The sequence below is a fragment of the Arthrobacter sp. cf158 genome (genome assembly GCF_900106835.1).
GTDB lineage: Bacteria > Actinomycetota > Actinomycetes > Actinomycetales > Micrococcaceae > Arthrobacter.
Window position 1 is genome coordinate 1 of sequence record NZ_FNNR01000003.1, and the last position, 56,460, is coordinate 56,460.

General features: G+C 61.9%; 52 protein-coding genes, 6 tRNA genes, 1 pseudogene and 1 riboswitch (1 of these 60 only partly in view). Of the genes and pseudogenes, 39 read left to right on the plus strand and 20 right to left on the minus strand.

The window, feature by feature from the left end; all coding sequences use genetic code 11:
- The 3 genes and pseudogenes from BLW08_RS05995 to BLW08_RS06005 form a co-directional block, all read left to right on the plus strand.
- Positions 1-393 (plus strand): annotated as a pseudogene (locus BLW08_RS05995) (glyceraldehyde-3-phosphate dehydrogenase); the annotation flags it as partial.
- Between the two features lie 73 nt (positions 394-466).
- Positions 467-676, plus strand: a complete 210-nt coding sequence (locus tag BLW08_RS06000; protein ID WP_091323910.1) for a hypothetical protein — start codon at positions 467-469, stop codon at positions 674-676.
- A 120-nt stretch (positions 677-796) separates the two neighbouring features.
- Positions 797-1,597 carry an HNH endonuclease family protein gene (locus tag BLW08_RS06005; protein ID WP_091323912.1) on the plus strand — a complete coding sequence of 267 codons (801 nt, stop codon included), beginning with the start codon at positions 797-799 and terminating at the stop codon, positions 1,595-1,597.
- Here the strand turns inward: BLW08_RS06005 and BLW08_RS06010 are convergent.
- From BLW08_RS06010 to orn, 4 genes are all read right to left on the minus strand, one after another.
- Positions 1,582-2,430 carry an acyltransferase domain-containing protein gene (locus BLW08_RS06010; protein WP_091323914.1) on the minus strand — a complete coding sequence of 283 codons (849 nt, stop codon included), beginning with the start codon at positions 2,428-2,430 and terminating at the stop codon, positions 1,582-1,584. The genes BLW08_RS06005 and BLW08_RS06010 overlap by 16 nt on opposite strands.
- A gap of 4 nt (positions 2,431-2,434) precedes the next feature.
- The gene (gene def, locus BLW08_RS06015) at positions 2,435-3,007 is read right to left on the minus strand and encodes a peptide deformylase (protein ID WP_090825247.1); all 573 of its coding nucleotides are present in this window, start codon (positions 3,005-3,007) and stop codon (positions 2,435-2,437) included.
- A gap of 126 nt (positions 3,008-3,133) precedes the next feature.
- Positions 3,134-3,209, minus strand: a tRNA-His gene (locus tag BLW08_RS06020).
- 132 nt (positions 3,210-3,341) lie between these two features.
- Positions 3,342-3,977 carry an oligoribonuclease gene (orn, locus tag BLW08_RS06025; RefSeq protein WP_090825245.1) on the minus strand — a complete coding sequence of 212 codons (636 nt, stop codon included), beginning with the start codon at positions 3,975-3,977 and terminating at the stop codon, positions 3,342-3,344.
- Between the two features lie 146 nt (positions 3,978-4,123).
- On the opposite strand from orn, the gene mptB reads away from it, so the two are divergent.
- On the plus strand, positions 4,124-5,680 hold the full coding sequence (gene mptB, locus BLW08_RS06030) for a polyprenol phosphomannose-dependent alpha 1,6 mannosyltransferase MptB (RefSeq protein ID WP_175538599.1): 1,557 nt from the start codon (positions 4,124-4,126) through the stop codon (positions 5,678-5,680).
- A gap of 6 nt (positions 5,681-5,686) precedes the next feature.
- Here the strand turns inward: mptB and BLW08_RS06035 are convergent, their stop codons facing one another.
- Positions 5,687-6,373, minus strand: coding sequence for a DNA alkylation repair protein (locus tag BLW08_RS06035; RefSeq protein ID WP_090825243.1), 687 nt, complete (start codon positions 6,371-6,373; stop codon positions 5,687-5,689).
- 147 nt (positions 6,374-6,520) lie between these two features.
- On the opposite strand from BLW08_RS06035, the gene map reads away from it, so the two are divergent.
- On the plus strand, positions 6,521-7,288 hold the full coding sequence (map, locus tag BLW08_RS06040; protein ID WP_091323917.1) for a type I methionyl aminopeptidase: 768 nt from the start codon (positions 6,521-6,523) through the stop codon (positions 7,286-7,288).
- Here map and BLW08_RS06045 read toward each other — a convergent pair.
- Complete coding sequence (locus BLW08_RS06045) at positions 7,285-7,890, minus strand: GNAT family N-acetyltransferase (RefSeq protein WP_091323919.1); 606 nt, start codon at positions 7,888-7,890, stop codon at positions 7,285-7,287. The genes map and BLW08_RS06045 overlap by 4 nt on opposite strands.
- A 63-nt stretch (positions 7,891-7,953) precedes the next feature.
- Positions 7,954-8,499, minus strand: a complete 546-nt coding sequence (locus BLW08_RS06050; RefSeq protein WP_091323920.1) for a single-stranded DNA-binding protein — start codon at positions 8,497-8,499, stop codon at positions 7,954-7,956.
- 222 nt (positions 8,500-8,721) lie between these two features.
- On the opposite strand from BLW08_RS06050, the gene BLW08_RS06055 reads away from it, so the two are divergent.
- Positions 8,722-8,794: transfer RNA gene (locus tag BLW08_RS06055), tRNA-Arg, on the plus strand.
- Between the two features lie 40 nt (positions 8,795-8,834).
- Here BLW08_RS06055 and BLW08_RS06060 read toward each other — a convergent pair.
- Positions 8,835-9,275: an SRPBCC family protein gene (locus BLW08_RS06060; protein WP_254779724.1), complete on the minus strand. Its 441-nt coding sequence runs from the start codon at positions 9,273-9,275 to the stop codon at positions 8,835-8,837.
- 90 nt (positions 9,276-9,365) lie between these two features.
- Between BLW08_RS06060 and BLW08_RS24085 the strand changes: the two genes are divergently transcribed.
- Together BLW08_RS24085 and ettA are read left to right on the plus strand one after the other, a co-directional pair.
- Complete coding sequence (locus BLW08_RS24085) at positions 9,366-9,851, plus strand: DUF6993 domain-containing protein (RefSeq protein ID WP_254779726.1); 486 nt, start codon at positions 9,366-9,368, stop codon at positions 9,849-9,851.
- Positions 9,852-9,907: 56 nt separating this feature from the next.
- Entirely contained in the window at positions 9,908-11,590 is a 1,683-nt protein-coding gene (gene ettA, locus BLW08_RS06075; protein ID WP_091323924.1) for an energy-dependent translational throttle protein EttA, read from the plus strand.
- A gap of 67 nt (positions 11,591-11,657) precedes the next feature.
- On the opposite strand, the gene BLW08_RS06080 is transcribed toward ettA, so the two are convergent.
- Positions 11,658-12,563, minus strand: a complete 906-nt coding sequence (locus BLW08_RS06080; RefSeq protein WP_090825227.1) for an acyl-CoA thioesterase — start codon at positions 12,561-12,563, stop codon at positions 11,658-11,660.
- 63 nt (positions 12,564-12,626) lie between these two features.
- Here BLW08_RS06080 and BLW08_RS06085 point away from each other — a divergent pair, with 63 nt between their 5' ends.
- Entirely contained in the window at positions 12,627-13,304 is a 678-nt protein-coding gene (locus tag BLW08_RS06085; RefSeq protein WP_091323925.1) for a DUF8185 domain-containing protein, read from the plus strand.
- Here the strand turns inward: BLW08_RS06085 and BLW08_RS06090 are convergent.
- Positions 13,301-13,783 carry a globin gene (locus BLW08_RS06090; RefSeq protein WP_091323927.1) on the minus strand — a complete coding sequence of 161 codons (483 nt, stop codon included), beginning with the start codon at positions 13,781-13,783 and terminating at the stop codon, positions 13,301-13,303. The genes BLW08_RS06085 and BLW08_RS06090 overlap by 4 nt on opposite strands.
- Positions 13,776-14,480 (minus strand): mechanosensitive ion channel family protein, encoded by a 705-nt coding sequence (locus BLW08_RS06095; protein WP_090825222.1) that lies wholly within the window; start codon positions 14,478-14,480, stop codon positions 13,776-13,778. The genes BLW08_RS06090 and BLW08_RS06095 overlap by 8 nt, the downstream gene beginning before the upstream one ends.
- 87 nt (positions 14,481-14,567) lie before the next feature.
- Between BLW08_RS06095 and BLW08_RS06100 the strand changes: the two genes are divergently transcribed.
- Positions 14,568-15,566 carry a Rossmann-fold NAD(P)-binding domain-containing protein gene (locus BLW08_RS06100; protein WP_090825220.1) on the plus strand — a complete coding sequence of 333 codons (999 nt, stop codon included), beginning with the start codon at positions 14,568-14,570 and terminating at the stop codon, positions 15,564-15,566.
- Here the strand turns inward: BLW08_RS06100 and BLW08_RS06105 are convergent.
- A complete protein-coding gene (locus BLW08_RS06105) occupies positions 15,563-16,042 on the minus strand; it encodes an OsmC family protein (protein WP_090825218.1) in 480 nt (159 codons plus the stop codon). The two genes, BLW08_RS06100 and BLW08_RS06105, sit on opposite strands and share 4 nt — an antisense overlap.
- Positions 16,043-16,091: 49 nt before the next feature.
- On the minus strand, positions 16,092-18,662 hold the full coding sequence (gene pepN / locus BLW08_RS06110; protein ID WP_091324486.1) for an aminopeptidase N: 2,571 nt from the start codon (positions 18,660-18,662) through the stop codon (positions 16,092-16,094).
- Between the two features lie 132 nt (positions 18,663-18,794).
- Between pepN and BLW08_RS06115 the strand changes: the two genes are divergently transcribed.
- Genes BLW08_RS06115 through BLW08_RS06125 form a run of 3 tightly spaced genes read left to right on the plus strand, consistent with a single transcriptional unit; the run spans position 18,795 to position 21,248 of the window.
- Positions 18,795-19,799: a hypothetical protein gene (locus tag BLW08_RS06115; RefSeq protein WP_091323929.1), complete on the plus strand. Its 1,005-nt coding sequence runs from the start codon at positions 18,795-18,797 to the stop codon at positions 19,797-19,799.
- Between the two features lie 43 nt (positions 19,800-19,842).
- Positions 19,843-20,361 (plus strand): ribose-5-phosphate isomerase, encoded by a 519-nt coding sequence (locus BLW08_RS06120; protein WP_091323931.1) that lies wholly within the window; start codon positions 19,843-19,845, stop codon positions 20,359-20,361.
- A complete protein-coding gene (locus BLW08_RS06125; protein WP_091323932.1) occupies positions 20,361-21,248 on the plus strand; it encodes an Fpg/Nei family DNA glycosylase in 888 nt (295 codons plus the stop codon). The genes BLW08_RS06120 and BLW08_RS06125 overlap by 1 nt, the downstream gene beginning before the upstream one ends.
- Positions 21,249-21,318: 70 nt before the next feature.
- On the opposite strand, the gene BLW08_RS06130 is transcribed toward BLW08_RS06125, so the two are convergent.
- Positions 21,319-21,392: transfer RNA gene (locus BLW08_RS06130), tRNA-Gly, on the minus strand.
- Positions 21,393-21,520: 128 nt separating this feature from the next.
- Here BLW08_RS06130 and BLW08_RS06135 point away from each other — a divergent pair.
- From BLW08_RS06135 to BLW08_RS06160, 6 genes are all read left to right on the plus strand, one after another.
- Positions 21,521-21,595, plus strand: a tRNA-Pro gene (locus tag BLW08_RS06135).
- Between the two features lie 69 nt (positions 21,596-21,664).
- Positions 21,665-23,047, plus strand: a complete 1,383-nt coding sequence (gene tig, locus BLW08_RS06140) for a trigger factor (protein ID WP_090825210.1) — start codon at positions 21,665-21,667, stop codon at positions 23,045-23,047.
- Between the two features lie 220 nt (positions 23,048-23,267).
- Positions 23,268-23,879, plus strand: a complete 612-nt coding sequence (locus BLW08_RS06145; RefSeq protein WP_090825208.1) for an ATP-dependent Clp protease proteolytic subunit — start codon at positions 23,268-23,270, stop codon at positions 23,877-23,879.
- 39 nt (positions 23,880-23,918) lie between these two features.
- The gene (locus BLW08_RS06150; RefSeq protein WP_011775058.1) at positions 23,919-24,578 is read left to right on the plus strand and encodes an ATP-dependent Clp protease proteolytic subunit; all 660 of its coding nucleotides are present in this window, start codon (positions 23,919-23,921) and stop codon (positions 24,576-24,578) included.
- Positions 24,579-24,760: 182 nt separating this feature from the next.
- Positions 24,761-26,050 (plus strand): ATP-dependent Clp protease ATP-binding subunit ClpX, encoded by a 1,290-nt coding sequence (clpX, locus tag BLW08_RS06155; protein ID WP_091323934.1) that lies wholly within the window; start codon positions 24,761-24,763, stop codon positions 26,048-26,050.
- Between the two features lie 81 nt (positions 26,051-26,131).
- Positions 26,132-26,746, plus strand: coding sequence for a mycothiol-dependent nitroreductase Rv2466c family protein (locus BLW08_RS06160; RefSeq protein ID WP_091323936.1), 615 nt, complete (start codon positions 26,132-26,134; stop codon positions 26,744-26,746).
- A 10-nt stretch (positions 26,747-26,756) separates the two neighbouring features.
- On the opposite strand, the gene BLW08_RS06165 is transcribed toward BLW08_RS06160, so the two are convergent.
- Positions 26,757-27,632, minus strand: a complete 876-nt coding sequence (locus BLW08_RS06165; protein ID WP_175538600.1) for an Fpg/Nei family DNA glycosylase — start codon at positions 27,630-27,632, stop codon at positions 26,757-26,759.
- 349 nt (positions 27,633-27,981) lie between these two features.
- A complete protein-coding gene (gene valS, locus BLW08_RS06170; protein WP_091323939.1) occupies positions 27,982-30,603 on the minus strand; it encodes a valine--tRNA ligase in 2,622 nt (873 codons plus the stop codon).
- Positions 30,604-30,675: 72 nt separating this feature from the next.
- On the opposite strand from valS, the gene BLW08_RS06175 reads away from it, so the two are divergent.
- A complete protein-coding gene (locus BLW08_RS06175) occupies positions 30,676-31,467 on the plus strand; it encodes an SDR family oxidoreductase (protein ID WP_091323941.1) in 792 nt (263 codons plus the stop codon).
- A 61-nt stretch (positions 31,468-31,528) separates the two neighbouring features.
- Here the strand turns inward: BLW08_RS06175 and BLW08_RS06180 are convergent, their stop codons facing one another.
- Complete coding sequence (locus tag BLW08_RS06180) at positions 31,529-32,578, minus strand: endonuclease/exonuclease/phosphatase family protein (RefSeq protein ID WP_091323942.1); 1,050 nt, start codon at positions 32,576-32,578, stop codon at positions 31,529-31,531.
- A gap of 328 nt (positions 32,579-32,906) precedes the next feature.
- Here BLW08_RS06180 and ileS point away from each other — a divergent pair, with 328 nt between their 5' ends.
- Genes ileS through ndk form a run of 4 tightly spaced genes read left to right on the plus strand, consistent with a single transcriptional unit; the run spans position 32,907 to position 38,498 of the window.
- On the plus strand, positions 32,907-36,203 hold the full coding sequence (gene ileS, locus BLW08_RS06185) for an isoleucine--tRNA ligase (protein ID WP_091323944.1): 3,297 nt from the start codon (positions 32,907-32,909) through the stop codon (positions 36,201-36,203).
- A gap of 3 nt (positions 36,204-36,206) precedes the next feature.
- Positions 36,207-37,568, plus strand: a complete 1,362-nt coding sequence (locus BLW08_RS06190) for a bifunctional folylpolyglutamate synthase/dihydrofolate synthase (RefSeq protein WP_091323945.1) — start codon at positions 36,207-36,209, stop codon at positions 37,566-37,568.
- 1 nt (position 37,569) lies between these two features.
- The gene (locus BLW08_RS06195; protein WP_091323947.1) at positions 37,570-38,022 is read left to right on the plus strand and encodes a DUF4233 domain-containing protein; all 453 of its coding nucleotides are present in this window, start codon (positions 37,570-37,572) and stop codon (positions 38,020-38,022) included.
- 56 nt (positions 38,023-38,078) lie between these two features.
- Positions 38,079-38,498 (plus strand): nucleoside-diphosphate kinase, encoded by a 420-nt coding sequence (gene ndk / locus BLW08_RS06200; protein ID WP_090825186.1) that lies wholly within the window; start codon positions 38,079-38,081, stop codon positions 38,496-38,498.
- Positions 38,499-38,571: 73 nt separating this feature from the next.
- Here ndk and BLW08_RS06205 read toward each other — a convergent pair whose 3' ends face one another.
- A complete protein-coding gene (locus BLW08_RS06205; protein ID WP_091323949.1) occupies positions 38,572-39,249 on the minus strand; it encodes a vitamin K epoxide reductase family protein in 678 nt (225 codons plus the stop codon).
- A 504-nt stretch (positions 39,250-39,753) separates the two neighbouring features.
- On the opposite strand from BLW08_RS06205, the gene BLW08_RS06210 reads away from it, so the two are divergent.
- The 12 genes from BLW08_RS06210 to BLW08_RS06265 all read left to right on the plus strand — a co-directional run bounded on the left by BLW08_RS06210 (position 39,754) and on the right by BLW08_RS06265 (position 52,836).
- The gene (locus BLW08_RS06210; protein WP_254779728.1) at positions 39,754-42,939 is read left to right on the plus strand and encodes an Rne/Rng family ribonuclease; all 3,186 of its coding nucleotides are present in this window, start codon (positions 39,754-39,756) and stop codon (positions 42,937-42,939) included.
- A gap of 174 nt (positions 42,940-43,113) precedes the next feature.
- Positions 43,114-43,212: riboswitch (TPP riboswitch) on the plus strand.
- Complete coding sequence (thiD, locus tag BLW08_RS06215) at positions 43,203-44,720, plus strand: bifunctional hydroxymethylpyrimidine kinase/phosphomethylpyrimidine kinase (RefSeq protein WP_091323953.1); 1,518 nt, start codon at positions 43,203-43,205, stop codon at positions 44,718-44,720. Its footprint overlaps the riboswitch before it by 10 nt.
- A gap of 376 nt (positions 44,721-45,096) precedes the next feature.
- Entirely contained in the window at positions 45,097-45,405 is a 309-nt protein-coding gene (gene rplU / locus BLW08_RS06220; protein WP_090825171.1) for a 50S ribosomal protein L21, read from the plus strand.
- 61 nt (positions 45,406-45,466) lie between these two features.
- The gene (rpmA, locus tag BLW08_RS06225; RefSeq protein ID WP_024816903.1) at positions 45,467-45,730 is read left to right on the plus strand and encodes a 50S ribosomal protein L27; all 264 of its coding nucleotides are present in this window, start codon (positions 45,467-45,469) and stop codon (positions 45,728-45,730) included.
- 134 nt (positions 45,731-45,864) lie between these two features.
- A complete protein-coding gene (gene obgE / locus BLW08_RS06230; RefSeq protein WP_091323955.1) occupies positions 45,865-47,451 on the plus strand; it encodes a GTPase ObgE in 1,587 nt (528 codons plus the stop codon).
- Entirely contained in the window at positions 47,441-48,622 is a 1,182-nt protein-coding gene (gene proB / locus BLW08_RS06235; protein ID WP_090825168.1) for a glutamate 5-kinase, read from the plus strand. Before obgE ends, proB begins: the two co-directional genes overlap by 11 nt.
- Positions 48,619-49,983: a glutamate-5-semialdehyde dehydrogenase gene (locus BLW08_RS06240; RefSeq protein ID WP_091323958.1), complete on the plus strand. Its 1,365-nt coding sequence runs from the start codon at positions 48,619-48,621 to the stop codon at positions 49,981-49,983. The genes proB and BLW08_RS06240 overlap by 4 nt, the downstream gene beginning before the upstream one ends.
- An 81-nt stretch (positions 49,984-50,064) precedes the next feature.
- A complete protein-coding gene (locus BLW08_RS06245; protein ID WP_090825163.1) occupies positions 50,065-50,304 on the plus strand; it encodes a hypothetical protein in 240 nt (79 codons plus the stop codon).
- Positions 50,305-50,308: 4 nt separating this feature from the next.
- Positions 50,309-50,980, plus strand: a complete 672-nt coding sequence (gene nadD, locus BLW08_RS06250) for a nicotinate-nucleotide adenylyltransferase (protein WP_256212853.1) — start codon at positions 50,309-50,311, stop codon at positions 50,978-50,980.
- A 7-nt stretch (positions 50,981-50,987) separates the two neighbouring features.
- On the plus strand, positions 50,988-52,181 hold the full coding sequence (locus BLW08_RS06255) for a hypothetical protein (RefSeq protein ID WP_091323960.1): 1,194 nt from the start codon (positions 50,988-50,990) through the stop codon (positions 52,179-52,181).
- A gap of 58 nt (positions 52,182-52,239) precedes the next feature.
- Positions 52,240-52,644, plus strand: a complete 405-nt coding sequence (gene rsfS, locus BLW08_RS06260) for a ribosome silencing factor (protein WP_090825160.1) — start codon at positions 52,240-52,242, stop codon at positions 52,642-52,644.
- A gap of 116 nt (positions 52,645-52,760) precedes the next feature.
- Positions 52,761-52,836: transfer RNA gene (locus BLW08_RS06265), tRNA-Ala, on the plus strand.
- A 74-nt stretch (positions 52,837-52,910) separates the two neighbouring features.
- Here BLW08_RS06265 and BLW08_RS06270 read toward each other — a convergent pair.
- Positions 52,911-53,501, minus strand: coding sequence for a ScbR family autoregulator-binding transcription factor (locus BLW08_RS06270; protein WP_090825302.1), 591 nt, complete (start codon positions 53,499-53,501; stop codon positions 52,911-52,913).
- A gap of 374 nt (positions 53,502-53,875) precedes the next feature.
- Between BLW08_RS06270 and BLW08_RS06275 the strand changes: the two genes are divergently transcribed.
- Positions 53,876-53,948, plus strand: a tRNA-Ala gene (locus BLW08_RS06275).
- Positions 53,949-54,013: 65 nt separating this feature from the next.
- Here the strand turns inward: BLW08_RS06275 and BLW08_RS06280 are convergent.
- Positions 54,014-54,391: a cupin domain-containing protein gene (locus BLW08_RS06280; protein ID WP_090825158.1), complete on the minus strand. Its 378-nt coding sequence runs from the start codon at positions 54,389-54,391 to the stop codon at positions 54,014-54,016.
- A 227-nt stretch (positions 54,392-54,618) separates the two neighbouring features.
- Between BLW08_RS06280 and BLW08_RS06285 the strand changes: the two genes are divergently transcribed.
- Positions 54,619-55,740 carry a class I SAM-dependent methyltransferase gene (locus tag BLW08_RS06285; RefSeq protein ID WP_175538625.1) on the plus strand — a complete coding sequence of 374 codons (1,122 nt, stop codon included), beginning with the start codon at positions 54,619-54,621 and terminating at the stop codon, positions 55,738-55,740.
- A 222-nt stretch (positions 55,741-55,962) separates the two neighbouring features.
- A protein-coding gene (locus BLW08_RS06290; RefSeq protein ID WP_254779733.1) for an ROK family transcriptional regulator crosses the window boundary here: on the plus strand, positions 55,963-56,460 show its beginning. Its footprint extends 702 nt past the window's final position; 498 of the gene's 1,200 nt are visible here — the first part of the coding sequence; it begins with the start codon at positions 55,963-55,965; its stop codon lies off the right edge, out of view.

The following is a 56,460-nucleotide window of genomic DNA, read 5'->3' on the forward strand; positions in this document are numbered from 1 at the left end:
CTGACCGGTAACGCGATCCGTGTTCCTACCCCGGATGTTTCCATGGCCATCCTCAACCTGAACCTTGAGAACGGCACCACCCGGGACGAGGTCAATGACTACCTGCGGGAGATGTCCCTGCACTCGGAGCTGCGCAAGCAGATCGATTACATCGACTCGCCCGATGTTGTTTCCACGGACTTCGTTGGCTCACGCCGGGCAGGCATCGTGGACGGCCTCGCCACCATCTCCAACGACAAGAACCTCGTGCTCTACGTCTGGTACGACAACGAGTTCGGCTACTCCTGCCAGGTTGTCCGCGTCATGGAAGAAATGGCCGGCGTAAACCCGCCATCATTCCCGGCACGCGACGTCGTGGCACCCATCGCTGTGCTGGAAACGGCTGACGCCTAAGCACTCCGAAGTATTCGAGGGTTTCCCGGCTGAGTCACTGGCATCAGCCGGGAAACCTGACCAAAATGGGTTCATGGAAAATGAATCGACTCTGGAGCACGAAACCACCTTGGAACATGCGCTGGATGTTGCCCGGGCAAATCACAAACAAGCCCAGAAACTCCTGGACCAAGCGGTAGCGGGCAACGCTGCTGGTGACGTCACTGACCAGCGGGTTGAGCAACTGCGGGGACTCCTTGTGGTGGCAGCGGAGGATCTGCAACGGGTCATGCGGGAGCAGTAACCAACTAGGCGCTCCTCCGCGGCAGTGTGACTCCTCCTACACACTGTGGATACCGGCTCATACTGTCGGGGCCTTGTTCTACGCTCGTAGGACATTGTCTGCCCCACTGGATGGAGTCCCTTGAGTATCACCTGGTCAGCCTACAAACGCGCCCGCCGCCGGTCCCGTCAGGCCTGGGCCATCATTGCTCTGGTGGCCGCCACCGTCGTAGCGGGGCTGGCCTGGTACTTCACCACAGGCCAATTCAACGCCGCGGATCCTTGGGTAGCCGGGCCAAGCGAAGCTCCGGTCTTCAATCAGGGCTGGATGAAGCCCCTTCGCGGAGCGGCGCCCGTCGCTGCCGAAAATGCCAGCGAGGCTCTGGAACGGATCCCCGTCAAGGGTCGTGCCGCCAAAACTGATTACGACAGGTCCGCCTTCGGGCAAGCGTGGGCGGACGCTGACCGCAATGGCTGCGACACCCGCAACGACATCCTCCGGCGGGACCTTGCGGCAGTAGTGTTTACCGAAGGCTCCTCCTGCAAGGTTGCCGGTGGCACTTTTCACGAACCCTACACCGGCGCGGAAGTAACGTTCCAGAGGGGCCAGGACACCAGTTCGGCAGTTCAAATCGACCATGTGGTGGCTCTTGCGGACGCTTGGCAAAAAGGTGCTCAGCAACTCACGGCCCAACAGCGTCAAACATTCGCCAATGATCCGCTGAACCTGATCGCTGCTGATGGTCCTGCGAACGTCAAGAAGGGCGCTGGTGACGCAGCGACCTGGCTGCCGGGTAACAAGAATTTCCGATGTCACTACGTGGCACGCCAAATCTCGGTGAAGGCAGCGTACAAGCTGTGGGTGACACAAGCCGAAAAGGACGCCATGAAAGGTGTTCTCGCCTCCTGTCCAGGACAGCAGACTATTTACAACGCGAGGTGACCGTGCCCCAGTTGCCAGGTTCCGCCGTCGTCGATCCTCTCCAGGACGACGCGCTGAAGTGACGTATCGCGGGGGAGCTTGTCCAGATCATCCAGCCCCCTTCGGCGGAACGTAAAGTACACGGCATCAGTAGGAGCATCAGTGCAGCGATCCAGGGTGAAGCGGCGGGCGAAAGAAGCGATGTTGCTGGCTGGCAGGCGCTCTGCAAGGTAGGGGTCAAGCATCCACGAGTCGCACGTGGCCACGGTTGCTGGCTTGTCCGCAAAGTGCGTGGAAAAGAAAACCCGCGCCTCAGAGAAACTGTCGTCCACCAAAGCGGGGGAGAGGCCGCCGTCTTCAGGAATGTGGACCCCCAATACCCACGACGAGCTGTGCTCGATGATGCCGCTGACGTCCGAGGCGGGGATTTCATTCGGGGACTGGACCAAGTGGAACTGCAGCCGGCCAAGCCGGAAGAGATTTCCAGCCATGTGCAGGGTCAGCCAGCTCCAGGTATCAAGTCCAAAGTCGCCGTGGACACGCCGGTTGATCCTGAGCTGCAATCCCACGTCAGCCAAGGATGCGGCCGAAACCGCCGGGCTGATGCCGAGCTCCACGTGGTATTCGTGGACCGTGGGAGCAAAGCGGAGCAGGGCTTCGATCCAGTCAGCCTCACGGGCGTCATAGTCCTTGATGCTGACCAGGGGGAACGTTCCGAGCCGTTCCTGCATGGCAGACATCGCCGCAAGGGCAGCCCGCCCGGGAGGGGTTGCCAGGAGGTTGGCGCACTCCGCGGCATCGGGGCCGGTGATACCCAGGAGCTTGAAGAGTTCGGCGTGAGGCTTGGTGGACATGGTTCTAGTGTCCGAACGGATCGGGATCGACGCCGGGCATCCACGTCAGGCCAGGCACTCCCCAGCCCTTCTTCTTGGCCTGCTTCAGCGCCTTCTTTGAATACCTGTCTACCAGACGGTTCACATACAGCTTGCCGTCCAGGTGATCGAACTCGTGCTGCAGGATCCGGGCGAACCAGCCGGTTGCTTCGAAGTCCACCGGGTTTCCGTGGCCATCAAAGCCTTGGACCCGGGTCCATTCAGCGCGCTGCAGGGGGTAGTACTCGCCAGGAAATGACAGGCAGCCTTCTACGTCCTCGTCCGGGTCCGGCAGTGCTCCGGAGACTTTGGAGAGGGTCAGCACTGGATTCACCACTACGCCCTGCTCCGGAACGTCGTCGTCATTGGCGTACTTGTAGACAAAGATCCGCTTGCCCACGCCAATTTGTGGTGCCGCGAGACCAACGCCGTTGGCGGCATCGTTGGTTTCGAACATGTCAGCGATCAAGGTGCGAAGTTCGTCGTCGAAAACCTCGACTTCGCTCGCCCGGCGGTGCAGGACGGGTTCGCCCCAGATGGTGACTGGCAGGACGGTCATGTCAGTTCTTCCTTTGTCTGTCGCAGAGATCCGGAGGAGGCCAGGGGTCGCCTTCGGTTAAAAGCAAAGGCCGCACCGGATAACCGGTGCGGCCTTTGTGGAAACCGGCTCTGGAGCCAATCTCGGTGGGGTGAGCTACGGGGGTTGAACCCGCGACCTCCTGGACCACAACCAGGCGCTCTGCCAACTGAGCTAAGCCCACCATGTGCCTTTTTAGGTCAGTCCGTTTGACCGGCTTTCCTTCGAGGCAACGACAAATAGCTTACCTGCTGTTTTGGGGTGCAAAGTCCACTTTTGCCGGTTTTGGCAAAAAAACCTTCAAAAATGGCGCAGATCACACCGCTTCGCTGGATCCGAGGGTTTCCGCAGTGGCAATGACGTCCTTGGATATGCGCTGGGCAGTGGCCGTGTCCGGACCCGGAGCGGCAACGAAGACGGCCTCGCGGTAATAGCGGAGTTCATCGATGGAATCCTTGATGTCGCCCAGAGCGCGGTGACCACCGTGCTTGGCGGGTGACTGGAAGTAAGCGCGCGGGAACCACCGGCGTGAGAGCTCCTTGATGGTGCTGACATCGATCACGCGGTAGTGGAGGTGCTCCACGATGTTCGGCATGTCCCTGGCGAGGAACATCCGATCTGTACCTACCGAATTTCCACCGAGCGGCGCTTTGCGGGGATCCGGGACCCACTTCTCGATGTACTCGAGGACCTGCGCTTCGGCTTCGGCCATGGTCTTCCCGTGGGGGAGCTCGTCCAGCAACTTCGAACGGGTATGCATGTCCCGCACGAAGTCGTTCATTTGTTCCAGTGCAGCATCGTCCGGCTTAATCACGACGTCGACGCCGTCGCCCAGGATGTTGAGTTCGGAATCGGTCACCAACGCCGCGACTTCGATCAGGGCGTCGTTGTTGAGGTCCAAGCCGGTCATTTCGCAGTCGATCCAGACGATGCGTTCATTAGTAATAGGCACGCGCCTAGCCTATCCTTCGGCCGCTTCCAAGTGCTCCGATGGTACGATTTTTGAGCGCGGCAGTGTCGTTTCTTCCTGCCGCGGAAAGCCCCAAAGACGCTGAATTTAACCCGAACACACCGGGCGAACGATTGGATGACGACCACATGACGGTGCCAGTACCCGCCGCCCAGAAGGCAGGGACAGCAGCGCCGACGCCGGATGCTGCAGCCAGCGAGGTAGATAACGCACGCTCGCCGTTGATCGCCGGTTTCATCGGTTCGATGTTCATGGTGTTCGGTTCGTTGGGAGTGGGCTGGCTCGCTCCAGTATCCGAACTGCGGAGGCTGCCGCTCTTTATCTGGATGCGCACTGAAGGCATTGGCGTCGCGCTCTCCATAGTCCTGCTGGCTGTGGGCGGAATGCTCCTTGTCCGGGCTTGGCTCCGGTTGGGCCAACGCGTAAGGGTCTGGGGGCTGGAGGCACGCAAAGCAACACTGCAGGCCGTGGCTGCCTGGGGCCTGCCCATGATGTTCACCGTGCCCCTGTTCAGCAGGGACGTCTATGCCTACATAGGCCAAGGGCGGTTGATGGTTGAAGGCCTGAACCCATATGAGAATGGGATTTCGGCGCTCCCCAATTACTTCCAGTTGGGCGCGGACAAGATGTGGACCGAAGCGCCGGTACCCTACGGGCAGGTGTTCCTTTGGATCGAACAGTTCGTGGTCTGGGTGACCAACGTCCAGCCTGAAGCCAGCATTATGCTGTTCAGGCTTGTTGCCTTGGTGGGCATCGTCCTCTGCATCATCTATGTGCCAAAGCTTGCGGAACTCCACGGAGTCAATCCGCACCGGGCATTGTGGCTCACGGCAGCCAATCCGCTCTTCCTGACAAACTTCATTGCCAGTGTCCACAACGACGCCCTGATGATCGGTCTCGCACTGGCCGGCCTGTACTACTGCGCCACGCGTCGCGTCATCCTGGGGATCGTGCTGGTAACACTGTCCATCTCCGTCAAGCCCATTACGGTGGTGTTCCTGCCATTCATTGGGCTTCTGTGGGCCGGGAAGGGAGCCTCCTGGCCACGGAAGTTCGTATTCTGGTTCCTGACTGCTGGGCTGAGCTTCGGCCTTCTCTACGCGTTGAGCCTGGTCAACGGGTTTGGTTTCGGGTGGATAAACGGGTTGTCAGCACCGGGCAGTGTGTGGATCTGGTACGCGCCCATCGGGCTGATCGGCTTGGTAGTCGCCTCTATCTTCAACGTCTTCGGACTGGATGGCTGGGGCATGGCCAAGTGGGTGTACGACGCCGGCAAGCTGCTGATGGTGGGAGCCATTGCCTGGCAGGTCTTCCGCGGCGACTACGACCGCTTGATGCGCCGGTTGACGCTCGCGTTTGCCGCGATTGTCCTACTGGCGCCCATGATCCAGTCCTGGTACGTGGTGTGGCTCATACCTCTGTTTGCCGTCACCGGAATCCGGAACGACTGGCAGGTCAAAGCCGTCTACTTCGTGGTCTCCTTCTTCATGGTCTACGCCATCTCGGATCAGTTGGACGTCTTCCCCTACCTTCAGAGTGAAGACCTCGGCCTTGCGTTGACGCTGGCGCGGAATGCGGCCGCCATCATCGCACTTCTCTTCGCCGTGTACTTGATCTTCGTGGACCCTAAGACCAAGAGCTTGTTCCGCAAGCGAGACGAGCCTGGTCTGCGCCCCATCATCTAAGCGGAGTCATCGGGACGGCATCAGCCGCGTCGCCTCTCGGATGGATAGCGGGCTAAGGGCTGACGCGTGATCGGCCACGAAAGTTGTGACCCAAGCAGGCTCGGTTTTGCTGAATTCGCGGAGCGCCCAACCGATCGCTTTGCGGATGAAGAACTCTTTGTCTGCCAAATTTGCTGTGACCACCGCCGCAAGTAACTGAGGATCGGTTTCCGATTTGGCTCCCAACTGGGCAGTAATGGCGGCCCTGCGGATCCACATGTCTTGGTCCTCAGCCCACTGGAGTAACAGCGGAGTCATGGTTGCCCTGTGGGCGAGGAGAAGTGCACAGATGCGGTGAGACACCCCGTCAACCAGGTCCCACCAAGCTCCGGTGCGAATAATCTCCTCATAAACGGGCACCATGTCCAGGTCTTCTTTGACCATGCGCAGGCCCGTCAGGTCGATGGCAGCGTAGCGTTCCTCGCGGGCTTCAGCTTCCCGCCACAATTGCAGGACGGCCCGGCGCAAGTCGACCGGCGCCGACGGAGGAAACTCTTTGGCTACCACTTTGACGATTTTCCGCACCTCGGGAACCCGGACACCCAGCGACGGCATGTCCGACTTCATGTAGGCCTGGGCTCCGCGTGCCCGCTCAACGTCCCCCGCGGAACGGAGTGTTGATCGTATGGACTGCACGAGGTCATTGGTGGTCATGCCACAACTCTAGGGCGGGGGCTTGCTGGATCGGACTCGAACTGTTGCCGAAACGCCCTCGCCCGAGTTCCGTGGCAGCCGTAGAGTGGGCATGTCCGCGGCGTTGTGCCTCGGCATCGCCACTCCGGAAGCAACGAAGGGTTCCCAATGTCAATGCTGAAGTCGCCTGATCAAATCGCGCTGATGCGCGAGGCCGGGCGTGTGGTTGCCAATGCCTTGGTGGCCGTGCGGAAGCATGCTGCCGTGGGTGTGTCGCTCAAGGAGCTCGACGACGTCGCGGCAACAGTGATTGCGGCTGCCGGTGCAAAGCCCGCATTCTTGGACTACCACCCCCGCTGGGCTGCCGTGCCGTTTCCCGGGGTGATCTGTGCCAGCGTCAATGACGCGGTGGTGCATGGAATCCCCAACGGCTATGCACTGAATGACGGTGATCTGCTCAGTGTTGATTGCGGTGCGTTCGTGGAGGGCTGGTGCGGCGATGCGGCCATCAGCTTCATAGTTGGCAACGCGGATCCTGTGGACCAGGAACTGGTCACGGCTACAGAGGCAGCCCTTGCCCGGGGTATTGAGGCGGCGCGTATCGGGAACAAAATGGGTGACCTTGCCTACGCCATTGGCGGCGAGGCCCGGCGTGCCGGCTATGGATTGCTGGCTGATCACGGTGGTCACGGAATCGGCCGGACCATGCACGCGGAGCCTCCCGTTCCCAATATCGGCAGGCCGGGTCGTGGAATGAAGCTTGAAGAGGGCTTGGTCATCGCCATTGAGCCCATGCTGATAATGGGCGGCAAGGACGACTACTACCACGACGACGACGAGTGGACCTTGAGGTCTGCCAATGGACGCAGGGCCGCTCACAGTGAACATACCGTTGCCATCACTGCGGATGGTCCGATGATCCTGACTCTGCCCTAGTCAGCGGTGCTGCCTTTTGAAAGCCTGACGACGGGCCGCCCGGGGACAGACTCGGATACCACGTGGAAGCCGCCGGCAAGGAAAAGCGACAGCGTGCCGTGAAAGAGCTCGGCGGCGGTGGCTTTGGTTCTGAGATCCGTGTCCACTGGGTAAGCTTCGATGACGTCGGCGCCGTTTTTGAAGGCGTGATCCACCGCCGCCGAAAGCAGCGACGCCGATACTCCTGAGCGCCTTTGCTGCGGTGCCACGACAAAACAGGTGACTGCCCAGAGGCTGATCTTGTTGTCCTCACCCTGGAGGGTTCCCTTCAAGACACGGGATCGCTTGAGCCGGGGATAGTTGACCCGGGGTTCCACCGCGCACCAGCCAATGGGACCCCCGTCCCGGAACGCCAGGACGCCTGGGGCCGGACTCCCTTGGAACGCTGACTTCAAGGATTCCCTGCGATCCTCCTGCGATGTAGACGCCCATTCTTTGCTGGAAAGAGCGAACCACCGGCACCAGCACCGGGAGGGCTCGCCCTTGGTTCCGAACAATTCCTCAACGGCCGCCCAGTGGGCAGGGGCAGTCTCAACACTTGAATCTGCATCGTAGTGTGCCATGGACCCAGAATAGGCACGCCCACAAAGCTGGTACCGTAGGCGCCCGGATCCCCGGCTCAGGGTTCAGGCGCTCACCAGTTCTCCCGTTGTGGTGTTGACCATCAACGGGTTGGCGGTGTCAGTATCTTCAACATCGGCTGCCACGGTCTCGTCTTCCGGCGGCGCCTGTTCGTCGTCGTCGGAATCCCATTCCCGGCTGCCAACAGGGGCAGAGACGTCGGTGGAATGTGCCACATCAGCGGGAGCCGAGGTGCCGTTCATGCGGGTGAAGTTGGCAGAACCCCACATAAGATCATGGCCCACGGATTCGGCGTCGATTTCTGCTACGTGGTAAACGCGGCCTTCGTGCTCCCATTGCCGCAGTCGGAGCTTGCCCACGACGAGGACGCGTTGACCCTTTTTCACGCTGCAGCCTACGTGACCGGCGAGGTAGCGGAATGACTGGACCGTGTACCAGTTAGTGTTTCCGTCCACCCACGTGTTGCTTGTACGGTCGTAGCGTCGCTCCGTAGTCCCCAGCCGAAACGTCGCAGTGGCCGTGCCGCGCGTCGTAGTGGAACTCTTGACCTCCGAGGCCACAAAGCCCCGGACGGTGATCATGTCATTCATCAGTGGTCCTTCTTGGTGTAGGAAATGCCGGTCCGGCTCCTTCAGCTTCATCCAGGGAAGGCCGTCGGGGGAGTGCGGAGTTCGGCTATGTGCATAACTTCCTTCAACGCGCGGGTTGTGGAGGAACAGAGGCGCCGGTGTGGAGATGGCAGGCTCCGGGCAGATCGCACTGTAAACTCTTTGTGGCGCCAGCGGCCCTCACGGCTGATGGTGTCAGTGTCCGCCCCAGTAGCTCAGGGGATAGAGCAGCGGCCTTCTAATCCGCCGGTCGGGGGTTCGATTCCCTCCTGGGGCACAACGTCACCCCTCCTGGACAGGTCCAGGAGGGGTGGCCGTTAAGGCCTCGACTCAAGAAATTCCTTGAGGTTCTGCAGTACCAAGCGCCACGTGGCTGCAGACTGTTCCACTTCACCATCACTGGAATTGTTGCCTTGGATGATCGTCACCGTTGTCCCCTCAGCCGCCTCGGCCACCCTGTACTCCACGACGTGATAATTCCCGGGAACGTCAGGGAGCCCGGAGGTCGGGCTGAAGTGGGTCGTTTTCAGCAAACCGGGGGGATCGAAGGCCAGAATTGTGCCCTTATCCTGGTAGGGCTTGCCGTTGTATTCGCCCGAGTACGTTATGGGCTCGCCGACGCGCCACGAGGTGGTGATGTTGGTTCCCAGGAAGTACTGCCGGATCTGTGCAGGATCAGTCAGTGCCGCCCAAACGCTGTCAGGCGAGGCCGCGATCGTTTGCGACGCTACGGCGTCCCCGGAATGTCCACGCATCATGTACGCTCCCATCTCGTCGGTCGTTGCCAACCCGCGTGTGAAAACGCTACCCCGGTAAGCCTCCCGTGTGAATGGCACAATGGCTAGGTGATGAGCAGGATAATGGCACCGGAAAACGGCACGGCAGCGTCGGCAGTGCGGGTTCGTACCGCTGGGACTTTGCTGATGCTCGCCGCGGCATTGGCTCTGACGGCGTGCACGGCATCGCCTGCAGCTCCAGCCAGCCAGGCTGCCTCACCGGCACCTTCAACGAGTCCGGAGGCAACGGCCAGTGTGGATCCCGCCGTTGCCGCAGCAACATCCACAGTGGAAAGCACGCTGAAGAAGCTCGTGGCCAACAATCCCAAACCGGATCGCGAAGCTCTGCGCGCAGCGCTGGTCAGTGCCGGCATTCCAAAGGCCAACGTTGAGGTGTCCGTGAGCCGGACCCCAACCGGCCTCGACGTGGACGCCATGGAGGCGGCTGCCCTGACCGGGGAAAGCTGCGTCGTGGGTCAGATCCGTGATGGTGGCGTAGTGGTGACAGTCCTGCCGGTGCTGACCACCGGAAAATGCTTCGTGGGAGACGCCCGGTAGGGACACCGCGCCGCCCGAATGTGAGTTAAGGACGCCTAGCCATTAGATTTAAGGGCATGGCGGAATTCATTTACACGATGACCAAGGCTCGCAAGGCCGTTGGCGACAAACTTATTCTGGACGATGTCAGCATGTCGTTCTACCCTGGCGCGAAGATTGGCGTCGTGGGACCGAATGGTGCTGGTAAGTCCACCATCCTGAAGATCATGGCCGGGCTGGACACGCCGTCAAACGGCGAAGCCCGCCTCAGCCCCGGCTACACCGTGGGCATCCTCCTGCAGGAACCGCCGCTGAACGAGGAAAAGACTGTCCTGGGCAACGTCCAGGAAGGTGTAGGCGAGATCTACGGCAAGATCCAGCGCTTTAATGAGATTTCCGAAGAAATGGCCAACCCGGATGCGGACTACGACACGCTCCTGGACGAAATGGGCAAGCTGCAGGAAGCCATCGACGCTGCCGATGCCTGGGATATCGATTCCCAGCTCGAGCAGGCCATGGACGCACTGCGCTGCCCGCCAGCTGATTCCGACGTCACCGTGCTCTCCGGTGGCGAGCGTCGCCGCGTGGCGCTGTGCAAGCTTCTCCTCCAGAAGCCCGACCTCCTGCTCCTCGACGAGCCCACCAACCACCTTGACGCTGAGAGCGTACTGTGGCTTGAGCAGCACCTCTCCCAGTACCCCGGCGCTGTCCTTGCAGTGACCCACGACCGGTACTTCCTGGACCACGTTGCTGAGTGGATCGCAGAAGTTGACCGCGGTCACCTTTACCCGTACGAGGGCAACTACTCCACCTACCTGGAGAAGAAGAAAGCCCGTCTCGAGGTGCAGGGCAAGAAGGACGCAAAGCTGTCCAAGCGCCTTACTGAAGAACTTGAGTGGGTGCGCTCCAACGCCAAGGGCCGCCAGACCAAGTCCAAGGCCCGTCTGGCCCGCTATGAGGAAATGGCCGCCGAGGCCGAGCGCACCCGCAAGCTGGACTTCGAAGAGATCCAGATTCCGCCGGGACCGCGCCTGGGTTCCTTGGTCATTGAGGCCAAGAATCTGAAGAAGGGTTTCGATGATCGCGTTCTGATTGAGGATCTCTCCTTCTCGCTGCCCCGTAACGGCATCGTGGGGGTCATCGGCCCGAACGGTGTTGGTAAGTCCACGTTGTTTAAGACGATCGTTGGCATGGAGCCGTTGGACGACGGCGAGCTCAAGATCGGCGAGTCCGTGAAGATCTCCTACGTGGACCAGTCGCGTGGCGGCATTGACCCCAACAAGTCCCTTTGGGAAGTTGTCTCGGAAGGTCATGACTTCATTCAGGTCGGCCAGGTCGAAATGCCTTCGCGGGCCTATGTCTCGGCTTTCGGTTTCAAGGGACCGGATCAGCAGAAGAAGGCCGGTGTCCTCTCCGGTGGTGAGCGTAACCGCCTCAACCTGGCCCTGACGCTCAAGCAGGGTGGCAACCTCCTGCTCCTTGACGAACCCACTAACGACCTCGACGTCGAAACCCTGAGCAGCCTCGAAAATGCCCTGCTCGAATTCCCGGGTTGCGCAGTGGTGGTATCGCACGATCGCTGGTTCCTGGACCGCGTAGCCACGCATATCCTTGCCTACGAAGGTGATGACGAGAACCCCTCCAAGTGGTACTGGTTCGAAGGCAACTTCGACTCCTACGAGGAGAACAAGGTGGAGCGCCTTGGCCCCGATGCTGCCAAGCCGCACCGCGTGACGCACCGCCGCCTGACCCGCGACTAGCACCAAGGCTTGAACATCAAAGAGGCCGGTCCCATCAGGGACCGGCCTCTTTGATGTGCAGCGAAGGTTATGGAATCCGGACCATGCCCTCTTGCGCCACTGTGGCGACGTGAACGCCGTCGCGGTTAAAGATGCGGCCCGTGGCCAGTCCTCGGGCACCTTGGGCGCTGGGGGACTCCTGGACGTAGAGCATCCATTCGTCAACACGTACCGGGCGGTGCCACCACATGGCGTGATCCAGGCTGGCAACGCTCATGCCCGGTGTCATCCAAGCAAGGCCATGCTTGCGCAGAATAGGCTCCAGGAGGGTGTAGTCGCTCGCATAGGCGAGGGCTGCCCGGTGAAGGTTGGGGTCATCCGGCAGCGGGCCCATGGTTTTCATCCAGACCGCGTTGGTGGCCACGTGCTCCTTGGGCGGAGAAACGTAGAGGGCCGGATCAATGTGGCGGACATCAAAAGGCCGCTCCGAGGACATGTGGCGAGCCATGGGGTGGTCAAAGTGGGACAACAGTTCCGCAGTGCTGGGCAGGGACTCCGGATCAGGGATGCCCTCTGGCATGGTGGCCTGATGGTCCAGGCCGCTGTCCTCCACTTGGAATGATGCGATCATCGAGAGAATCGGGACGCCGTCCTGGTAGGCATGGACCCTGCGGGCGGAGAAGGAACGGCCGTCCCGCAGCCTTTCCACGCCGAACGTGATCGGCTTGTTCGCGTCACCTGGGCGCAGGAAATAGCCGTGCATCGAGTGGGCCACCCGGTCCGGCTCAACGGTCCTCATGCCCGCCATCATTGACTGCGCCAAAACCTGTCCACCAAAAACGCGGTGCCGGGGTTGCTTTTGGGATGGCCCCAGAAAGATGTCCTCGTTGGTCCGGGCACCGTCAAAGTCGCCAAGATCCAGCAGGCCGATCAGCACTTCCATGGGGTCCTCTACGGGTGCTTCCACCTCAAGGCCAGCGTTCGTCTCAGTCATGGTTCGACTTTAGACGCCGCCCCGACCCCTCTCAACCGGGGACATGCCGGTAGAGTCGATGATGTGACAGACGTCTTGACCCAGTCCTTCCGCTTCGCCGATCCCCGTGACCTCGCTGACTTGCGGACTTTCGTCACCCGGGCAAAGAGCATCGACGACGGCGCCATCAGACTCCAGGCCGCCGGCAACGTGCTGGCCGCTTATGTGTGTGTGCTGAGGCCCCGCATCCTTGGCGAGTCCACCCCGACCATCCTTGGTTTGAGGACCATGGCCCTCGCTGAGCCCGCGCAGGCAGACGTCACCGTCACCCTCGCGTCCGTCCTGGATCGTTTGGCACGCTCTGGCGCCGATGACGTGGAACTGCCTATTCCGCCGTCGACCGTTTCCGAGTCGTGGGCCGGTGTTGGCGCGCCGCGGTCCGGTTGGGAACCCCAGGGAACGGTGCTCGACGCCGATCTCAAGTTAGCGGCAGAGGCCGGCATTGCCGAGGTGGCTGGCGCGATTCCCACCTTGGCGGGGGCCGCAGTGGTCAACAGTGCGAGGGCCGCTGTCTGGGGCCGGGACCTTCCCGGTGCGGGCGAACTGCCTGCCGGAGCGGCGTTCGCCGCGTTTGCCCTGGGTTTCCTGGGCGATGCCGGGCAGCAGGTCTTCCGGAACGGCCGTTGGTTCCGCCTGAGCGGACCCCGCGGCCATGTACTGGTGCGGACTGGCGCTGGCCTGGGGCTGGGTTTCCAGTCTTAAGCGCTGGGGCCCGCAGAAGGACTGTTGACCATGGTCAGCGCCGCCCGCTCCATGTAGTCCCACAGGGTGCCCTCGTGGAGCGGTGACAACTCCAGGGAATCAACAGCGGTCCGCATATGGAACAGCCATCGGTCCTTGGCCTCCGGGGTCACCTGGAACGGCATGTGGCGCATACGCAGTCGAGGGTGGCCCCTTTCCTCGCCGTAGGTGGTGGGACCACCCCAATACTGCTCCAGGAACATGAGGAAGCGGCGTTTTGCCGGACCTAGGTCCTCTTCGGGATACATGGGGCGCAGGAGCGGATCGGTGGCCACGCCGTCGTAAAACACGTCAATCAGCTTCACGAAGGTCTGATGGCCCCCGACAGCCGCGTAGAAACTGTCCGTATAGGCGGGCTGGCTGAACGGATCGTTCTGCATCAGTTGTCGTCGAGGACCGGACTGGGGTGCTTGGGCTTCCCCGCCTGTGGTGCTACTCATTGGACTTCTCCTCGGCTTTGGTGACTCGCGGTGCGCCTGCTGTGACGGGGGCCGCTGCTGCAGCCGCCCCGGGTTCATCATTGGTGTCCGGTGTGTCCAGAGGCACGTAGTCGCCTTGGGACCGGTTTCCCACGCGGAGGATTTCGCCGTTCCGGAGGTACCAGATGGCTCCGTCTTCCGCTCGGACGCGCGTGATGCGCAGGCCCACGGATTCAACGGTACCAATCACTTCGCTGGTGACAATCACATCACCAATGCCGTATTGGTCTTCAATGGTGATGAAGATTCCCGCGAGGAAGTCGCGGATCAATTGCTGGGCGCCGAAACCAATGGCGACACCCAAAATGCCTACGCTGGTCAGCAGCGGAGCAACGTCCACGTTCATGTACTTGAGGACGTAGATGATCACGATGACCACTACCACAACGCTCACCAGGCTGGTCAGCAGTGAGCCGATGGTCTCGGCGCGCTGGGACCTGCGTTCGTGGTCAAGCGCGCGGATGGCTGGTTGTACCCACTTGAAATGCGGCTTCTTGAAGAACGAACTTCCCGCGGACACCCTTCGCGTAATACGCAGGATGATAAACCGTGCCACGATCCACACTGCCAGACCTACGCCCACTGTGATCAGGATGGACATGAGGTCGATTTTTTCGGGTTCGATATTGATGGCTTCCGCCAGGGGGATGGAGGTCAAGGTGGAATAACTCCTTGTCGTCGGCCCGTGTTCGCCGGGCGCGGAACACTCTGTCCACGTACAACCCTAGCGCCGTAGCGTGACGGTATGCGCATCCTGGTCCTGGGCGGTACCGCCTTCCTGTCAGCTGAAATCGCCAGGCAGGCCGTTGCCTCCGGGCATAGCGTCACGTGTTTGGCCCGCGGTACGTCGGCCAGCCCGCCCGACGGCGTCACCTGGGTCAGGGGCGACCGCTCCATGGGTGCCGCGGCCTTCGCGGAGGTTGGTGGCCCCTGGGATTCAGTGATCGATGTGTCCCGCGATCCCGTCCAGGCCCGCGAGGCCTTGGACGTGCTGGGTCATGTTGCAGGGCACTGGACATTCATCTCCAGCTGCTCCGTGTACGCAGACAACACAGTTCCTGGCGCGGATGAGAGTGCTGCGTTGCTGGAGCCATTGCCCGAGGGGCGGCCAGGTACCCCGGAAACGTATGGGGAGTCCAAGTCAGCGATCGAAGACATGACCCTTGCCCTGGTGGGGGAGAAGACGCACATCGTCCGGGCCGGGCTCATAGGCGGCCCAGGGGACGGCTCTGACAGATACGGCTACTGGCCCGCCCGGTTCGCAGTGAACTCTGAGACCGTGCTGGTCCCGGACATTCCTGACGCTGCAACCCAGATCATTGACGTCCGGGACCTCGCTGCATGGATCCTGCGGTCCGCCGAACAAGGGCTGACGGGGACGTACAACGCGTTGGGGGATGTGGTGAAGTTCGATGACTACATCTCCGCATCCCAACGGTTGGTTGGAACTGCGGCAGAGGACACCGTCCGCCCCACCGAAGACTGGCTCGTGGAGCAAGGCGTGGACTACTGGTCCGGGCCGGATTCACTGCCATTGTGGCTTCCCCCGGGCCACGAGGGATTCCAGGCCCGCTCGAACCGGGCGGCCCGGAATGCGGGGATGACCCTGCGTCCGTGGCAGGAAACGCTGGCGGCGACGCTAGCGTATGAGCAACAGAGGGGTTTGGAAAGAGAACGCAAAGCCGGCCTGAGCCGGGATAGAGAACGAAAGCTCGTGGCGCTCTGGCGGGAACAGCAGCGCTAGGCTGCGGCCGTCGTCGTGATGGGTTCGTGGAGTACCGGGAAGTTAACGCTGCGTGCGATGAAGCAGACCTGGTTGGCTTCGTGGTGAAGCTGCGGCACGAGGTGGGCGTGGGCGGGATCGGCGATGGCGACCGTGGGTTTCAGGGTAACGCTCTCGAATTGCCCGCTTCCGTCGCGGTTGAGTTTCATGAGTCCTTCGGCGTTGTCCTCATAAGAGGTCACTACCACCCCATGCTTGACTGCTACATGCAGGAAAGACAGCATGTGGCACTGCGAAAGTGCGGCAAGCAGTAGTTGCTCGGGGTTGTAGCGTGTCCGATCCCCGTGGAAGGTGGGATCTGCGGACCCTTTCAACGTCGGAAGCCCGCTGATCTCAACGTCGTGGTCGCGTGAGTATCCCTTGTAGGCTGCCGTACCCTCGCCAAGGTTTCCGGTCCAGCGCACAGTAAGGGAGTAGTGGTGTTCGTTGAGGCCCATGCGAACAGTCTAATGACGAAGAACCGGCTGTCCGCATGGGCCTGACGACTCAGTCAGCCTGGGAGTCAGCGGCGCGGGCGCGCAAGGCCCGCGCTACGCCGTCACGGTTCTCCAGCATCATGCGGCGCAGGGCCGCGCTCTCTTCGGGGAGTCCTGCGAGGAACTCATCGGTGCGGTCCACAGTGGCCTGGGTGGTGAGTTGGGCGGGGTAGAGTCCCACCACGATCTGCTGGGCCAATGCGTGGGTGCGCTCCTTGACGATTCCGGGGACTGCCTCAAAGTACTTCTCCGCGTAGGGCTCCAGCAGGGAAGTGTCAGGGACCCGCATGAAGCCGGCCACAGCGGAGGACTGCAAGGCGTTGGAGAGTTCACCCTGGACCACGATTGCGTCCCAGGCAGCTGCCTTGGCTTCCGGGGTGGGAATAGCAGCTTTCGCTTGGGCTGCCGCGTTCTGACCGTTGGACGTGTTGTCGCGCGCGAGTTCCGCGTCGATGCGTTCCTGGCCCTGGCGTCCACCAGCCACCAGCGCGGTCAGGAGCTCCCACCGCATGTCCTGATCGATGCTGAGGCCTTCCAGTGTTTCCGTGCCGTCCAGAAGAGCCTGGATGCGGTCCAGCTGGCCGCCGCTGCGCGCGAGCTGCGCGTAGGACTTCGCGAATTGCAGTTGGGCGTCCGAGCCGCCTTCCACGGAGGAGGCGAGTTCCCAGAGCTTGTCGGCTGCTGCGATGGTGGTGTCCAGCTTATGTTCCGCCGCCACGTAGTACGTCAAGGTGGTGGCGAGCTGCCGTAGCTGGACTAGGATGACCGAGGAATCCGTTTCGTGCGCGATGTTGGCCAGGATCAGGTCCACGTAGCCACGGGCCGGGGTTTCGCCGTCGCGTGCTGCGTCCCACGCCGAACCCCACACCAGGGTGCGGGGCAGGCTCGCAGCGAAGTCCTTCAGGTGGGCTGTGGCGGTGGCGAGCGAATGCTCGTCCAGGCGGACCTTGGCGTAGGCGAGGTCGTCATCATTGAGCAGGATCAGGTCCGGACGCGGTTTGCCCACCAGAGCGGGTACCTCGGTGCGGGGACCGTCGACGTCGAGTTCCTCGCGGTGGGTGCGTTCCAGCTTGCCCTCGCCGGAGAGGGTATAGAAGCCAACGGCCAGGCGGTGCGGACGGAGAGTGGGCTGTTCTTCGATGGCGGTCTGGAGAATCGCGAAACCTGTGATGGTGCCGTCATCTGCCACGTCCAATTCGGGAGCCAGCGTGTTCACGCCGGCAGTTTCGAGCCAGAGTTTGCCCCATACGTCCAGGTCACGGCCGGACGCGGCTTCGAGCTCCACCATGAGGTCTGCGAGTTCGGTGTTCTTCCAGGCGTGCTTGGCGAAGTACGTACGGACACCGGCCATGAACTGTTGCGGGCCTACCCAGGCCACCAGCTGGCGGAGCACGGAGGCTCCCTTGGCATAGGTGATGCCGTCGAAATTCACCTCCACGTCTTCGAGATTGTTGATCTCGGCGAAGATCGGGTGGGTCGTGGGCAGCTGGTCCTGCTTGTAAGCCCAGGACTTCTCCACCGAGGCGAACGTGGTCCAGGCGCGGTCGAACTCGGTGTTCTCCACGGCCGCCAGGTGTGACATGTATTCCGCGAAGGACTCGTTGAGCCAGAGGTCGTTCCACCAGCGCATGGTCACCAGGTCCCCGAACCACATGTGTGCCAGTTCGTGCAGGACGGTGATGGCACGGCGCTCGATCTGCGCGCCGGTGACCTTGCCGCGGAAGACGTAGCCTTCCAGGATGGTCACGGCGCCGGCGTTTTCCATGGCTCCGGCGTTGAATTCCGGGACGAAGAGCTGATCGTACTTTTCGAACGGGTAGGGGCAGCCAAACTGGGCCTCGAAGAAGTCGAATCCCTGGCGGGTCAGTTCGAAGATGTTGTCAGCGTCGAGGTACTGCATGAGCGACTTCCGGGCAAAAACGCCCAGCGGGATGACCCGGCCGTCGGAGCTGGTGACCTCCGAGCGAACTGACTGGTACGGTCCTGCGATCAGGGCCGTGACATAGGAGGACAAGCGCGGAGTGGGTGCGAATTCCCACACGGAGCGGGCGCCGCCGTCCTCCCCGGCGGGAGCTTCAACAGGGACAGGAGTGGGGGAGTTGGAGATGACGTCCCAGTGCGACGGCGCCGTGACCGTGAAGGTGAAGGTTGCTTTCAGGTCGGGCTGCTCAAAGACGGCGAACATGCGCCGGGAATCAGGAACCTCGAACTGGGTATACAGGTAGACCTCGCCGTCAACGGGGTCCACGAACCGGTGCAGGCCCTCTCCGGTGTTCATATAGGGCGTGTCAGCCACGACTGTGAGTTCATTCTCAGCCGCCAACTCAGGGAGCCGAATGCGGACACCGTCCGAGACCTCGGCGGGATCCAGCTCTGTGCCGTTGAGGGTCACACTGTGAACGGCATGGGTGATGGCGTCGATAAACGTGGACGATCCCGGCGCGGCCGAGAACTTCACCACGGTGGTTGATCCGAAGACGTCCGGTCCCTTGGTTAGATCCAGGGTGACGTTATAGGACTCGACGTTGAGCAGTGCGGCGCGGTTCGCGGCTTCGTCGCGCGTGAGGTTCAGGCCTGGCAAGTGGTGCCTCCGAAGATTTTTGAATCGCCGGCCGATCACGGCCGGTCGCTGGTGTGAAGCCATTCTTTCACTCCAGCCCGTGAAGGCAAGGAGCGCACACCACAGTGTCGTCCCACGGAGTAGCGTTGGATTATGGGATCCTTCCGGGACACTGTTGATTTCCGCGCGCTGAGGTTTGCGGTTGCCTTTCCGCTGCTCCTCGCCGTCGGCTTTGTGGTGTGCGCCCAGATGCTGCGCAACAGCCTTCCAAACCCTGTTGCCGTCATGTGGAACGCCGACGGCGGCACCTCCTTCGCGCCGTTCGCCGCCTACGTGGCCGGTGGGGCGGCCCTCATCGTCTGCTGTGGCTGGGCAGCGTTTCTCCAGTCAGTGTCGTTGTCCCGGCCCGTCATCATGCGGCGCGTCATGATGGGTTTGGGCCTGATGGTGAGTCTCTTCATGACGACGGTGTTGGCCGCGGGCCTTGTGGGGCAATCCGGGGCGGCGGATGCCCGCGGAACACATGTTGACCCGGTAGTTCTGGCCATGGGCAGCGGGGCAGCCTTGGCGCTGGGGATTGTCATGATGTTCGCCTTCAAGCCCGATCCGCGGTGGACCCGGGAGGATGATGCCGCGCTCCAGGCCGAACTCCGGCTCCTTGAGGATCCTGACCTGGCCAGCGACACGCTCAGGATGTGGGTGCATGCGCGCAGCTCGGTGTTCATCATGATCATCGTGTCCGCTGTGTTCCCGGCCGCGTTAATAGCAGTGGCGGTGCCGTGGCTCGGGGCCTTGGTTGCCGTGGCAGCATTGGTCGGGGCCGGGTTCTTGTTTGCCAGGGTGCGTGCAGACAGGGGCGGGCTGCAGGTGTTCGCCGGCGGCATAGTCCGGGTTCTGACCGTCCCCGCCGTGGAGATCGCCGCGGCCGCCCCCGCGGAAGTGAAGGCCGCCGATTATGGTGGGTGGGGCTGGCGGCACCATGATGACGCCACGGCCATGCTCGTCGGCAGCGGCCCCGCCGTCGTCGTAAGGAAACTTAACGGTGGACGGGTGGCGCTGAGCGCCGGCACGCAGGCATCCGCGGATAAACTCGCCGGAATCCTGAACCGGGCGGCCCATCGGGCTCATGACGACGGGCACTCCCAACAACCCGGGTAGCGGTACCCTAGGTAGCGACTCCCTCATCGCCGCGTCAGGCCATATGGCATACCCGCGCGCCAGAAAGAACGGACTTCCTGTGACTACACCCCGCGTCCATATCGCTACAGATCACGCCGGCATGGAACTGAGTGCCCACTTGGTCAGCCACCTCACCACCAAGGGCTACGAAGTGGTGGATCACGGACCCAAGGAATACGACGCCTTGGATGATTACCCGTCCTTCTGCATCAACGCCGGCGCCGCTGTGGTGGCCGATCAGGAGGCTGGCGTACACGCACTGGGCATCGTGCTGGGTGGTTCGGGGAATGGCGAGCAGATCGCCGCCAATAAGGTCAAGGGAGTCCGCGCTGCGTTGGCCTGGAACCTCTCCACCGCAAAGCTGGCCCGCGAACACAACGATGCCAATGTGGTGGCCGTTGGAGGTCGCCAGCACACCGTGGAGGAAGCCACCGAACTCATCGAGGCCTTCCTCCAGGAACCCTTCAGCAACGACGAACGGCACGTACGCCGCATCGGGAAGATCGCTGTGTACGAAACCACCGGCGAGATCGTCGAATAGTGCCCGAGGGGCATTCGGTCCATAGGCTGGCCCGCCAATTCCAGGATGTTTTTGGCGGCCAGCGCTTGGACGTTTCCAGCCCGCAGGGGCGTTTCGCGGCCGGCGCCGGGCTGCTGACGGGGCACACCATGGTGGATGCCATGGCTCACGGTAAGCAGTTCTTCCTGCGCTTCGATCACGGGCTGTACCTTCACGTCCACCTCGGTTTGTATGGCGCGTGGAGCTTTGGCGGCGATAGCTCTTTTACGGGCGCCTCAAGCATTGGTGCCCCGCGCCGCATTGGCGAGCGGGAAAGCGGCTCCGCTATAGCAAGCGACGAGTACACCGGGCCTCCCGCCCCCGTGGGCGCCGTGCGCGTCAGGCTGGTCTCCGACCATGGCTGGGCCGATCTCCGCGGTGCCACCACATGCGCCGCAATTAGTGCTGCTGAAGCGGCAGTCGTGCTGGCGCGGCTCGGCCCGGATCCGCTGCACAACCGCCCGGGGGACCGGGATGAGTTCATTCGGCGGCTGCGGCGACGCAAGACCGCCGTCGGCCTGCTGTTGATGGACCAGTCCGTGCTGGCGGGTGTGGGGAACATCTACCGGGCCGAGGTGCTGTTCCGGCAAGGAGTGGATCCGTGGACGCCAGGAAGCAGCATTGATGCGGAAACCGCTGCAGGTCTCTGGGAAGACACCGTAAACACCATGTCCGACGGCGTCCGTGACGGACGGATTGTTACGACACCGCCGGCCCTGTGGTCCGGTGACGGCAGAACAGCGCCCGACGCCGATGCCCACTTCGTCTATAAGCGGAACGGCATGCCGTGCCGGGCCTGCGGAACGAAGGTGGGAATGGCCGAAATTGGTGCACGCAAGCTGTACTGGTGTCCAGGCTGCCAGGCGTAACAGCTCCACGTAGAAGCTCTTCCTGGAAACCAAAAAGGGCCCCGATCCTCGGATCGGGGCCCTTCATTCGTGGAGGGGACGACGGGAATCGAACCCGCGTAATCAGTTTGGAAGACTGAGGCTTTACCATTAAGCTACGTCCCCAGGAGGATTATCCCGACTTAGGACAACTTCCCGGCGGCTGTTGAAGCCGGGTACAACTAAACCTAATTCCGGCGGCGGTGTCAAATGTGCATTCCTGGCTCGCTTGCCCGTAGACTGTCCTGTGCATTCGGGGTGTAGCTCAGCTTGGCTAGAGCGCCTGCTTTGGGAGCAGGAAGTCGCAGGTTCAAATCCTGTCACCCCGACTCTGTGTTTGTGTCCGCTTCAGGGACGCGACAGAACCCCATACCCACAAAATCAGGAGTACTTAGACTGTGAAGAGCGCTGTCGAGAACCTCACCGCAACGCGGGTCAAGCTCAACGTTGAGGTTCCCTTTGAGGAACTGAAGCCGAGCATCGATGCCGCGTACAAGACCGTTGCTTCGCAGATCCAGGTTCCCGGATTCCGCAAGGGCAAAGTTCCCTCCAAGCTCATCGACCAGCGCGTTGGCCGTGGCTACGTTCTGGAGACCGCCATCAATGATGGCCTCAACGGCTGGTACCAGGCTGCAGTTCAGGAAACCGGCGTTCGCCCCCTGAGCCGTCCTGAAGTTGAAATCACCGAGGTTCCGGACCCGTCCGCAACCGACGGCGAACTCAAGTTCCAGGTTGAGATTGACGTTCGTCCCGAGATCGAACTGCCGGACTACGCCGGCATCAAGGTTGAGGTTGCAGCTGCGGAATCTTCCGAAGCTGACGTCGATAAGGCCCTTGATGAACTGCGCGGCCGTTTCGGCACGCTGAAGTCCGTTGAGCGTCCTGCGAAGAACGATGACTTCCTGACCATCGACATCACCGCCACGATCGACGGCGAAGAAATCGATTCCGCTGCCGGCCTGTCCTACCAGGTTGGCGCCGGCACCATGCTCGAAGGCTTGGACGAAGCCGTAACGGGCCTGTCTGCCGACGAAGAAGCCATTTTCGACACCACGCTGGTTGGTGGCGACCACGCCGGTGAAGCCGCTCAGGTGAAGGTTGTCGTCAAGGCCGTCAAGGAGCGCGAACTTCCCGAGGCGAACGACGACTTCGCACAGCTCGCTTCCGAGTTCGACACCCTCACCGAGCTCCGCGAGGACCTCGCCAAGCAGGCTGCCGACTCCAAGGTCGTTGAGCAGGGTGTTGAGGCCCGCGACAAGGTCCTGGACAAGCTCGTTGAGCTGGTTGAGGTTCCTGTTCCGGACTCGGTGGTTGAAGAGCAGATCGAAGCCCACTTCAACCCGGAGAACGCACACGGCGAAGGTGACCACGACACCGAGGAACACCGCGCCGAGGTCAAGGCCAACACCGAGCGTGCATTCCAGAACGAAATCATCCTGGACGCCATCGCGGACAAGGAAGAAGTGGACGTCAGCCAGAACGAGCTGATCGACTACATCGTCACCACGGCAAGCCAGTACGGCATGGATCCCAACCAGTTCGCTCAGATCATTGACCAGAGCGGCCAGGTACCCATGATGGTTTCCGAGGTCCGCCGTCGTAAGGCCCTGGCAGTTGTCCTGGGCCAGGCCGAGGTTGTCGACTCCGAGGGCAACAAGGTTGACCTCACCGACTTCGTCCGCCCCGCAGGCGAAGCAGCTGCCGAAGAAGCCGCAGCAGTTGAAGCCACGGATGAAGCGGATGCCGTCGCGAGTGACGACCCCGCAGCAGTGAAGTTCTAGTCAACGACTCCAACCGACCCCGGATCTCCTGATCCGGGGTCGGTTTGCTTTAAGGGTGAACCTGGGTGCTGAACGCAGACGTGCGCCGTCAGCGAACAGCGCGATTCCGGCGAACAAATCGCCCATGAAAACGGTTAGTGTCCAAGTAGTGAAGTTCAGTGAGGTCACTGGCACCAGCGAGAGGTAAGTACTTATGTCACAGCAATCAGAGGCTCCCCGGATGGCAACTGTCGATCCCGCAGCCCAGGACAACTACATCTACAACCGCCTGCTGAAAGAGCGCATTATTTGGCTCGGCTCTGAAGTGCGTGACGAGAACGCCAACGCCATCTGCTCCCAGCTCCTCCTCCTCTCGGCCGAGGACCCGGAGAAGGACATCTACCTGTACATCAACTCGCCGGGGGGGTCCGTGACGGCCGGTATGGCCATTTACGACACCATGCAGTTCATCCCGAACGACGTCGTCACCGTGGCAACCGGCCTGGCCGCGTCCATGGGGCAGTTCCTGCTTTCCTCGGGCACCAAGGGTAAGCGTTACGCGACGCCCAACGCCCGTATCCTGATGCACCAGCCTTCCGGCGGCATTGGCGGCACGGCGTCGGACATCAAGATCCAGGCGGAACTGATCCTGCACATGAAGAAGGTCATGGCGGAACTCACGGCAGAGCAGACTGGCCAGTCCGTGGAAACCATCCTCAAGGACAATGACCGCGACAAGTGGTTCACAGCCGCTGAGGCTTTGGAGTACGGCTTCTTCGACAAGATCTCGGCGCACGCGGGTTCGGTTGCTGGTGGCGGCGGAACAGCCAACCAGTCGAACTCCGACAACTAACCGGCACCAAGAACCACTGAAACCCCAGGAGTAAAGAACATGAACTACAACTTCGGATGGTCTGCCGGTAACCTCCCGTCCAGCCGCTACGTCCTGCCCCAGTTCGAAGAGCGCACGCCCTACGGCTTCAAGCGCCAGGACCCTTACACCAAGCTGTTCGAGGACCGCATCATCTTCCTTGGCGTCCAGGTTGACGACGCATCCGCCGATGACATCATGGCCCAGCTGCTGGTCCTTGAATCAACGGATCCGGACCGCGACATCACCCTTTACATCAACTCGCCCGGCGGTTCCTTCACTGCCATGACGGCAATCTACGACACCATGCAGTACATCCGCCCGGAGATCCAGACGGTGTGCTTGGGTCAGGCGGCCAGTGCCGCGGCAGTCCTGCTCGCAGCCGGTACTCCCGGCAAGCGTCTGGCCTTGCCGAACGCACGCGTCCTGATCCACCAGCCGGCCCTCTCCGGTGGCCAGGGTGGCCAGGCATCCGACCTTGAGATCCAGGCGGCGGAAGTGATGCGCATGCGCACGTGGCTTGAGGACACGCTGGCCCACCACTCGGGCCGTACGTCCGAGCAGGTTAATAACGACATCGAGCGTGACAAGATCCTGACTGCGGCTGATGCCTTGAGCTACGGTCTTATCGACCAGGTTCTGGACTCCCGCAAGATCAAGCCCCAGGCAATCGCCCGGTAACGCACGGAATTCAACGCCGGTGCGGTTCGCGAAATATGGACCGCACCGGCGTTCTGTTTCCACCCAAGCAGCCCATTGTGACCTAGAGTGGATGTTGTCACGGTGGTGCCACCCGCGGCTTGGCCGCACACTTGAGTACGGCGCGGAGCCGCATCACCCGCATGCAACGAAGGGATTCCCACATGGCTCGGATTGGCGAGAGCACCGATCTGCTGAAGTGCTCTTTCTGCGGAAAGAGCCAAAAGCAGGTACGGAAGCTGATTGCCGGGCCCGGTGTGTACATCTGCGATGAGTGCATCGAGCTTTGCAACGAGATCATTGAAGAGGAACTCGCGGAAGTCTCGGATCTGGGGAGTTTCGAGCTGCCCAAGCCCCGTGAGATTTTCGATTTCCTGCAGGAATACGTGATCGGACAAGAGCCGGCCAAGCGCTCACTGGCAGTGGCGGTCTACAACCACTACAAGCGTATACAAGCCGGACACGCCCCCAAGACGGGCAGCCTGGGCGAGGGATCGCACCACGAAGATGTGGAGATCGCCAAGTCCAACATCCTGCTGATTGGCCCCACGGGCTGCGGTAAGACGTATCTGGCCCAAACTCTGGCCCGTCGACTCAACGTGCCATTTGCCGTCGCGGATGCCACGGCGCTGACGGAAGCCGGCTACGTCGGTGAAGACGTCGAAAACATCCTGCTCAAGCTCATCCAGGCAGCTGACTATGACGTCAAGAAGGCCGAGCAAGGGATCATCTACATCGATGAGATCGACAAGATCTCGCGTAAGAGCGAAAACCCGTCCATCACCCGTGATGTATCCGGTGAGGGTGTTCAGCAGGCACTCCTGAAAATCCTTGAGGGCACTGTGGCGTCCGTGCCGCCGCAGGGTGGGCGGAAGCACCCGCACCAGGAATTCATCCAGATCGACACCACCAACGTGCTCTTCATCGTGGCCGGCGCTTTTGCTGGCCTGGAAGACATCATCGGGTCGCGTTCGGGGCGCAAGGGCATCGGCTTCGGCGCACCCCTGAACGAGGCACGCGACAACGTGGATACCTACGGCGAAGTCATGCCTGAGGACTTGCTGAAGTTCGGTCTCATTCCGGAGTTCATTGGTCGCCTCCCTGTCATTACGACGGTATCCAGCCTGGATCGTCCAGCGTTGATCCAAATTCTGTCGACTCCGAAGAACGCACTGGTCAAGCAGTACCAGAAGATGTTCCAGTTGGACGGAGTGGATCTGCAATTCGAAGACGACGCTCTTGATTCGATCGCAGACCAAGCCCTTGAACGCGGCACTGGCGCCCGTGGCCTTCGGGCCATCATGGAGGAAGTGTTGCTCCCTGTCATGTTCGACCTCCCCAGCAGGGATGACATTGCCACAGTGGTGATCACGGCCGACGTCGTGTCAAAGAAGTCCCAGCCCACCATGATCGCCCACGATGTCGTTGCCAAGCGCCGGAATAAGTCGGCCTAGCTTCCTGTTGGCGTAGACAGGACGCGCCTCCGCTGGGGCTGCCCCTCATGCCGCTTTTCCACCTTTCCCGAGGAGTTCCCTGTGCCCGAACAGACCGTTAACAAAGCCGATTTCTGGTTCGATCCCGCCTGCCCGTTTGCGTGGATTACGTCACGTTGGATCGGCGAGGTTGAGCAGGTCCGTGGCATCGAAACGGAATGGCACGTGATGAGCCTTTCCGTCCTGAATGAAGGCCGTGATCTTCCGGAGGAGTACCGGGCGTTGATGGACCAGAGTTGGGGTCCTGTCCGCGTCATCATCGCCGCTCAGGAACTCCACGGCAGTAGTTACGTCAAGCCGCTGTACGACGCCATGGGGGAGCAGATCCACCACGAGGGCAACAAGGACCGCGCTTCGGTGATCCAGAAGGCCCTCGCCGAGACCGGCCTTCCGGCTGATCTGGCCCGTTTTGCCGACTCGGATGAGTACGATGCCCAGTTGCGTTCAAGCCACGAGGCCGGCATCTCGCTGGTGGGCCAGGACGTTGGGACTCCTGTGGTCGCCGTCAACGGCACGGCGTTCTTCGGTCCGGTCCTCACCCGCATTCCGCGTGGAGAAGAAGCCGGGAAGATCTGGGATGCCACCGTGACCCTGGCGGGCTACCCGCACTTCTTCGAGTTGAAGCGCAGCCGTACAGAGCGCCCTGAATTCAACTAGCCGGCCAGAGCTACTTCAGGAACCGTGAGGTCCTCCGGTCGGCCAGGATTTTCCCGTTGGTCTGGCATGTGGCGCAGTACTGGAGTGAGGTGTCCGCAAAGGACACCTCACGGACGGTGTCCCCACACACCGGGCACGGCAGGCCAGTCCTTGCGTGCACCCGGAAGTTGCTTCGTTTGGTGTCCTTGAGCTCACTGGATGGCTTGCCTGCCGCGGCGTTGACGGCGCCCACCAGGATTTCCTGCATGGCTTCGTAGAGCCGCGCCACGGTGGCTTGGTCCAAGGACTTCGCGGTGGCGAACGGGGATATTTTGGCGGCGTGCAGGATTTCGTCGCTGTAGGCGTTGCCAATGCCCGCGATGACTCCTTGGCTCCTGAGGAGTCCCTTAATCTGCTGGGAACTGGAACCGAGGATTTTCGCCAGCGCGCCGAGGTCAAAGTCGGGGCTGAGCGGTTCCGGGCCCAAGGTTGCTATGCCGGGCACATCCATCGGATCCCTGACCACATAGATGGCCAGGCTCTTCTTTGTTCCGGCCTCGGTCAGGTCCACCCCGATGTGGGCGTCGTCGGCGGGCCGGTGAAGCAGTAGCCTGGCCGAGATGTTGCTTTTTCCCATGCGCAACCCGGCCGATGACGGGTGTTCTGTGTACCGGACCCACCCGGCCTTCGCCAGGTGGAACACAAAATAGAGGCCATCAACGTCAACGCAAACGAACTTCCCCAAGCGCTTGGCCCCACGTATGGTCCGGCCCTCCAGGGCTGTGTAGGGAGGATCGGCCGTCTTGAGTGCTGAGAAGGAGTTGATGCGGACCTCGGTCAGCACAGCTCCATGGAGTTGGGTGTCCAAATACATGCACAGGCCGTGCACTTCGGGGAGTTCCGGCATGGACATTACTTTGCCACAGGAAGCTCTTTCCTGGCAGGAAAACTACAGGATTGTAGTTCTTTCGAAGGCCTTGTGCTTCGTTCGCGGCAGGACAACAATGGTTCTTACCCACTTCGAAAGAAGAGGGACACGGAAACCAAAGATTCAGTGATATGCAACCAACGCAGCCTTTGGCAAAGTTGGAAGCAAGCTACCAGTGACGAGGTAGGAAGACCTGAAATTCCAAGGATTCCGCCAGACTGTCAAGACGTCACCAGACAGGCGAAAAGTCGAAGCCCCACCAACGGCAAAACGCTGATGGGGCTTCCCCTTTGCCCAAAAACAAACGGGCACTCTTAGCTGCGGCTTGCTAGGACGCGGGTGTCTCCTCGGCGGGCGCCAGGACAACATCGCTGACCGTCAGATCGCCTTCGCCCGACTGGAGGGTGATCTCCTGGGCGTTTGCGGCAGCCTTCAAGTCGCCCAGGCCGGCCTTCAACTGCGCTACCAATACCTCGGACGCTGTGATGGACGCGGACAGCACTTCGGTCCGTTGCTTGACCTTGGCTTCGGACTTTGCCTTGCGGATACCGCTGAGGGCTACGCCGACAGTGCCGAGCATGGTGGTATCGCCATCAGTGATTTCCAACGCGGCGGGCCACTCTGCACGGTGGACGGATCCGGTGCGCCACCAGCCCCAGACCTCTTCCGTTGCGAAGGGAAGGAACGGTGCAAAGAGGCGCAGCAGGGAGTCAAGCGTTGTGGCCAAGGCGGCCAGGACGGATGCCTGCTCGGTGTCGCCAGCGGCACCGTAGGCACGGTCCTTGATGAGCTCCACGTAGTCGTCCGTGAACTGCCAGAAGAAGGACTCGGTGATCTGGAGTGCACGGGCGTAGTCGTAGTTCTCGAATGCCTTGGTGGACTGGGCAACGACGTCGGACAGTTGTGCGAGCAGCGCACGGTCCAACGGGTTGGTCAGCACCGAGAGGTCGGACGCCACTACAGAGTTTTCCGTGGCGCCGAGGTTCAGGACGAACTTGGACGCGTTGAGCAACTTGATGGCCAGACGGCGGCCGATCTTCATCTGGGCGATCTCGTACGCAGTGTCGGCGCCGAGCTTTGCCGAAGCTGCCCAGTAACGCACAGCATCTGAACCGTACTCGTTCAGTACATCCGTGGGCACCACAACGTTGCCCTTGGACTTGGACATCTTCTTGCGGTCCGGGTCCAGGATCCAGCCCGAGATTGCCGCGTGCTTCCACGGAGCGTTCTTCTGCAGGGCATCCGCCCGGACGGCCGAGGAGAACAGCCAGGTGCGAATGATGTCGTGGCCCTGAGGACGGAGGTCGAAGGGGTAGACCTTGGCGAACAGGTCCTCGTCGCGGCTCCAGCCACCCACAATCTGCGGGGTCAGGGAGGACGTTGCCCACGTGTCCAACACGTCGGCGTCGCCGGTGAAGCCGTTGGCCTGATCGCGCTGCGACTCCTCAAAGCCGGGAGCAGCGTCAGCGGCAGGGTCCACCGGCAGCATCTCGTCCGACGGAAGAATCGGGTGGTCGTAGTCCGGGTTGCCCTGAGCATCCAAGGGATACCAGACGGGAATCGGCACACCGAAGAAGCGCTGGCGGGATACGAGCCAGTCACCGTTAAGGCCGGCGATCCAGTTCTCGTAGCGTGAGCGCATGAAGGCCGGGTGGAAGGTGATTTCCTGGCCTCGGCCGATGAGGCGTTCACGGCGTTCCTCGTCGCGGCCACCGTTACGGATGTACCACTGACGGGACGTAACAACCTCAAGGGGCTTGTCGCCCTTTTCGAAGAAGTTCACCGGGTGGGTGATCTTCTTCGGTTCGCCGTCCAGCAGGTCTGCTGCCTTAAGCAGTTCAACCACGGCTTCCTTGGCGGAAAACGCAGTCTTGCCGGCGATCGCTGCATAGGCTTCCTTGCCGGCCTCGGTGGTGATCCACTCCGGGGTGTCAGCAATGATGCGGCCATCGCGGCCCATGATGGCGCGGGTAGGCAGCTGAAGTTCACGCCACCAGGTGACGTCGGTCAGGTCACCGAACGTACACACCATGGCGATGCCCGAGCCCTTGTCCGCCTTGGCGAGAGGGTGGGCCTTGACCTCGAGCTCCACGTCGAACAGGGGGGACTTGACGGTCTTGCCGAACAGCGGCTGGTATCGCTCGTCGTCGGGGTTTGCCACCAGGGCCGCGCACGCCGCGAGCAGTTCCGGGCGCGTGGTTTCGATGAAGATTTTTTCGCCGTCTTCGGTGAAGAACGGGTAGCGGTAGTAAGCGCCTGCAACTTCGCGGTCCTCAAGCTCGGCCTGTGCCACCGCGGTGCGGAACGTCACATCCCACAGTGTGGGGGCTTCGGCCATGTAGGCGTCACCGGCGGACAGGTTGGCCAGGAAGGCGCGCTGGGACACGGCACGGGAGGTGTCGTCAATGGTGCGGTACGTCAGATCCCAGTCCACCGAAAGGCCGAGGGTCTGGAACAGGTTCTCGAAGACTTTCTCGTCCTCAACGGCGAGTTCCTCACACAGTTCGATGAAGTTCTGACGCGAAACGACGTCGAAATCGCGCTGGTTCTTGGCCGGCTGTGCAGGGGGCGTGTAGTCAGCCTTGTAAGGGATGGCGGGATCGCAACGGACGCCGTAGTAGTTCTGGACGCGGCGCTCGGTAGGCAGACCGTTGTCGTCCCAACCCATGGGGTAGAAGACGTTCTTGCCGGTCATACGCATGTAGCGCGCCTGGACGTCCGTCTGGGTGAAGGAGAACATGTGGCCCACGTGGAGCGAGCCGGATGCCGTGGGCGGGGGAGTGTCGATCGAGTAGACCTGCTCCCGGGTGGTGTCCGGGTTGAACTTGTAGGTTCCTTCTTCAAGCCAGCGCTGCGTCAAGGCAGCCTCAAGGCCTTCAAGGGCCGGCTTGTCGGGAACGTTAATGGGGGCGGTGGCGGGCGTGTCTGTACCCTGCGTTGATTCAGCCATGGATCAATTGTTTCATGGCCTGGCGTTACAGCCTGCCGCGGTAGGAATAGGCACCCCGGATATGGTGGTGGCATGACTTTGGCAGCGCACAGCACCCCTTCAGGACAGAATTCAGGACAGAACAAGACGGCCGTTGTTACCGGGGCCAGTACGGGCATCGGCGAGGCCACCGTCAAGGCTTTGGTCTCCACCGGATGGAAAGTCTTCGCCGTAGCGCGCCGGGCTGACAGGCTGGGGGCCCTGGGCGCCGAAACCGGCGCAGTGCCGTTCCCCGCGGACATCACCAACGACGACGACGTTGCCGCCTTGCTCGCGGCCGTCCTCAAGGCCGGAGGTGCGGACACCCTCATCAACATCGCCGGCGGTGCTCGGGGCGCAGACACCATCGCGAACGCCGACACGGAAGACTGGGACTGGATGTACCAGGTGAACGTATTGGGCACCATGAAGATCACCCGCGCCTTCCTGCCTATGCTCCGGGAGAACGGCGAAGGAACCGTCCTGAACCTCACGTCGACTGCCGGACTGTCTGCCTACGAAGGAGGTGCGGGCTATAACGCAGCAAAGTTTGCCCAGCACGCCATGACAAACGCTTTGCGCTTGGAAGAGGTGGGCAATAACGTCCGCGTCATCGAGGTAGCTCCGGGCCTTGTCCACACTGAGGAGTTCGCGCTTAACCGCCTGGGTGACAAGGACGCGGCTGCGAAAGTTTATGCCGGGGTGGAGAAGCCCCTGACCGCGGAGGATGTGGCGGGGGTGGTGGCGTACTCTGTTTCGCTGCCGCATCACATCAACCTGGACCAGATTGTTGTGCGTCCCGTGGCCCAGGCGGCCAACCACAAACTGGTCCGCAAGGAAGGCTGAACCCGATGCTGACCCGCTGGGCCGTCGCAAGCCAGCGACGGTCCAGCGGAGAAGCAACGTGTTAGCCGGCGGGAATGACCAGCCGGGCCATGACGGCCGCATGATCGCTGCCGGGAATCCGGTGGACCGCGTAGTCGCTGCTGCTGATCAGCGGTGATGTCACGATGTGGTCGATCACAATCCCGGGCAGCGGCAAACCCTCCATTGGCCAGGTGGGGGAGAAACGTCCGCCTGAAGCAGCACCTACATCAACGAGCTTCGAGCCACCCTGCGCTGCGTCCGGCAGCGCTGTGTCCAGGACATCCCTGAACTCGGAGTGATCGAAGGTCGAGTTGTAGTCACCCATGAGCAGGTGGTTGCCCGGGCGTGAGGCCTGGCGGGCTATCTTGACGAGGTCGCTCCGCCACTGGGCGATGCGTTGATCAACTGGCGGAAGTGCATGGACGTTGGTGAGGTTCAAGGTGGCCGTGGAACCAGCAGCGGCGTCCGTGAGGAGTACCCGCGTGACGTCCATCCGGAACGGTGTATCAGGCAACAGGCCCGCGGCTTCCAGTGGAAATACTGAATAGACCGCGCCGCCGGACGCGTCGTCGTTGGGTTCGCTCACGCGGTGGGGCAACGTCTTCTCCAAGCCCTCGGAACGGAGCCGGTCCTCGAGCACTTGCGTATGTTCCTGAAGGGTCAGCAGTTGAATGCCGTTGTCACGCACGAGCCTCACGATGGCGGCCGCGTCCGCCTCCCCATACTCGGTATTGAGGCTCATCACTTTAACGGAAACAGTCGCAGTCCCGGCGGGCAGCGCTTGGTGTCGTCCGGCGTCCAGCGGAAACAGCCAGAACAGCTGGACGGCCAGCAGGGCCGCCGTCGTGATGATCACCCAGAGGCGGCGTCCCGCCACGGCGAGGACCAACGCGACGAGTGCAGGAAGCGCCATCCAGGGTGTGAAGGACAACAGTTGCACCACGATCAGGGGCCACTCCGCAGGGATTGCCCGGAACATCGACGCCCCCGCCACGGGCAATGCCATCAGCAAAGCCGCCACCGACCATGCCAGGGAAGCACGGCGTCCTGCCGGGCGTAATTCCGGAACGGCGGGAGATGGGTGCGTCATGGGGTCGAGTCTATTCACCGCCAAAGCCGCAGCACTCCACCCAGGGGATGAACCCGCAAGTAGAGCAAGCTGGGTACCAGCCGCTAGACTTGAAGAACCAGCTTTGACCCGGCCATCACCGGTGAGCTTCCGGAAGAACAGCATTGACCGTCTGCATGGCGGAAAACGCCCATTAGACCCGGACGGGTAAGCCCGTCACAGCAGTAATGAGAGGCCGGGACCCTGTGTTCCGGTAAGTGAGGTGGTACCGCGGTACCTGCGCAGCCGACAGGCAGCACAGAAGCCGTCCTCGCATCCTGACAGTCAACCAGCTATCACAGGATATGAGATGACCCACTACCCCAAGGCCTCAGCGTCTTCGTCCGGCACGCATGGCGTGTCCGCCTCCGTGAAGTTCCCGGAAATCGAAGAGCGCATCCTCAAATACTGGGATGAAGACGGTACCTTCCAAGCCAGCATCGACCAACGCGATGCGGGCAAAGACGGCAGCAACGAGTTCGTCTTCTACGACGGCCCCCCCTTCGCCAATGGCCTCCCGCACTACGGCCACCTGCTCACCGGCTACGCCAAGGACCTCGTAGGCCGCTACCAGACCCAGCGTGGCAAGCGTGTGGAGCGCCGTTTCGGCTGGGACACGCACGGCCTTCCTGCTGAGCTCGAAGCCATGAAGCAGCTGGGCATGACGGACAAGACCCAGATCGAAGCCATGGGCATCGATAAATTCAACGACGCCTGCCGCGCCTCGGTGATGAAGTACGCCAACGAGTGGAAGGCCTACGTCACCCGCCAGGCCCGCTGGGTGGACTTCGAGAACGACTACAAGACCCTCAACGTCGAGTACATGGAGTCGGTACTCTGGGCCTTCAAACAGCTGCATGAGAAGGGCCTGACGTACAACGGTTACCGCGTTCTGCCGTATTGCTGGAAGGACGAGACCCCTCTGTCCAACCATGAGCTCCGCATGGATGACGACGTCTACAAAAACCGTCAGGACCAAACGGTTACGGTGACATTCCCCATGAAGGCTGGAGACTCCGAACTCTCCAAGGCACTTGAGGGCGTCCAGGCGCTCGCCTGGACCACCACGCCCTGGACGTTGCCCACCAACCTGGCGCTCGCCGTCGGGCCTGAGATCTCCTATGCCGTCCTGCCCGCCGGACCCAACGGCGTCAAGGCTGCGTCCGCTGAGGCGCCGGTAACGGGCAGCTTCCTGCTCGCGGCTGACCTGGTGGGGTCCTACGCCAAGGATTTGGGGTACGACGACGCCGCTGCCGCAACTGCCGCTGTGGTGTCCACCCACACGGGTGCCGAGCTGGCTGGCTTGGAGTACCAACCGCTGTGGAATGACTTTGCCGATGCCGAGAAATACGGCACGGAAAACGCCTGGCGCTTCCTGGTGGCCGACTACGTCACCACCACGGACGGTACGGGCATCGTTCACCAGGCTCCGGCCTATGGTGAGGATGACCAGAAGGTCTGTGAAGACGCAGGCATCCCCGTGGTGTTGTCCGTGGACGAGGGCGCCAAGTTCCTTCCGCTGTTTGCGCACGGCGAGCTCGCCTCGATCGTAGGCCTGCAAGTCTTCGACGCCAACAAGCCCATCACCCAGGTGCTCCGCGCTGATGGCCGCCTGGTCCGCCAGGCCAGCTATGAGCACAGCTACCCGCACTGCTGGCGCTGCCGGAACCCGCTGATTTACCGTGCCGTCTCCTCCTGGTACGTAGAAGTCACCAAGTTCAAGGACCGCATGTCCGAGCTGAACCAGGAAATCAACTGGATCCCGGGCAACGTCAAGGACGGCCAGTTTGGCAAGTGGCTGGACAACGCCCGCGACTGGTCCATCAGCCGCAACCGCTACTGGGGTTCACCCATCCCGGTGTGGCAATCCGATGATCCGGAATACCCGCGCACGGACGTCTACGGTTCCTTGGCCGAGATGGAAGCCGACTTCGGCCGCCTGCCCGTCAACAACGAAGGACAGGTGGACCTGCACCGTCCGTTCATTGATGAGCTGACACGTCCCAACCCGGACGACCCCACAGGCAAGTCCACCATGCGCCGTGTGGAAGACGTGTTGGACGTGTGGTTCGACTCCGGGTCCATGCCATATGGCCAGGTGCACTACCCGTTCCAGAACGAGGAGTGGTTTGACACCCATAACCCGGCGGACTTCATCGTGGAGTACATCGGGCAGACACGCGGCTGGTTCTACATGCTGCACATCCTCTCCACCGCGCTCTTTGACCGACCGGCGTTCCGCAACGTAATCAGCCATGGCATTGTGCTGGGCTCCGACGGCCAGAAGATGTCCAAGAGCCTGCGCAACTACCCTGACGTGTCCGAGGTCCTGGACCGCGACGGTTCCGACGCCATGCGATGGTTCCTCATGTCCAGCCCTATCCTTCGCGGCGGCAACCTGGTGGTGACCGAACAGGGCATCCGCGACGGCGTCCGCCAGGTCATCCTGCCGCTGTGGAACGTCTACAGCTTCTTCACGCTGTACACGAACGCTGCCAACGGAGGCGCGGGATATGAGGCGAAGCTGCGCTACAACGACTACTCCGACACGCTGGACCAGTACCTCCTGGCCAACACAGGTGATCTTGTCCGCAACGTCACTGAAAGCCTGGATAACTACGACATCTCCGGTGCTTGCGATGAACTGCGCAGCTACCTTGACATGCTGACCAATTGGTACGTTCGCCGCAGCCGCCAGCGCTTCTTCGATGAGAACGTTGACGCCTTCGACGCTCTGTACACGGCCCTCGAAGCTGTGTGCCGTGTGTCTGCTTCCTTGCTGCCGCTTGTCTCGGAAGAGATCTGGCGCGGACTGACGGGTGGCCGGTCTGTGCACTTGGCTGACTGGCCGGACGCTGCGCTGTTCCCCTCCAACCCTGAACTGGTTGAAGCGATGGACCGGGTCCAGCAGATCTGCTCCACTGGTTCCAGCCTGCGCAAGGCCGCGAACCTGCGCGTTCGCCTGCCGCTGCAGGAACTGACTGTGGTGGCACCCGGTGCAGATGCGCTGGAAGGCTTTGCCGGCGTCGTCGCTGATGAACTGAACCTGCGGTCAGTCCGTCTGTTGGACGCCGCTACTGCCTCGCCGGAGGAGTTCGGCATCGAGCAGAAGCTGGTAGTGAACGCCCGTGCTGCGGGCCCGCGCCTCGGCAAGAATGTGCAGCAGGCCATCAAGGGCTCAAAGTCCGGCGACTGGTCCGTCAGTGATGCTGGGGTGGTGGTGGCTGGTGGCCTGGAACTGGAGCCACAGGAATACACGCTGGAAACGGTGGTGGCAGGAACGGCCGACGGCGGTGCTGCCGCCAAGAAGGCAGTCGCGGTGCTTCCGGGCGGCGGATTCGTGGTGCTGAACACGGAAGTTACCCCGGAACTCGCTGCGGAGGGTCTGGCGCGCGACATGGTTCGGGCTATCCAGCAGGCACGAAAGGACGCCGGCCTGAACGTCAGCGACCGAATCCATACCTCGGTGGAGGCTGCCCAGGACGTCGTCGACGCCCTGGAAGCCAATGCAGAACTCGTCAAGACGGAAACGCTGACGCTGGAACTTGAGGTTCTGCTGGCCGACGTCGACGAGCCGCAGGTCACCGTTGCAAAGGCAGGAGCCTGAATCATGACTGACGAATTCTCGGTTGAAAGCGTCTACGCCGAACTCCTGGGCCGCGCACCGGAAAACAAGATGGAGCCCCGCTTGGCTCCGCTGTTCCGGGCCATGGACGTGCTGGGGGAGCCCAACAAGGCTTTTCCCATCATCCACATCACGGGGACCAACGGAAAGACCTCCACGGCCCGCATGATCGAGGCCGGGCTGCGCGCCCATGGACTGAGCACGGGCCGGTACACCAGCCCGCACCTCTCCAAGGTGACTGAGCGCATCAGCATCGACGGTGAGCCGGTGCCGGACGCCACCTTCGTCCGGATCTGGGATGAAATCCGCCCGTACCTGGAGATCGTGGATAACGAGCTTGTGGCCGACAACCAGCCGCGCCTGACGTACTTTGAGTGCCTGACCATCCTGGGCTTCGCGGTTTTCGCCGACCAGCCTGTTGACGTTGCTGTGATGGAGGTTGGCCTCGGCGGCATCACTGACGCCACCAACGTCGGCGACGGCCAGGTCTCCGTGATCACGCCCATCTCGCTGGATCACACCGACCTCCTGGGCGATACCACTGAGGACATCGCCTATGAGAAGGCCGGCATCATCAAGCCGGGCGGGTTCCTGGTGAGTGCGGCCCAGCCCGTGGACGCGGCTCAGGTTCTCCTGGAGAAGGCCCGCGAAGTGGAGGTGCCTTTCCGGTTCGAGGGCGTTGAATTCGGAGTGGAGTCGCGGAGCGTAGCCGTGGGTGGCCAGGTTCTGACCATCCAGGGTCTGGCTGGACGCTACGAAGACCTGCTGCTTCCCTTGCATGGCGCCCACCAGGCGGAGAATGCCGCGGTGGCTGTGGCTGCCTTGGAAGCATTCTTCGGTGGGGGAGAGAAAGAACTCGACGCCGAGGTGCTCAAGGAAGCGTTCGGCACGGTCACGTCCCCGGGCCGGCTGGAAGTAGTGCGGACTGCACCCACGGTCGTCGTGGATGCTGCCCACAATCCTGAAGGGATCCGGGTCTCCGCGGAAGCGATCCAGGAGGCCTTCAGCTTCAGCAAGCTCGTGGTGGTTGTCGGGGTGCTGAGGGAAAAGGACGCCGAGGAAATCCTGAAAACCCTCAAGGAGTCGCTGGGCGGCCTCGCCGGGGAATTCTGCTTCACCCAATCCAATTCGGCGCGAGCCGTTCCCGCAGCGGAACTGGCTGAACTCGCCGTCGACCTCGGCTTTGGCGAGGACAACGTTCACATCGCGGAGAAGCTTGATGACGCCCTGGAATGGGCAGTGGAGCGCGCGGAATCCAACGACGACCTCGCTGGGGGCGTCCTGGTGACCGGCTCCATCACCGTAGTGGCCGAGGCCCGAATCCTGCTCGGAAAGGCGAGTGCCTAGTATGGCGAAGATGACCAAGGCCCAGCGCGAATGGCGGCCGGGCATGCCCAAGAAGCGCCGGTCCACCAAAGTGATGTTCGCATCCACCGTGCTCCTGCTGGAGGCATTCGTGGCCTTCTTCGGCACTCTGGCGGTCTTTGGTTTGAGGCGCGGCCAGGTTGATCCGGGCATCATCCTCGGGGTGGGTATTGCACTGAGTGTGGTGCTGGTACTCGCCTGCGCCGTGCTGTCCAAGCCGTGGGGCATCGCTCTTGGCTGGGGTTTGCAGTTGGTGCTGATCCTGACGGGCTTCGTTGAGCCGACGATGTTCATTGTTGGCGTCCTGTTCGCCATCTGCTGGTGGTACGGGATCAGGGCTGGCATAAGGATTGACCGCGAGGTGGCGCAGCGGGACCGTGAACAGGCGGAATGGAACGCTGCCCACGGTGACGAGGCCGGCACTCAAACCCCGTAAACTGGCTGGGAAAACCACCGAACGTAAGTCACTGAACACATCACATTGGAGCATCTGTGAGCATTGAACGGACCCTTGTCCTGGTCAAGCCCGACGGCGTCGCCCGCAACCTGGGCGGAACCATCCTCGCCCGGATCGAAGCCAAGGGCTACACCCTGGCCGAGCTGAAGAAGGTCAACGCAACCCGTGAGCTGCTGGAGCAGCACTACGAAGAACACGTGGGAAAGCCGTTCTACGAGCCGCTGGTTGAGTTCATGCTGAGTGGCCCTGTCATCGCAGCCGTCTTCGAGGGCCACCGCGTGATCGAAGGCTTCCGCTCGCTGGCTGGAACCACAGATCCCACGACGGCGGCTCCGGGCACCATCCGTGGCGACTTCGGCCGCGACTGGGGCCTGAAAGTCCAACAGAACCTGGTGCACGGTTCGGATTCCGTTGATTCGGCCGAGCGCGAGATCAAGATCTGGTTCGCCAGCTAGTTACGCCTCACCGAAATAGCAGAAAAGGCCAATGTTCATGACGAACATTGGCCTTTTCTGTCATCCCGCGGTCTTAGTAGCCGGACGTCCCGGCGAATACGTGAATGAAGGCGAAGAAGATGGTGGCGATGACGGCCACGTAGAGCAGCGCCACGATGATCCAGCCGGAACCGGACACCAGCTTGACCAGTCCGGAGGGCGCTTTGATGACGCCGTGGGTGAGGTTCCGGATGGTCACCCAGACGAAAAGGGGGATCATGACTGCCCAAACCACCATGCAGAAGGGGCAAAGCACATGGATTGAGTAGAGGGCTTGCGACCACAGCCAGACGACGAAGGCAAAGCCGAGCGTCACGCCGGCCTGTAGGCCCCACCAGTAACCCCGTGAGAATTTTGCACCCGCGAGGATACCCATGGCGGTGGTGATGATGATGGCAAAAGCGACAATGCCAATAAACATATTGGGGAAGCCGAACACGGAGCTTTGGGGCGTCTGCATCACAGCACCACACGAAACCCAGGGGTTCACATCGCATACGGTCACATGGTTGGGATCCTTGAGTACTTCAAGTTTCTCCAGCACCAGGGCACCGGAGGCCAGCCACCCGATGACGCCGGTGATCAGCAGGAGCCAGGCAAACGGTTTGTCCCGGACAGCTCCGGGGAGGGGGCCGATCAGCGGCTGGGTGGACGGGTCCTCCACATGGCTGGGGGCTTGGTTGGCCAGGTTTCCCCTGGCGGTGCTCGGCATCGCGGATGTAGTCCTTTTCAACAAGTGGCCCGGCCTGGCCGGAAACGGCTCTTGGGAGGATTGTAACGCCGCAGGCTGGATGGCACCCTCAGCTTCGCGGCAGGACTGATGTTCCTTGGCGCGGCTGCGCTCTGGCATTGCGCGACACAGCGCCCTACCTTGGGAATGTGCAGGGGTGTGAGAGAATGAACATGGCCGGAAGCCGATCCACATTCGGAATCCGGTCCGGTGACTTTGTTCCCAAGACCGCCAGTATGAGCTGGGCATGCCTGGATTACGTGATCCTCGGTAGGCCCGCCATGACAATGGACGGCACCTGGTTGTGGCAGCAGAACAACGGGTTTCAGAATAAGGGCGCCGGCCTTCCAGGGCTGCCGCACCCCAATGATGGTGCGAACCGGAAGGCATACTGCCGACTTCTGTCAACGCCTGCGGGTTTTGACAATATTTGCCCCACTGGGCGCCGGATGTGGCGGGGTCGCTGGGGCAGGAGTGTTGCCACATATGGATAATGACCAGGTTGTAGCCGTTAATGACGAGGCAGCTCCCGCGGAAACTGCGGAAGCGCCAAAGAAAACCACCCGGACCCGGCGCAAGGCCGCGCCGAAGGCAGCCGCTACTGCAGCGGCCGAGGTCGAGTCGTCGGCGCCCGCCGCTGAACAGAACCCCACACCGGAACAGAACCCTGCTGCAGAGGAATCCCCGGCGACGGCCGCAGCTCCAGTTCGCCGCACGCGGTCCCGCAAAAAGGTTGAGCCCGCAGAGCCACTGCCCGGCCTGGGTGATGAGGCCGCTGCTGTTCCGGAAGCCGCAGCAGTGGACTCACAGCCCAAAGCCACTGCCGAACCCGCCCCGGAAAAGCCGGTCCGCCGTCGCCGGACCGCCAAGCCCAAGGTTGAGGCGGCAGAAGCGGTTGAAGAAACCACGACGCCGGAGGCCCCCTCCCAGCCTGAGGCACCTGTCGCTGAGGTAGCTCAAGAAACAGCTGAAGCGCCCACTTCTGAAGAGTCCCCAGCAGAGGACTCTGCTCCGGCGACATCGACGTCCCTGTTCCTGGAGCCCGTCTCCATCACATCCATGATCTTCCAGGCTCCGGACCTCACCACTGTGCCGCGCGTTCCTGTTGCGGAAGAGAAGGACGAGGAAGCCGAGGAAGAAACCGAGACCGGTGCAGACAGTGAGCTGGAGGATGCCGGCAGCCGGCGCCGCCGCCGCAGCCGTGGTCGCCGTGGTCGCCGTGGAACCGAGCGCGAAGAGAACGACGCTGAGGACGGCGCCGAGTCCGAGGACGAGGAAGCCCCCGCGGCAGAAGCCCTTGAGGAGGGCGTGACGTCACGGCGTCGCCGTCGTCGTCGCCGTGGCGACCAGGATCTTGAACTGACCGGCGGCTCGGACGATGATCCCCCCAACACGGTGACCCGTGTTCGCGCGCCCCGCCCGATCACGGAGACAGCGCCCTCAAACAGGGTTGCCAGTGTTAAGGGATCCACGAGGCTTGAGGCCAAGAAGCAGCGTCGGCGCGAATCCCGGGAAACCGGACGTCGCCGCCAGGTGATCACCGAGGCCGAGTTCCTGGCCCGCCGCGAGTCCGTTGACCGCCAGATGATCGTCCGGCAGCGCGATGACAGAATTCAGATCGGCGTGCTGGAAGATGGCGTGCTTGCGGAGCACTTTGTTTCCAAGACCCAGCAGGACTCCCTGATCGGCAACGTCTACCTGGGCAAGGTCCAGAACGTGCTGCCGTCCATGGAGGCTGCCTTCGTTGACATCGGGCGCGGCCGCAACGCCGTGCTGTACGCCGGAGAAGTGAACTGGGACGCCGTCAACCTGGAAGGGCAGCCGCGCCGGATCGAGAATGCGCTGAAGTCCGGCGACTCCGTCCTCGTCCAGGTCACCAAGGATCCCGTGGGTCACAAGGGCGCCCGGCTGACCAGCCAGATTTCCCTGCCTGGCCGCTACCTGGTCTACGTGCCGGGTGGATCCATGACGGGCATCTCCCGCAAGCTGCCCGACGTCGAACGCAACCGCCTCAAGCGCATCCTGAAGGACCGTCTGCCGGAGAACGCCGGCGTCATTGTCCGCACGGCCGCCGAAGGCGCATCCGAGGAAGAGTTGACGCACGACATCAACCGTCTGCGGGCCCAGTGGGAAGGCATCGAAGGTCAGGCATCCTCAACCAAGGTCCTGGCACCGGAACTGCTGTACGGCGAACCTGACCTCACCATCAAGGTGGTCCGTGACGTCTTCAACGAAGACTTCTCCAAACTGATCGTGTCCGGCGACGACGCCTGGGACACCATCGAGGCTTACGTGACCTACGTTGCCCCTGATTTGGTGGGCCGCCTGGAAAAGTGGACCAAGGACCAGGACATCTTCGCTGCATGGCGCATCGACGAGCAGATCCATAAAGCACTGGAGCGTAAGGTCTTCCTGCCGTCCGGTGGTTCGCTGGTCATCGACCGCACCGAAGCCATGACGGTAGTGGACGTCAACACCGGCAAGTTCACCGGCAGTGGCGGCAACCTCGAGGAAACGGTCACCAAGAACAACCTTGAAGCGGCCGAGGAAGTGGTCCGCCAGCTTCGACTTCGCGACATCGGTGGCATCATTGTCATCGACTTCATCGACATGGTGCTGGAATCCAACCGCGACCTCGTCCTGCGCCGCATGGTCGAGTGCCTTGGTCGGGACCGTACCAAGCACCAAGTGGCTGAAGTGACGTCCCTTGGCCTGGTTCAGATGACCCGCAAGCGCATGGGCACTGGACTCCTGGAAGTCTTCGGTGAACAGTGCGAGCACTGCGCCGGCCGCGGCGTAGTGACGCATGACGAGCCCGTGGAGCATCGCCGTGCCAACGTCGTTGCTGCAGAACACCACCGCCCCCACACTGAGACCCAGCAGCCCGCAGCCCGGACGGAACGTAAGCGCCGCCGCGGCAAGGGCGGGGGACAGGCCGTCGCCGAAGCGCCGGCGCCGGTGCACACTCCCGCCTCAGCTCCGGCCGCTACCACGACGACGCACACTGAGCCCCAGGACCCGGCCCGTCAGGCGAAGGCCGAGGCTACCAGGGCCGCTTTGGCCACTATTGCCGCTGCAGCCCACGCCGCGCACCTGCACGACGACGAAATTCACCGCGCAGAAGAACTGGCACGGGCAGCCGGACAGCACGAGCCCGAGCAGCCCGCGGCCACCGCGGAGTCGAGGGAATCAGGTTCCCGGGAAGCGGCAACCCAGGAAGCACGTTCCACCCCGGTCCTGCGCTTCGGCGGCGAAGAAGTTGCTTTGCCGTTCGTTGAACACCACGAGGAACCGCAGGCTGCCAAGCCCGCCATGAGCCTGGATCTGCTGGCCGAAGCATTCTCGCACCTTGGCGCAGCCCCGGAAGGAAAAACGGAGCCCACGGCCGCCCCAGAGGCGGCAGCTGTACAGGAAACCGTCCCGGCGGTGAAGGCCGCAGCCGAGGATCCAGGGACCGCTTCAGCGTCACGGAGTCGTCGTGGCCGCCGCAACCGCAGCGCCAGCAGGGCACAGGGTGCGGCAAACGAAACCAGTGTGGAGCACCGTGAGGCAGCTGCTGCGGCCGCGGGCGGTTCGGCCCACGAGGCCAAGGCGCCGGCGGAACCGGTCAAGAAGGCGGCGTCGGAGGAGCCCATCATCCTCGGTGTGGGCGTACCGGCTTCCGAACTCTAGAGACTGCAGCTCCAGAAGGATCGGCACCATAGGGTCCTGCGGTATCCGTCAATGGCGGGTACTGCAGGACCCTTTGCTGTCTGCGTCCAGTCGCGCAGCCAGGTTCTTTCGCGGTCATATCCAGTGTTTGCCGTTGCGAAGTTGCCTGGCAATGCTGCTTCCCGGCTACGCTAGGGGACTGACACGGGGTGCCGGGCGTTGGGCCAGGCTGAGATCCAGACCCGTTGAACCTGTCCGGTTAGCACCGGCGAAGGGATGTCCTCATGACTGCATCGTCATTCTCTCCTGTGTACCCGCTGGTGGCCTCAAGTACGCAAACCCCGAGGGTGCTGAGTATCGCTGGCTCAGATCCATCCGGAGGGGCGGGTATCCAGGCTGATGTGAAGAGCATTGCAGCCCACGGCGGCTATGCAATGGCAGCCATCACGGCCCTGACAGCGCAAAATACGCTAGGCGTCAGCGCTGTGCATGTACCTCCCGTGGAGTTCCTGAGGCAGCAGCTCGAAGCCATCAGCAGCGACATCACCATTGATGCGGTCAAAATTGGCATGCTGGGGGACGCGGCGGTCATTGATGAAGTCCGCCGATGGCTGGAAGCGGTGCGCCCCGCCGTCGTGGTCCTTGATCCGGTCATGGTGGCCACCAGCGGAGACCGCCTCCTGCAGGGGTCCGCGGAGAAGGCCTTGCGTTCGCTGCTGCCTTTGGCGGACCTCATCACCCCAAACCTCCCTGAACTTGCCATGTTGTTGGGCGAAGCTGAAGCCGACGATTGGGCTTCGGCGCTGGACCAGGGAAAACGGCTTGCCGCCGACTGCGGAAACACGGTGCTGGTGAAGGGCGGGCACCTGGCGGGATCGGAATGTCCAGATGCGTTGGTGAACACCAGTGGTTTGCTGCGTCAGGATGTGGTGGAGGTAGCCGGTCCCCGGGTGGACACGAAGAACAGTCATGGCACGGGATGTTCACTTTCCTCCGCTTTGGCCACCGTTCAGGCCCGCACCGGCGATTGGGAAGCTTCATTGCGGGAAGTGAAGCCCTGGTTGCTTCAAGCCCTGAAGGCCTCCGATGCCCTAGATGTTGGCCAGGGGAGCGGTCCCGTTAACCATTTCCACCACCAACAGGTGCTCAGGCCCGGTAACTTCGCCTCGGAGCTGTGGAAGGAAGCCACCCCGGAACTCGATGCCATCTACAGGCTCTCCTTTATTGAGGGCCTGCAATCAGGCAGCCTGCCGGAGCCGGCCTTCAACTATTACCTGGCACAGGACGCGATCTACCTCAATGGGTATTCCAGGGTCCTGGCGCGTGCCGGCGCACTTGCACCCACGGAGGAAGAGCAATTGTTCTGGGCCAAGGCGTCGCAGCAGTGCCTCGAAGTGGAATCGGAACTCCACCGCAACTGGCTGAGCACGCGTGAGGCCTCCACCGTGACGGGGCCGGTTACCAAGTCGTATGTGGATCATCTGATGGCCGCATCGGCCTCCGGTAGCTACGGCGTTCTCCTGGCGGCAGTTTTGCCCTGCTACTGGTTGTACGCCGAGGTAGGCCAGCAGCTCCACACAGCCTATGTGGACGCAGGGGCGCCCTCCGGGCACCCGTATGCGGACTGGCTGAAGACCTACGCTGATGAGGATTTTGCAGCGGCAACCAGGAATGCGATCAACTTCACTGACGCCGCTGCCTTGGCAGCCTCAGCGGGGGAGCGGGCGGTAATGGTGGAAGCTTTCAGGGACTCCTGCCGTTATGAGACAGCATTCTTCGACGCCCCACGCTTATTCGCTTAGGCCTCGTTTCCGGGCCGATTTCGCACGTTTCGCCGCTTGCCTCCGCGCGCCGCGGGGGAAATCGCGTTAATCGCGCCCAAACCCTGTAGGCTGTATGGGCACGGTGCCGGGAGAGTCCGTTACATCTGGTGACGCAAGTCACGTGGTAGCCTCCGGACCCGGCCTCATTTGCAGCTGAAGGTCAAACTAGCGTAATCTTGATCTTCGGTGCTTACGCCAACACTTGGGTTATGCCCCTTGGAATTGTTCATGGGATGACTCGCGGACTTCGATCAGAAGTCCACGGCGTTGAGGCACAGCGCGAACCAAGCCTGATTCCGGTTCAAGGTTCCGCACGCAAATTTAGTTATAAACGTCGAGAGAAGTGAGTACCCAAGTGGTGTACGCGATTGTCCGCGCAGGCGGCCGCCAAGAAAAAGTTTCCGTTGGAGACTACGTAACGCTTAACCGCGTCCCCGGTGGAGCCGGCAGCAAGCTTGAGCTGCCCGCCTTGCTCCTGGTTGATGGCGACAAGGTCACCTCCGCAGCTGCGGAACTGGCCAACGTCAAGGTCACGGCTGAGATCCTCGAGGACCTCCGTGGTCCCAAGATCGTCATCCAGAAGTTCAAGAACAAGACCGGCTACCGGAAGCGTCAGGGTCACCGTCAGGAACTGACCAAGATCAAGATCACCAGCATCGCGTAACTTTCGTTACCGCTGTTCAGGTTTTTCAGTTTCCCCAGAAATTTAGAGGCAGGCATTTCACATGGCACACAAAAAAGGCGCGAGTTCCACTCGCAACGGTCGTGACTCCAACGCACAGTACCTGGGCGTAAAGCGCTTCGGTGGTCAGGTAGTCTCCGCAGGCGAAATCATCGTTCGCCAGCGTGGAACCCACTTCCACCCCGGTGCAGGCGTCGGTCGCGGTGGCGACGACACCCTGTTCGCTCTCCAGGCAGGTTCGGTTGAGTTTGGTACTCGCCGCGGCCGTCGCGTAGTGAACATCGTTGCTGCTGCAGCTGCAGAGTAACAACAAGTTCTGAACCGGTGGAGCGGGCCAAACGGCCCGCTCCACCGTTCTTTTAACCGCATTACAATCGACTAGGGCGCCCAGGCGCGCTGGTTAATGCAACAGCGCTGGCAACAGCAATAGAGGAGATCCACGTGGCGAGCTTTGTAGACCGGGTAGTCCTGCACGTATCCGGCGGAACCGGCGGCCACGGCTGTGTCTCTGTTAAGCGGGAAAAGTTCAAGCCGCTCGGTGGCCCCGACGGCGGCAACGGCGGCAATGGCGGCGACGTGATCCTGCGTGTGTCGGCCCAAACCACCACGCTGCTTGACTACCACCACGCCCCCCACCGGCACGCCACCAACGGTGGACCCGGAATGGGTGACTGGCGCGGTGGCAAGAATGGTGAAACCCTCATTCTTCCCGTGCCCGATGGCACCGTGGTCAAGACCAAGGACGGCGACGTCCTGGCTGACCTTGTGGGAGAGGGCACAGAATATATTGCTGCGGCCGGCGGCCAGGGCGGGCTCGGCAATTCTTCCCTGTCTTCACAGAAGCGCCGCGCGCCGGGCTTTGCGCTGTTGGGTATCGAAGGCGATTCCAGCGACATTGTCCTGGAACTGAAGTCCATTGCGGACATCGCTTTGGTGGGCTTCCCCTCGGCCGGTAAGTCCAGCCTGATTGCAGCCATGTCGGCAGCCCGGCCCAAGATCGCCGATTACCCGTTCACCACCCTCATTCCCAACCTTGGCGTGGTCCAGGCCGGCGAAGTGCGCTTCACCATCGCCGATGTTCCCGGTTTGATCGAGGGTGCCAGCGAAGGCAAGGGCCTTGGCCATAACTTCCTGCGTCACGTGGAACGTTGTGCCGCACTGGTGCACGTCCTTGACTGTGGAACCCTGGAATCTGACCGCGATCCTCTTTCCGACCTCGCCATCATTGAGGCGGAACTGGAGAAGTACGCCGTTGACATGAGCTACGCCGGTGTAGACGGTGAAGTGGTCCCCCTGAATGAACGCCCCAAGCTTGTGGTCCTGAACAAGGTTGACCTGCCCGACGGAAAGGACATGGCCGAGTTCGTTCGTCCGGATCTTGAAGCCCGCGGCTACCGCGTCTTTGAAGTATCGGCAACCAGCCATGAGGGCTTGCGGCAGCTCGGCTTCGCCATGGCGGAGATCGTCAAGGCAGCACGTGATGCTGTCGCGATTGCACCGCCCAAGGTAGCTCCGCCTGTCCTGCGTCCGCGGGCTGTCAACGAGTCCGGTTTCAAGATCCGCCGTGAGGAAAAGAATCTGGAACCGCTGTTCCGCGTGCTGGGCGACAAGCCCGTGCGCTGGGTCAAGCAGACCGACTTCACCAACGAGGAAGCCATCGGCTACCTCGCCGACCGCCTGGCGAAGCTGGGTGTGGAAACCGAACTGTTCAAGGTTGGCGCCAAGCCCGGCGATACCGTGGTCATTGGCGAGGACGACGGCGTGGTGTTCGACTGGGAGCCCACCATGATGGCGGGTGCTGAACTGCTGGCAACACCCCGTGGCACCGATATCCGTGTTGCCGATATCGGCGACCGTCCCACACGATCGCAGAAGCGTGACGAACAGATTGAACGCCGCGAAGCCAAGGCTGCCGCACGCGCCGAGCTTGAGGCTGAACGCAAGGCGGGCATTTGGACTGAATCCGTCAGCGGCCGCCGTGCCCAGGCCGTGAAGGAAAGCAACCTGGACGCCGGTGATGACGACTAGGACTGTCGAAATTCCGGGGGCAGCAGAAGGACTCGAACGGCAAGCCTTGGCTGACGCCAAACGGATTGTCGTCAAAGTCGGGTCCTCCTCGCTGACCAGCATCAAAGGCGGCATTTCCGAAAAGTCCCTCGCCGGACTTGTGGACGCTTTGGCGGACAAGCGAAATGCCGGCACGGAGATCATCCTGGTGTCCTCCGGTGCCATTGCGGCCGGACTGGCTCCCTTGGGTTTGGCCAAGCGACCCAAGGACCTGGCCACCCAGCAGGCTGCTGCCAGCGTCGGGCAGGGCCTCCTCATGGCCCGTTACACCCAGGCCTTCAGTGCCCACGGCGTCACTGTCAGCCAGGTTTTGCTGACGGCCGATGACCTGATGCGCCGTACGCAGCACACCAATGCGTTCAGGGCATTGGACCGCCTCCTGAATCTTGGCGTTGTGCCCGTTGTCAACGAAAACGACACCGTGGCAACTCACGAGATCCGCTTCGGCGATAACGACCGGTTGGCTGCCCTGGTGGCGCATCTGGTCCGAGCTGACGCACTCGTGCTGCTATCCGACGTCGATGCCCTCTACGATGGCCCGCCGTCGCAGGGTGCCCAGCGCATTCCGCTGGTTCGCGGTCCGCAGGATCTGGAGGACGTGACCATCGGTAAGGCAGGGAAGGCCGGTGTTGGTACCGGGGGCATGATGACCAAAGTGGAGGCAGCCTCCATTGCGGCGGGCTCCGGCATCCACGCACTGGTGACGTCAACCGCGAACGCTGCGTCGGCGTTGGCGGGGGACGACGTTGGAACCTGGTTCGCCGTGAACGGCAGCCGCAAGCCCGTCCGCCTTTTGTGGCTGGCGCACCTTGCGACGGTTCACGGGCGTCTCATGCTCGACGACGGCGCAGTCAAGGCTGTGCGCGACCGGCACAGGTCGTTGCTTCCCGCAGGTATTTCGGACATCAGCGGTGACTTCGAAGCGGGCGATCCCGTGGAGATGGTTGCCCATGATGGAACTGTGGTGGCCCGCGGCCTGGTCAACTACTCATCGGAGGAACTTCCCAGGATGCTGGGCCGCACTACGCAGGAGCTGGGCCAGGCCATGGGCCGCGGCTACGATCGCGAAGTTGTTCATGTTGACGATCTGGTGCTCCTGCGGACTCCGCGCTCATCTAAACTTGGAGCATGACTGAAGCGCTGACCCCCGACGCCCCTGTGATCTCCGACGTTTCCGGTGCTTCCGGCCAGACGCCGGAGAACCCTGCGGCAGGCGGCGTTCCATTGTCGCCGGAGGATGTCCAGGCGGCTGTCCATGCCATCGCCGATCGGTCCCGCAAGGCCGCCCGACGCATGGGCCAAGCCAACCGTGCTTGGAAGGACCGTGCCCTGCGTGCCATTGGCGCCGCCTTGGTGGAGAACCGGAAGCATGTGCTCGACGCGAACGCCAAGGATGTGGCCGTGGGCCGTGCCAACGGCACGTCAGCAGCATTGCTGGACCGCCTGACCTTGACTCCTGCCCGCATCGATGGCCTGGTTGCGGCTTTGGAAAACCTCGCTGGCTTGCCGGATCCCGTGGGCAACGTTGTTCGGGGCCAAACGCTGCCGAACGGACTGCGGCTGCGTCAGGTCAATGTGCCTATGGGCGTGGTGGCCGCCATCTATGAAGCCCGTCCCAACGTCACCGTGGATATCGCAGGCCTCGCCCTGAAGAGTGGCAATGCCGTGATTCTTCGCGGAGGGTCAGCTGCGGCGAACACCAACGAAGCACTGGTGCAGATTCTTCGCGAGGCACTTGACTCCGTGGGCTTGCCTGCCGATGCTGTGCAGACGGTGGACCAGTACGGCCGTGAAGGCGCCAATGTCCTGATGCGCGCCCGCGGACGGGTGGACGTCCTCATTCCCCGGGGTGGACGTGAGCTGATCCAGACTGTCGTGACCAACTCCTCGGTGCCCGTCATTGAAACCGGAGAAGGAAACGTCCACATCTTCATCGACGAGTCTGCCGATGAGGAGATGGCCGTGGAGATCCTGCTCAACGCCAAGACGCAGCGCCCCAGTGTCTGCAACACCGTGGAGACGCTCCTGGTGCATTCCGGCTCAACGGTGCTTTCTGCCGTCGCCGCCGCATTGCGTTCTGCGGGCGTGACCCTGCATGTGGATGAGAGGATCTCGGCCGCCGTAGGCAGTGGCGTGGAAACTGTTCCTGCCGACGACGAGGACTGGGCTACCGAGTACATGGACCTTGATCTCGCAGTGGCCATGGTGGATAGCCTGGATGATGCGGTAAACCACATCCGGAAGTGGACCACCGGTCACACCGAAGCGATCCTCACCAACAACCTGGCCAACGCCGAGAAGTTCATTGCAGAGATCGATTCTGCTGCTGTGATCGTCAATGCTTCCACACGCTTCACTGATGGTGGCGAACTGGGCCTCGGAGCTGAAGTGGGCATTTCCACGCAGAAGCTGCACGCGCGGGGTCCCATGGGACTCACGGAACTGACCACTACCAAGTGGATCGTCCAGGGCGAAGGCCAAGTCCGCAGCTAGCAACGCGGTAACATAGAACAGAAGTCCGGAGCGGCGGGGAGTCCCGCCGTGCAATCCTTTGAGAATCAACTAGGGGAGAAGATGCTGTTTCAGCAGATCGCCACGTCCATTGCCGCCCAAACTGAGGGCGGCCACGAGGAACTCGCGCCACTCTGGGCAGAGCCGTGGGTCTTCGGTGTGGTGATGTTCGCTTTCCTCTTGGTCCTCATGTTTGTCACGCTCTCCTACACCAACCTCGGCAACCGCCACGAGGCCGTTGAGGAGCACTCCGACCCGCACCGCCAGCACCCCAACAAGCACACCCACAACCAGGGCCACTAACATTATCGCCGCAACACCGCGTGGGGAGTCGGAGCGCAGGCTCCGGTTGGGCGTGATGGGTGGAACTTTTGATCCTATCCATCACGGCCACCTTGTGGCTGCAAGCGAAGTCGCAGCCAAGTTCGGCCTCGATGAAGTGGTTTTCGTGCCTACTGGCCAGCCCTGGCAGAAGTCGCACAAATTGGTCAGCGAACCTGAGCATCGCTACCTGATGACTGTGATTGCCACTGCGTCGAATCCCAGGTTTACGGTGAGCAGGGTAGACGTGGACCGCCCGGGTCCCACGTTCACGATTGATACACTCCGCGATCTCCGGGCGCAGCGTCCGGACGCGGACTTGTTCTTCATCACTGGAGCAGATGCTCTGGCCCAGATCCTTTCGTGGAAGGACGTGGACGAACTGTGGTCCTTGGCCCACTTCGTTGGCGTGACACGTCCGGGGCATGAACTGCACAGTATGGGCAGGGACGACGTCAGTTTGCTGGAGGTTCCTGCCATGGCGATTTCGTCCACGGACTGCCGGACCCGTGTGGGAGCGGGCAATCCTGTCTGGTATCTCGTTCCGGACGGAGTGGTGCAGTACATCGCCAAGTATGGACTGTATGCGGCGCAGCCTGTGTCAGGGGAGCTGTCGCCCGCATTGTCCGGATCAGACGACCAAGCACGTACTGAATGAGTTTTGAATGAGCAGCCAGGAACAGCGACCCATCCGCAGCAGGCGTGAGCTTCGGCTCGCCAGGGACGAGCAGCAGCCAGACGCAACCGCGGCCCCGGAGGCGGAGTCCGGTGCGGGTTCCAACCCCCCAAGCAGCCGCAATCGCCGTGCCGCTGATGCGCCGGTGGATGCTGTAGGGTCCGCTGCCCAAGAGCGGTCTTCCCAGATCCGCGCCCGTGATCGTGCCGCATTGCGCACCATCAAGGAATTGGCAGATAAGGAAGAGCAGCTGTCCGGCGGTGGCCCACCCACCCGTCGCCAACTTCGGCTCCAGCAACTCCAGGCTGAGGTCGCCACGTCAATGAACCCCATCGTTCCGGTGGCAGGTTCCGAGTCGGAGGCCGCCAAGGCTGACGCGGCCAAGGCGGAGGCGGCCCGCGAACCTGCCAAAGAACAGGCCCCGGGCCCTTCGGAATCTTCGTCCGAAGGCGCAGACGACAAGAAAAGTCCGTCCGAATCCGGGATGTCTGTGGAGCAGGCGCTTGCTGTCCGTGAGCTGATCGCTGCCCAGGTTCAGAACCAGACCGCAAAACTGGAGCACATTGCTGAGCAGGATCCGCTGGCCGTTGATCCGGCGGTTCTTGCAGAACAGATTGCCCTTGCAGAGCGCGCAGCTGTCATGAATAAGCGCGCCGCCGCCAAGCAGAAGCTTGCTGAGCAGAACCAGGCGGAGCGAAACAAGGGGGCTGCGGATAAGTCTCCAGGGAATGGCGCGTCGCCGGCTGCCACAGCAGGACCTTCCACGGCCAACAATCTGGCCATGGTGACTCCTTTGGAGTTCGTGAAGGTTCCCGGCGTGGAGCGGCCCGTCATGAAGCGGCCAAGCACCACGTTTGTGCCGCTGGTTACCTCGGCCGGTCCCAAGCTCGATGCCAACCAGTCGCAGGGCAAGAAGTCCGGTGCCCGAGGCCGGTCGGGAGTCCTGGCCCGGGCTGAGGCAGTTGCAAGGTCGGCACGGAAGAAGCCGGCAGCTCCGGTGGAAACCAGCGAAGAGACGCAGCGTCCGCCGATTTCGGCCAGTGCCGCCTATGGTCTCGACCCCTTGGACGTCAACACGGCCGGTTTGGCCAGGGCACAGCGAAACAGGCTGATGCAGTACGGCATCCTGGCGTTGGGCCTTGTTGCGCTCATCGTCGGCATCATCATGATCACCAGCGGCTAGTTCCGCTTACTAACGGCTCACGCCATACATCGGCCCCAGGCCACAACAAGGAGTTCCCGTGTCTGCACATGAACAATCAATAACCCTCGCCCGTCACGCCGCGCGTGCCGCGGCCGACAAGCTCGCAGAGGACATCGTCGCTCTGGACGTCAGCGAACGTTTGGCTCTGACTGACATTTTCCTGATTGCCTCAGCTCCTACAGAGCGCCAGGTCAACGCAATCGTCGATGGCATCGAGGAAGAACTGCTGAAGCAGGACCTTCGTCCGGTGCGTCGCGAGGGCCGCTCTGAAGGCCGCTGGGTCCTGTTGGACTATGCGGACATTGTGATCCACGTTCAGCACGCCGAGGACAGGGTCTTCTACGCCCTGGAGCGCCTGTGGAAGGACTGCCCTGTAGTGGACCTCGAACTGGGTGACGACGCCTCAGCAAAGGCCGCTGCAGTGGAGGACTCCGAGCACTAGGAACTGCCGGCATCCCGAATATGCCCGATTTGGAATTTTCGGAAATGCTGTTCTAAGATATTTGAGTTGCTTCGGCGTGGACGGCCGGAAGGCGGAACGGGAAGCAGCAAGAATATGGGGCTGTGGCGCAGCTGGTAGCGCACCTGCATGGCATGCAGGGGGTCAGGGGTTCGAGTCCCCTCAGCTCCACCAAGGGGTCCTGCTTTCCTTACGGAAGGCAGGACCTTTCACGTATCCCGGGAAACGCTGCTGTATTGCGGCTGTGTTCAGGTGGCAGGGCTGGATATCAGTGCCGGCATCATGAACTCCCACATTTGTTCGATCCTCAGTAGAACGTCCTCGCGGCCCGTCAGGACCTCGGAGACCATCTGAACGCCGGTGAAGGACGCAATCAAGTAGCGGGCAAATGCGGCCGGATCCAGGCTATCCCTGACAGTCCCATCCATCTTGGCCTGTTCCAGCAATTGCTCTGCGGTGTTGATCCAATCCTCGTACGGGCCGGAAACGTCGGCCTGGAAGGCGGATGCTTCAAAGGTGAGCCGGATACCGCCCTGGACGATCGGTTCGTCCAACAGTTGCTGTCCGAACATCCTGCAGAGTCCAATGATTTTCTCCAGCGCGGGATTGTCGGATGCAGCTATCAGCGAGCCGGACTCCTGCACCATGGCATGTTGTTCGTCGATGACCGCCAATGCCAGGTCGCGTTTGGACGTGAAGTGGAAGTACAGTGCGCCCTTGGTCACGCCCGCACGCTTGGTGATGTCAGTGAGGCTGGCGTTCCCGTAGCCGATTTCCGCGAATACCTTGGCGGCACCTTCAATAACGGCCAGCCGGGTGTCTTTCGCGCGTTGCTGCATGGGCGGTGGATGACCTTTCACTAACTCTGGGTTGGGGGCCGTGCGGGCGCCCACAGGACCTCATAACGCTATCATCGGCTTCACTGCCAGGCCGTGACAATAAACCGACTGGACGGTTTTGTTTTCCGGGCGGGAGATTCTAGACTTCAGGGGGAGCTGTGCCCGCCCGGGCGGCACGCTCACAGGCAGCCGGTTTGGGGGGAGGTGCGGTGGATTCGTCCAGCGCGCCTCGGCTGCCGAAGGACGGATTCGACCAGTCGGACCGCGTGATGCACTTCACGTTCCGGCGATTTCTCTTCTTAGCCGAATGTGGTTAGTATTGACGAGTTGCTTCGGCGGGAAGAGAAATACTTCCTCAAGAAAGCAGTAAATCCGGGGCTGTGGCGCAGCTGGTAGCGCACCTGCATGGCATGCAGGGGGTCAGGGGTTCGAGTCCCCTCAGCTCCACTTCGGAAAAAGACCCCGCTCATCTGAGCGGGGTCTTTTTGCTTGGTGTGCCCGGTACTTGGCGTCTAGTCAGGTGGCCGCGCGAACTCGGCGCCGCTGACGAACTCGACTCCTTGGAACGGTTGATCACCGACAACCCAGGCGTTGTGACCCGGCGGAATGGTGTACGAATCGCCGGCCGCAATACTGATCTTGCCGCCGTCGTTTGTTTCTACTTCCAAGGCGCCGGCGACGCAAAAACCGACGTGGCTCAGCTGGCAGGAATCGGTACCGACAACCGGTTTGATGCAGTCGGCCCATGTCCAGCCCGGTTCAAACGTCATGCGGCCGATTGTGTAGTCTCCTACAGTGACGAGGTCCAGCACGGTCTTCTCTGGACGCCGTGTTTCGTCGGGAGAATTGTGGGACTTTACTTCCAGGTTCGTGACAACATTGACACTCATGGTTTCTCGCAGGGGATGGGGGAGCCGGAAGATGATGGTCTCGGTGCCTGGCTCCGACGTTCGCCGTGACCTGTGCCTGCAAGTGTTGGGTTGTGGCATCAACCGAAACGACCAGCAGGTGTTTGCCTGATGCACTCCAGATTCCTCCCAAGCCCCTCTTAAGTCGAGACACTGCAGTCAAGTCGGGACACTGACGCAAGGAAAGCGAGAACCGCATCGTGACGGCTATGGAACGCGAAGCCCTTTTCGCAACGTTGAGCAGGCTTCCTGACGTAGAAGCGGACAACCTGCAGGCATATGACGCGACGGACAGGATTCTCCTGGATACTGCGGCGGACTTCGTCGGCCCGGACTCCAGGGTTGTTGTGATCGGTGACCGATATGGCGCCTTGACGCTCGGCGCGCTGGCGGGTCTCGGCGTCGGGCATGTGCGCGTCAACCAGGATCTCTTCAGCGGTAGGCTCGCGTTGCAGCGCAACGCCGCAGCGGCGGGCCTGGAGAATCGCTTCACCCAGTGCGAACTCGGAGGGGAGTTGTTGGGCGGCGCCGACCTGGTCCTCATCCAGTTGCCGAAGTCGCTGGCAGAATTGGAGGAAATCGCCGACGCCGTTGCGCGGTTTGCGGGGCCGCGGACAGTCCTGTTGGCGGGAGGCCGGGTCAAGCATATGTCCCTTGGCATGAACGCTGTGTTGGAGAAGTTCTTCGCTTCGGTTCAACCTCAGTTGGCCAGGCAGAAGTCCAGGGTGCTCGTGGCGAAGGATCCTCAACCAGTCTCTCCCACCGCGCCATTCCCCGTCACCGATTCCTTGCCTGAACTGGGGATCGCGGTGAGTGCCCATGGTGCAGTGTTCTCGGGTGCCCGCCTGGACATCGGAACGCGGTACCTGCTGACGTTCCTGGACCGCATTCCCGCCGCTGATCGCGTGGTTGACCTGGGCTGCGGGACGGGCATTCTGGCAACAATGTATGCACGACGCAACGAAGGCTCGCGCGTCATCGCTACGGATCAGTCGTGGGCAGCCGTGGCCTCGGCCAAAGGTACGGCACTGGCCAACGGCTCAGGGGATCGGATAACCGTCATCCACGACGACGCCATGTCCACCCTGGACACCGGAAGTATTGATCTGATCTTGTTGAACCCGCCGTTCCACCTCGGGGCCAGCGTCCATGCCGGTGCAGCGCTCAAGATGTTCGAGGCAGCCTCACGTGTCCTGGCGCCCGCGGGAGAGTTGTGGACGGTGTACAACAGTCATCTGCAGTACCGTGCGGCCCTGGAGCGCCTCATCGGGCCCACAACGGAGCAAGGCCGCAACCCGAAGTTTACGGTGATGCGCAGCATAAGATCGTGATGTCCGTCATCAAAAGGCGGTCCGAGGGGCCGTCGCATACAATTCAGTGTCATTGTTACCAACCCCGTACTCCGGTACCAGCGTGTGCTCGTATCCGCGGAGGCGGGGGTGTCGTACGATGCAGACACAGACTAAATTCGACGAAGTTTTTCCGAATGACGAGGGGCATCAGTGACTGAGATCCGGCAGCCGACACCGAGGCGCGGAACGAATCTACCCCGGATGGGGGACTTCAATCTGACCGTCATTCTGGAGGCCATCCGGCGATCATCCGGCGGCCTCAGCAGAGTTGAGCTGGCGCAGATTGTTGGGCTTTCCCCGCAAACGATTTCCAACATTTCCAGGCGGCTCCTGGACCAGCAGCTCATTGTCGAAGCCGGCAAGGAAGGCTCAGGGCCCGGGAAGCCGCGGACCATCCTGCGTCTGAACCCTGCGGGCATGTATGCCGTTGGCGTCCATTTGGATCCGGCCGTTATCACGTTCGTGGTGCTTGACCTGCTGGGGGACGTTGTCCGGCATTCGCGTATGGCGACCCCTGGTGGTGATCCGGCGGGAGTCATCACCAGCATCGCTGAACAGATCACGGTCCTCATCGAAGAGTCCGGTGTGGATGCCTCCAAGATCGCTGGGCTGGGCGTTGCGGTCCCTGGGCCGATCGACCTCGACGAAGGCTCCGTGGTGGAGCCTCCGCTCCTGACGCGTTGGAACAGGGTGCGTATC

What these genes read in the sequence shown, in the direction of transcription:
- ileS (WP_091323944.1), top strand. Translation starts at nt 32,907, where the DNA reads ATGACCCACTACCCCAAGGCCTCAGCGTCTTCGTCCGGCACGCATGGC.
- BLW08_RS06050 (WP_091323920.1), bottom strand. Translation starts at nt 8,499, where the DNA reads ATGAATGACATGATCACCGTCCGGGGCTTTGTGGCCTCGGAGGTCAAG.
- BLW08_RS06255 (WP_091323960.1), top strand. Translation starts at nt 50,988, where the DNA reads ATGAGCAGCCAGGAACAGCGACCCATCCGCAGCAGGCGTGAGCTTCGG.
- BLW08_RS06280 (WP_090825158.1), bottom strand. Translation starts at nt 54,391, where the DNA reads ATGAGTGTCAATGTTGTCACGAACCTGGAAGTAAAGTCCCACAATTCT.
- BLW08_RS06195 (WP_091323947.1), top strand. Translation starts at nt 37,570, where the DNA reads ATGGCGAAGATGACCAAGGCCCAGCGCGAATGGCGGCCGGGCATGCCC.
- BLW08_RS06000 (WP_091323910.1), top strand. Translation starts at nt 467, where the DNA reads ATGGAAAATGAATCGACTCTGGAGCACGAAACCACCTTGGAACATGCG.
- clpX (WP_091323934.1), top strand. Translation starts at nt 24,761, where the DNA reads ATGGCTCGGATTGGCGAGAGCACCGATCTGCTGAAGTGCTCTTTCTGC.
- BLW08_RS06120 (WP_091323931.1), top strand. Translation starts at nt 19,843, where the DNA reads ATGGCATACCCGCGCGCCAGAAAGAACGGACTTCCTGTGACTACACCC.
- BLW08_RS06045 (WP_091323919.1), bottom strand. Translation starts at nt 7,890, where the DNA reads ATGGCACACTACGATGCAGATTCAAGTGTTGAGACTGCCCCTGCCCAC.
- thiD (WP_091323953.1), top strand. Translation starts at nt 43,203, where the DNA reads ATGACTGCATCGTCATTCTCTCCTGTGTACCCGCTGGTGGCCTCAAGT.
- BLW08_RS06245 (WP_090825163.1), top strand. Translation starts at nt 50,065, where the DNA reads ATGCTGTTTCAGCAGATCGCCACGTCCATTGCCGCCCAAACTGAGGGC.
- BLW08_RS06145 (WP_090825208.1), top strand. Translation starts at nt 23,268, where the DNA reads ATGGCAACTGTCGATCCCGCAGCCCAGGACAACTACATCTACAACCGC.
- proB (WP_090825168.1), top strand. Translation starts at nt 47,441, where the DNA reads ATGACGACTAGGACTGTCGAAATTCCGGGGGCAGCAGAAGGACTCGAA.
- ettA (WP_091323924.1), top strand. Translation starts at nt 9,908, where the DNA reads ATGGCGGAATTCATTTACACGATGACCAAGGCTCGCAAGGCCGTTGGC.
- BLW08_RS06210 (WP_254779728.1), top strand. Translation starts at nt 39,754, where the DNA reads ATGGATAATGACCAGGTTGTAGCCGTTAATGACGAGGCAGCTCCCGCG.
- BLW08_RS06090 (WP_091323927.1), bottom strand. Translation starts at nt 13,783, where the DNA reads ATGAGTAGCACCACAGGCGGGGAAGCCCAAGCACCCCAGTCCGGTCCT.
- mptB (WP_175538599.1), top strand. Translation starts at nt 4,124, where the DNA reads ATGACGGTGCCAGTACCCGCCGCCCAGAAGGCAGGGACAGCAGCGCCG.
- BLW08_RS06035 (WP_090825243.1), bottom strand. Translation starts at nt 6,373, where the DNA reads ATGACCACCAATGACCTCGTGCAGTCCATACGATCAACACTCCGTTCC.
- BLW08_RS06100 (WP_090825220.1), top strand. Translation starts at nt 14,568, where the DNA reads ATGCGCATCCTGGTCCTGGGCGGTACCGCCTTCCTGTCAGCTGAAATC.
- BLW08_RS06180 (WP_091323942.1), bottom strand. Translation starts at nt 32,578, where the DNA reads ATGACGCACCCATCTCCCGCCGTTCCGGAATTACGCCCGGCAGGACGC.
- BLW08_RS06240 (WP_091323958.1), top strand. Translation starts at nt 48,619, where the DNA reads ATGACTGAAGCGCTGACCCCCGACGCCCCTGTGATCTCCGACGTTTCC.
- BLW08_RS06285 (WP_175538625.1), top strand. Translation starts at nt 54,619, where the DNA reads ATGGAACGCGAAGCCCTTTTCGCAACGTTGAGCAGGCTTCCTGACGTA.
- BLW08_RS06150 (WP_011775058.1), top strand. Translation starts at nt 23,919, where the DNA reads ATGAACTACAACTTCGGATGGTCTGCCGGTAACCTCCCGTCCAGCCGC.
- BLW08_RS24085 (WP_254779726.1), top strand. Translation starts at nt 9,366, where the DNA reads ATGAGCAGGATAATGGCACCGGAAAACGGCACGGCAGCGTCGGCAGTG.
- rpmA (WP_024816903.1), top strand. Translation starts at nt 45,467, where the DNA reads ATGGCACACAAAAAAGGCGCGAGTTCCACTCGCAACGGTCGTGACTCC.
- map (WP_091323917.1), top strand. Translation starts at nt 6,521, where the DNA reads ATGTCAATGCTGAAGTCGCCTGATCAAATCGCGCTGATGCGCGAGGCC.
- BLW08_RS06060 (WP_254779724.1), bottom strand. Translation starts at nt 9,275, where the DNA reads ATGATGCGTGGACATTCCGGGGACGCCGTAGCGTCGCAAACGATCGCG.
- BLW08_RS06010 (WP_091323914.1), bottom strand. Translation starts at nt 2,430, where the DNA reads ATGTCCACCAAGCCTCACGCCGAACTCTTCAAGCTCCTGGGTATCACC.
- BLW08_RS06270 (WP_090825302.1), bottom strand. Translation starts at nt 53,501, where the DNA reads ATGCAGCAACGCGCGAAAGACACCCGGCTGGCCGTTATTGAAGGTGCC.
- BLW08_RS06175 (WP_091323941.1), top strand. Translation starts at nt 30,676, where the DNA reads ATGACTTTGGCAGCGCACAGCACCCCTTCAGGACAGAATTCAGGACAG.
- BLW08_RS06205 (WP_091323949.1), bottom strand. Translation starts at nt 39,249, where the DNA reads ATGCCGAGCACCGCCAGGGGAAACCTGGCCAACCAAGCCCCCAGCCAT.
- def (WP_090825247.1), bottom strand. Translation starts at nt 3,007, where the DNA reads ATGACCGTCCTGCCAGTCACCATCTGGGGCGAACCCGTCCTGCACCGC.
- BLW08_RS06080 (WP_090825227.1), bottom strand. Translation starts at nt 12,563, where the DNA reads ATGACTGAGACGAACGCTGGCCTTGAGGTGGAAGCACCCGTAGAGGAC.
- BLW08_RS06105 (WP_090825218.1), bottom strand. Translation starts at nt 16,042, where the DNA reads ATGGGCCTCAACGAACACCACTACTCCCTTACTGTGCGCTGGACCGGA.
- BLW08_RS06190 (WP_091323945.1), top strand. Translation starts at nt 36,207, where the DNA reads ATGACTGACGAATTCTCGGTTGAAAGCGTCTACGCCGAACTCCTGGGC.
- BLW08_RS06165 (WP_175538600.1), bottom strand. Translation starts at nt 27,632, where the DNA reads ATGCCGGAACTCCCCGAAGTGCACGGCCTGTGCATGTATTTGGACACC.
- BLW08_RS06115 (WP_091323929.1), top strand. Translation starts at nt 18,795, where the DNA reads ATGGGATCCTTCCGGGACACTGTTGATTTCCGCGCGCTGAGGTTTGCG.
- valS (WP_091323939.1), bottom strand. Translation starts at nt 30,603, where the DNA reads ATGGCTGAATCAACGCAGGGTACAGACACGCCCGCCACCGCCCCCATT.